The organism is Aquimarina sp. 433 (assembly GCF_054054605.1).
The window spans coordinates 115,343-173,013 of the sequence record NZ_JBSWZK010000011.1 but is presented as its reverse complement, the minus strand read 5'-3'; the positions used below and the strand labels follow the sequence as shown (position 1 = coordinate 173,013).

Below are 57,671 nucleotides of genomic sequence, written 5' to 3'. Positions count from 1 at the left end.
CTTTATTAACATTTACTTTTCTTTCTTGTGATAGCAATGACCTTTCTGATACTGAAGAAAATCAAAGTGAACCTATTTTATTAAAACATTATTATTTCGAAGGTAAGCTTGATAATGAACCTTTCTTAATAGAAAAAAAAATATATGATAAATTTTATTCTGATGACAAACCCTTTAATATAGATTATGGAGGAACTCTTATTAATTGCAGTGAAACCACTGATAATGGGGTGCCATCTAATTGCTATACTATATATGGAAGTGGTATAATTATTTATGAATCAATTCACCCTAGTGAAATTGGAAAACACAATACAGCAAAAGCCTACTTCGGAAGAATCAATGTTGAGAAAAGAGAATTTAGTTCAGAATTAGAAGCTCTTAGAGAGTTTTTAATGAATAAAGACCTTAAATTCCGAAGAGACTTTGGAAATCCTTTACAAAATGGTGATTTTGCTTTTGACTTTTTCCCTTCTGGTACTAACGACACTTATTATTCAACAAGATTTAACGATAATAGTGAATTTTTAGCGCAAATAACTAATATTATAGAAGATTCTGATAATAATTTCATCGAAATAGAAGGTATAGTGGAAAAATGTAAACTTTATGATCTTAAAGAAAGAGATACATATAAGCTGCTAACCGATTTTAAATTCCGCATCCAAATCAATTCTGGATTTAATTTCAATAACTATAACGATAATTGAAAAAACTGTACCAACAAGATCTTTAGTGCATACAAAAAACACATCGTACAAGCGATGCTGTAGGTAATAGGAGAAACTTATTAAACCACTAACCGAATGAAGAAAATATTATTAGTTACTTTATTAATCTCTCTACTGAGTTGTGGAAATGAAAAAGAATCATTTAAGTGGAACTTTGACTCCGACAGCAAATACATTTATTCATTCTCACAAATAACAAATAGTGAGAATAAAATGAAGAAAGAGGAAAAAAGTAACAAATCATTCATCAGCGGAAATGGAAAAATGATAATCAATGGAAAATCCAAAAATTTAGCTGATTTAAGTTTTGAAGAAATTAAGGTGAAACTTAAAAATGATTTTAGCAGGGATACAATATCTGACACACAACCAAACTCGATAATTCAAGGTTTACAATCTAATGGAACGTTTCAGGTGACTTCGCCCTCAAATGATTTTATACGTCTATTACTTCCATTACCGCACAAGAAATTAAGCATTGGAGATACTTGCAAAGTTTCTCTTAATGTACCCTTTAATATCAATGGTTCATTAATTAACTCTAAAGGTTTTAATACTTTGACTTTTTCTAATTATGAAGATATTGAAGGACATAAATGTGTCGTCTTAAATGGAGAAATTAACGTTTCAAAGTTAGATTTACCGGACAGTTTTGAGGGTAACTATAAACTAACTCAAATTGGAAAAGGAAAATATTATTTTGACATAGAAAAAGGTATCTACATAAAATCAAAAGTTAAATTTGAATTAACAACTTTAGCAGACAATGAAGACCTTTATATGAGCTCTAAAAGCTCGCATGAATATGAAATTAATTTCTTAGATAAAATAGATAAATCAAAAGAGATTACAAAAACAAAAAAAGCATTGATCAATGAGCCTGTTAACTCACCTTATGATATTGCCAAAACCGTAATTGAATTTCTACAAAGAAAAGATACAATCAAGTATTTAAACATAGCTATTCCGTTAGACAAACAGAAAAAACTTTTTGTGGATAACATAAAATACAATCCTCTAGAAAATGATACTATGGCAATCTATCGAGAGCTAAAAAGAAAATATGATGATAGAGTTGACAACTTTTTAGTCAGAGCAGGATACATATTAGAAATAATGGAAGAAGATAAAGGCTTCGATATTGAGAAAGCCACTATAGATACAATATATTACAAGCACGAAAAAACTAAAAATTATGGTGGTTTTGGTAGAACTATTATAGGAAATTGGGCAGATTTAACTGTCGAAATGAATTTTAACAACCAAAAGTATTATTTCGAAATACCTCAAATCATAAAAGTTGAAAATCAGTGGTACCTATATTATCCTGAATACTATTTGCGAGATGAAAAAGAAAGGAAATTTGTTGATAAAAGAGTTAAAGAACTAAAACAAAAATCAGAGGAATTCTGGAAATAAATAACACTACCTACAACAATTTGTATATTGCACATGCACCCTGCAGGATGCAAATGTATCATACAAGAAACGTTGGCAAACATTAAAGAGTTCTAATGAAATTCAAAAAACTTCTATTATCAATTTTATTTTACTTCATAGTTTTTATTATAAATGGTCAAAGTTTTAAAATAGATGAGAGAAGTACTGAGCGGTATATGAACTATTTCAACCAAATATATGCAATTGAAAAATCTTTAATCTCAAAACAAATAGACCCTAAAGTTGAATTTGCAAATGGAATGATTGATGCTGATGTATTTAAAAAAATGGCTAATAAATTTCAAAAAAACTTACCAAATTCCTTCTTTAAAAATTCCAACGGAATCCCAATAATCGATACAAACAAAATAATTGCTCATCAAAACTTTGTAAAATGGACTTACGCGAAACTTAACACAAATAATGAGGTTGATGTCTATTTACAATTAATAGTATACTTTCAGGTGAAAGAAAAAATTCACTTTCCGAAAATTGAACGAATTGAGATTATAGAAAAAGAGAAATTAAATAATGTTAATTTAGATCGAATCGTAAAATTGTATAAAACAAGAAAAGAGATGGAGAAAAATGCTCCTCCTCCGCCTAAGTTTTAAAATAAAAACGATTTGCGCTGCTACGATACATATATTAAACGTTGCTACCATTGACATGAAGAATTTTGAATCATTAAATAGAGAATTATTGGAAGCTAGATTGGAGACTCGAGCTTTCCTGAATGAAGAGACGAGCCCCATTTCAATTTTAGTGAATACAAAAACCTCTTCAAAGCCTTACAAAGAAATACTAATTAAATATTTGGACATTCTCAAAGGGAATGAATTGGAGATGGTAATTCGAGCATTGTCTGAAAAAGGAATGAAAGACGTTGCTCCACTGTTGATTAAGATTTTAAATAATTCGGAAAACTATCCGAATTTGGACCTTTGGGCAGTAGGAAATGCAATAAGCGTAATTGATGATAGTTCAACTTATGATGAAGTCCTAAAAATCTGCCAATCTCCTAAATACGGAGCTTCCAGACAAATGATGATGACCACGTTGAGAAAAATGAAAACTGAAGAATCATTTAAAACTTTGATTATCTCACTTCAGGATGACTCAATCCGTGGACATGCAATTGACGAGCTAAGAAAATGGGGAGATCCTAGAGCGTTGATACCAATTGAAAACGTTGAAGTAAGAAAAGAGCTTTTTGAGGCAAAAGCGAAGAAAAAAGCAATTGAAAAATTAAAAACGGCAGCCAACAATGGCTATAAAGTATATATCTAACTAACCAAACCGTTTCCACGCTTCATAGCTGGAACGTTTTAAGCACAACCTTAAATCGAACTTTGTAACACCTATCCAATTCATGTATCTAACAAGAAAAAAATGTATGAATCAACTGGGAGATAAATATTCAGAGAAAAAAAATATAGAACTATTGAAATCCTCTTTGGATGGTAACAAAGATGCATTGAATCAGCTCATAAAAATCCACAGACCGTATATTTTCAATGTGGCTTGGAAATTTACCTTTGACCCTCAAGACGCAGAAGATTTAACTCAAGAAGCACTTATCAAGGTAATCACCAAGCTATCACAATTTAAATTCGAAAGTCAATTTAGAACTTGGCTCTATCGCATTGTATTTAATGAATTTTTATTATCCAAAAGACGAAAAGGAGAAAAACAATTCACGGATTTTGAAAATCAAGGAAAACGACTTGACTCTATTGAAAATGCAACAGTAGACGAAAGTGAAGAAAAGGAATACGAGGAATTGGCAAAGGAGCTCAGATATCGTTGTCTATCTGGTATGATAATGTGTCTTACTAGGGAGCAAAGACTTTTATTTATTGTAGGAGAAACGTTTGGAGTCGACCATAATTTAGGCTCTGAAATATTCGGAATGACGAAAGCTAACTATAGAGTAAAGCTTCACAGAGCAAGAAAGGAATTAATTAACTTTATGCAACAAAAATGCGGACTGATGAACTCGAAAAACCCCTGCAGATGTGGCAAAAAGGCAAAAACTATGCACAAGAATGGTTATCTCACTGAAGACCAACAATTTTTCAATGTAGGTTACAAAACCAAAGTAGCAGACTATGCTTTTCAGAACAGTGAATTGGTTGCCGATATTGTAGATAAAAAGCATTTAGAGTTACTTAGAGATATTCCAGCGAAGGATGATTTTTCTAAAGAAACTATTGTTGAAGAAATTATTGGAAATAATGTATTACTAGATTTTTTTGAGCTAAACTAGTACTGATTCATACGTATAAAAAAGCCCGTGATTTTGATAATCACGGGCTTTTTATTTTTCATTCTGTAACACCAGAGAGTTTTCTGTATCAAAAAGGCAAATTAAAAATCTAAACAAAATGGACATAAAAAAAGAAATCGTAATCAACCGTCCCGTTCAAGAGGTATGGGAAGTGCTGGGAAATCAATTTACAACTGCCTACAAATGGGCAAGAGGGTTAACTCATTCAGAAGGTTTTGGAAAACCAAAATTTGATGGAGCGGAATGCAGCAAAAGAACTTGTGAAGTTCCTGGCTTTGGAACAATTCAGGAAGACATCAAGAAATTCGACTCCAAAAACTACGTGTTGGCTTATGAAGTCGTGAAAGGATTCCCAGGTTTTATCACTTCTGCTATTAATACATGGACTTTAGAACGAAAGGGAAGCAATACACTTCTACACATGCACATGAAAATGCAAACCAAAGGTTTTAAAGGTGCCATTATGGGACCAATGATGAAAATGCAACTCAACAAAGCGGTAGCAGGGGTTATTGAAGACCTAAAAATATTTGTCGAAACAGGTAAACCAAGCGATTATAAACAAAAGGAATTGGAAAAAAACAGAAAGAAAGTAGCTTAATTCTGTAACACATCAATGAATACTGTATCAAAAGGTAAATTATAAAAATCATTAACAATGAAAATTAAAAATCTATTATTAAGCACATTAGTTCTTCTATTAAGTGCAAATTTGGCTTCTGCTCAAAGTATGGGAGAGCCAAAAGTTCAATTCAGTAAAATAATAAACAAGTCCGCAGATAAGTTTTGGAAGACAGTAAGGCAAATGGACAAAATTGACAAATACTCTTCAAATATTGCAAGAGTTGAATGGACTGGAAATATTGGAAAAGGAGGTCAAAGAGTATGTTATACACCTGATGGTAAAGGTTACTTCAAGGAAAAGATTGTAGCTTATAACGAATCAGCAAAAAGTTTTTCATATTCCTTATTAGAAGGAGCTCCTGTAAAAGGAATGATCAACACTATAAAGGTAGTTGATCTAGGTAACGGCAAATGTGTATTTGTATTTTGGTCTGATTATGAACAGTTTGTCGAGAATCCACAAATGAAACAGGAGCAATTCCATGCGTTCATGATCAATTCTCTAGAAGAAATGACAAAAAAAATGGCTAAAGACTCATAAAAGGCAGTGCCTAACAATGTGCGTAAGTAATAACGGTTTGCGTGAGAACTCTAACCGTTATTTCGTTTTTATAAGTATTTTGCTATTCGACAGCTTAGTGGTATGAAACCCGCTACTGCTAATGCACGCAACGTTGTAACTGATTAAATAACAATCCAATAATAATATACGACGATTCAGAAGAAAAACATAATTAGACTCGGTAAGTTATTGGAATTTGCAACTGTCAAATTATTTAAAACAAATTATGAAACCAAAAACTCTGTGTCTAGTTGGATTACTTTTTTTCGTTACCAGTTACGTATTTTTTTCTCAAGGTTCGTTAAGTGAACAAAAACATATTGATCTAGCTCACTGGTTTAATTTAACTGGAGCCGTACTATTAATCAATTTTAATAATGTCTTTCCAAAGAATAGATTAAATTCCATCGCATCAGTTTTGACAGCAATAGGGGTTATTGCCCACATTGGACTTTGTACAATTGATTTCATTATGCGGAGCTTCGGAAATGATCATGTCGGAAGGAATGAATTAAGAGAACAAATTAACAATACGCCACTAATTCTATATCCATTTGTGATTATCGGACCATCTTTACTTTTTGTTGGGCTAGCAGCACACGCTTTGAATTTTATCAAAACGAATCCGATTGCTTCTCTTATGGTTATAATTGGCGGACCATTTGTTGGACTCTCCTATTTTATTTGGAATGATGGAATTTTAATGTTAGTCAGCTGTATTATCTTCTCATCTGGATTAGGGATACTTCTATACAGAAATGAAATACAAAATATAAAGAATAAAGCGTTACGACAAAATATATGATTTCGTAGCAACTAAGTGATTAACCGAAAGATTAGTGTATTTTTGATAAGGAGCAATATTTTCATAATAGAAAAAGTTAACAACCAATATGTATTCTCCTAAGTCGGACAGAAAAAAATCATAAAAGAAGGTAACATTTTGCTCTGCTACAACACATATATTAAATGTTGTGCAACATATGAGAACTGAATACTTGAAAATTAAAATTGGAATATTATTAACACTTCTGTGCAATCTTTTAAATGCACAGCAATCTGAAATGAGCGTAAATCAAAATAACTACAATTCTGATTTTACTACTAACGCTGAATTAGACAAACAATTCGAATCCAAATTAAAAAGCGACGAGGAATTTAAACTGATTGCATCACCAAACGCTGACGGAAAAATTTCAGTTTATATTCAAAATAATACTTCTGACACAATTTCAATTTCTCATCAGGATTACAAAATTCACATTCTACAAGAAGCAGTAGATAAAGAAGGAATTTGGAAACCAATAGAATATTGGGAAAGCTCTGAATGTGGAAACAGTTTTGGGGAAATAAAAATTGAGCCAAATGGAGTAATTGAAACTAAATCGACAAAGTATAATGGAGATTTTAAAACCAAAATTCGATTTAAGTTAAGTGAGAACAATAAAGTGTATTATTCAAATGTAATTGAGGGAAATATCAATCTGAATAAATTTATTATGCCAACTGATTTTAGTTTTACTTGGCCTCTAGAAATTATTAGTAACCTAGGCAAGAAAACACCAATGGGATTACAAAAGAAAGTGGTTTTTCTGAAACCAAACGGAATGGAAGAATTTAATAAGTTTTTGGAAAATTCATTACGCAATAAAAACTAAAAAAGAATACATTGCACAACAACATATATGTACCATAGCAGCAAAGTGACAAATCGATTGGTACTTGTATTTTTGGTAAGGTTCACTGATTGCGGAAAGTAAAAGTTAGCAACCAATGCGTAGAAAAATCAAAAAGCAAGGTTACATTTTGCTCTGCTACGACACATATATAAAACGTTGGTAGTAATTTAAATGAAATACACACGAATAAAAATATTGCTACTCTGTTTCACCTCAATAGTTATCGCGTGCTCGACAAAAAAAGGACTTATTAAAAGAGAAAAAACAGAATTTGGAACAGTAAAATATTACGTTCAAACTGAACTAAAAAAAGACAATTATTTGGAGTCTGCATCGAATACCCTAAACGACCAAAAACGAATTGTAATAAAAGTAGCGGATTCTGTTTTTTACAGTTTGTATTCAGACGAAATTAATAAGCTAACTAATAAAGACCAAAATTCGGTTTATCAACTATTTTATGGAGAAATACCTAAAGAAGCTGATGCTCAAATTGCTTATCAAAAAATATCTGAGTTGGATTCATTGGTATTAACTAAATCAAATAAAATATTGGACTCACTGAGTTGGAATAATTTTAAACGCTGGAATGGAGCAACAGGTTTTGTAATAGAAGTTATTTATTATCATGGATTTCCAAAAAATAAAAAATTTAAACCATACTAAAATAGAATAAAGAACTATTAGCAAAACCATATATACGTAATCATAGCAGCTAGGTGATCAATCGAAAGATTAGTGTATTTTTGGTAAGGTACAATGCTTGAAGAAAGTTACAATTAGCCGTCAATGCTCAGCAAAACTGAGCAAAAGTAATTTTTGCGTTACTACAACATATTAAACATTACCTCAATCAAGAAAACCATATGAAAATAAGTCAAGAGGAATATGATGCTTTAGAAAGTGAAATTATTTTGGAATTTGCAGCCAAACAATCACAAAAAGTTCTTTATCAAATGGTAATGGAATGGAATTGGGATTCCTCGAATAGTTTTCTAAATTGGCTGGTAGACAATCCCCTCACCGATAAATCAACGATTTTGATGATTTACTGGAAGTCTGCTCCGAGATATTTTAAACAATTCATGGACAGAAATGAAGTATTGAAAAAACAACCCTATTCCATTAACGACTTTGATTTTGTTGAAAAAGTAGAAAAGAACTACCTTAATGATTTTTATAATTCAAGTATTTTTGAATTTGAACCAAGTTTTTGGGCAGATGAATATGCTGAAATTAAATTAGTTAAGCCGATTCCAGAAATTATGTTCAAAAAGGTTCATGGAAAAATAGTTGAGCATCCGTCTAATTTTACAGAAGGTTGTCCACCCGAATTAGATACTTTACTTGAAGAACTTTATGAAAAATATCATTGAATATAAACATTACAGAAAAATAAAAGGTAAAATAACACTCTACTCTATTATCATACATATACCAAACGTTAACTTTAATTAAGAAAACTAAATTGAAAATTAGAGAAACTCATAGAAATACGTATACCATTTCAACTGATAAGGATAAATTAGATATTTTTAGCATTCACAAATTCCTTGCAAACGAAACCGATTGGGCTAACGGAATTCCAATAGAAACACTGAAAACATCCATTGAAAACTCCTTGAATTTTGGGCTTTATCATGAAGATAAGCAAATTGGCTTTGCAAGAATAATTTCAGACTATTCCACTATTGCATATTTAGGAGATGTTTATATTTTAGATGAATACAGAGGAAAAGGGTTGAGTAAATGGCTAATGAGTGAAATAATGGATCACCCTAACCTTCAAGGATTAAGACGCTGGATATTATTAACCAACACAGCCGAATGGCTTTATAAAAAGTTTGGGTTTACCGAAATACCTAACCCCGAATTTTATATGGAGAAACACAACCCTAAAGTATATAAAGAAAAAGATAAAACTAAAACCGACATGGTATAAAAAATTATCCTGATTTGGGATCACCTAAAGATAAGTGCGTATTTATAAGGTTTGGTTTTTCATAGAAAATCCCTGCTCTAAAATCCGTAACTCTTTTTATGCAAAACGTTGACAACAATCAAAAAATCAGAAAATAGCATGGCAAATATTATTGATTTAAGTCAGGAAATTTATCCAGGAATGCCTATTTATAAAGACCTTCCACAGGTTAAAATGACAATCCATAATTCTCACGAAGAATGGAATGGTATAAAAAATCCAGAGACTAAAACACCAGCAGTACATAAATTAGAATTAGGAGAACATACAGGAACTCATGTTGATGCTATTAATCATATGGAAATTCAACATAAAGGAAAGTCGATTGATAAAATGCCTTTATCGATGTTCTATACTGAAGGGATTTGCTTAGATTTTTCTCATAAAGGATTAAAAGAATTAATAAGACCTGATGAAATAGAAATAGCTTGTAACAAGGCTAATTTAAAAATAAAAAAGGGAGATACTGTATTGTTCTATACGGATCATTATAGAAAAAACTTTAATGGAGAAAATTGGGGTAATGGTCCTGGAATTACCGCTGATTCTGCAAGATTCCTAGGAGAAAAGAAAATATCCGCTTTTGGTGTTGAAACGATGTCGCCAGGTGTTCCTGGTATATCAAATAAAGAAGTTCATCATATCTGCGGTGAATTAAATTTTACGCATTATGAGAATATGATAAATCTTCATTTGTTAATCGGAAAAGGCAGGTTTAGATTTATCGGGTTACCATTAAAAATTAGAGGAGGAACTGGATCTCCAGTACGAGCGGTTGCAATATTCGAAAATGAGTAATAAAAACGGTTCTAGAAGGAATTATAATTCATTAGAGAAAATGAAATTAAAAAAATACAGTTTAATTCTTAATTAAAAAGCTTCTACTTATTTGGTAATTCCTCAAATATAAAATGTATAACTCTTTTTTTATTTTATAGTTTTAAAGTGTTTAGTCCTTTTCTGTAGAGAGTTTATTAGAAAATGATAACCTTAAAATATTTATATTTGACTTAATACCAGCTCCAAATGTATTGTCTATCTCCTACCCTTATATTTCTTATACCAAGATGTTATGCCTAATTATAACCAAGTAGCAAACAATGATAAAATTATTTAGAAAAATTAGACAAAACTTGATTACCGAAAAAAAAATCGGAAAGTATATGAAATACGCTATTGGTGAAATCATACTGGTTGTTATCGGAATACTGATAGCCGTACAGATCAACAATTTGAATATCAAGTATCAAAATGAAGAAAAAGAGATACTCTATCTAACCCGACTTACTACAAATTTAGGTTCAGATATCAAACTATATGAAGGGATAGTAAATAAAGATCGTCTTCTAATCGATACATTAAATCGAGTTCAAAAAAATCTACCAAAATATATTGAATCGATAAAAAATCCCATCGAAGATTTTAATTTTTTAACAGCTGGATATAAGTTCAGCTCTAATACAACGGTAATTGACAATCTTATATCATCAGGGCAAATAGAATTATTGAGAAGTAATTATCTAGTTGAAGATATTTTAGTTTACTACAGACAAACAAAACATGTTGAAGAAACAATTGATAAAGCTATTATCGCTCAAAACAACGAAACAATGAATCATCTTATCTTAAGATTTAATTCTAATAATAGCACCGATAGCAGCTATGTAAAAATTCTGGAAAACTCTATTCTATACAGAACTCACTTAATCGAAAAACAAATAAATAGTTATAATCATCAAAAAAACAGAGCTGATAAACTTATAAACAAGATAAATGAAGAAATTCATTTTATTGAAAATGTTTATTAAAAAAAATGTAAAATACTGATAAGAATACGAAAAAATGTGCTAAATCAAAGCTTTTCCGGAAGGTTAAATCAAAACGAAATGAAATTACCAAAAGTATTGCTTCTTTGTTTTCTAATATTCAGCTTAAGCTGTAAATCACAAGAACAAGTTTCAAGAATTAAAATAGTTCAGCCAACTATACAACAAGAAGCTTCTTCAATTTGGAGAACAATAAATGACATCACTTTTTTTGAAAAACAAGGATATAACATTCGTCTACCAAAAAATTCTTTGATTGACTCTTTAATAGTAAAATCCAAGAATGGAACTTTCGGAAATGAGGACTTTTCTGCAATTTATACACTTGTCGAAACCGAAGTTTTTGATCAAAAGAATTATGAGCTGGCAATACAAAAAGTTAACAATGAGATTGACCTTATGAACAATCTTATCCATCAAATAAGTGATACGAAAAGGAATTGGGACTGGGAGTTTAAAATGTTTGACAATTACAAAGTTGCTTTCACTTTGTATGGAACTGGAGGAAGCTATGACCCAGATCAAGGAACAATCACCTTGCTAACGAACAAAGAAGGCAAGTTTATGAAGTATAAAAATCCTGCTTATACAATAATTCACGAAATCACCCATATGGGAATGGAATATTCAATAGTTCGCAAACACAACCTCCCTCACGGATTAAAAGAAAGAATTATAGACACTTTTGTATATCTAATGTTCCAAGAAAAATTACCAGAATATGAGATCCAGACTATGGGAGATGAAAATATTGATGCGTATTTAAATAAGAAAACAGATATTGAATCACTTAATAAGATAGTATCCGATTTTATGCATAAGTAACTTGCTATAGCAACAAACAACTACTCTTATACTTTTATCCTCTTAGTAAACCTTAGCAATGTTATAATTCAACATATAAACCAACCATATAAATTAAACATGAATCAATTGATAATAACATCTGGTATAGCATTATCATTTATACTATTTCAACTGATATTTCCATATAGATCTCCAAAAAATTTAGATTTTTCAAAAATTGAAGAAAATAAAAAGAAATTTAATCGTCTAGAGAAAATGGCAGTTTTATGGATTTTCCTATCACTTGGGTTTATTAGTTTCCTTGTATTCATATTGGGAACTAACCTTGTAGACATTTTGTTTTCGAATGACTATGAATATATAATGAAACCTTCATCGCTATTTTGGTTTTTACCTGGATTAATTTTAGGATTTGGATTTTTGAGAGTTCCAATGGATTTCATTTATAAATTATATCTAAAAAATGATTACTACCTCTATAAACATTTTACCAATATGAAACATGGATTTGATGGTGAAAAAATATGGAGACCTCTAGAATTAATATTTTCCATAACAGGTATGGTATTTTTTATTCTTGGATTAAACTGGTTTGTTCGAATTAATAGTAATCAAATAGAAATTAATGAATTATTTAATTTGAGATCAAAAACTTACAAGATTGAAAACATAGTTAGTCTAGCTCATAGCGATATATTTTTGACGCAAAAAGGAAAGTCTAAAAGTATTGATCATTACGTGATAGGAATGAATGATGAGTATAAATGGAGTAGTCACGTTTTTGGATTCTTCGCTCTAAAAAAGGATAAAGAATTACTTGGTAAAAAAATTAAAGAATTAAGTGATAAAAAAGGATTGGCAATAAAAGAAGTACAGCACTGAAAATTTTATATGTAATACATAGTAAAACAAATAATTAAAACTTTTCTTTTCCTAATCATATTTCACTTTATTTCAATAGCATTGAGCGGCAAAATTTCCAATATATATAGGACATTGCAAAAACATCTTACATGTGAGTTAGTTATTAAAATTCTGGCTTAATTATTGCTTTAAATAGCAAAAAAATATCATGAAATATTCTTTACTCCTTGCATCTCTTTTCTTTATTGTTTTATTCAAAACATCGTTTTCTCAGGAAAATAATTTAGATGATATTGTTCCAAAAATTATCAAAAAAAACGGTGAGAAGTTTGTAAAAAATAAAAATATAAGTTCTGTCTCTATAGGGATCTATAAAGACGGGCGAGTTTATACAGAACACTTTGGAGAAATAGTGAAAGGCAAGAACAACCCTCCTAACGACAACACTATTTATGAAATCGGTTCTATTTCAAAAACCATCACTGGTTATCTCCTTTCTAAAGCTGTTCTAAATAAAAAAATTAAACTAGAAGATGATATTAGAGTTTATCTAGATGGAAACTATCCAAACTTAGAATATAAGGGCGCACCAATAACAATAAAACACCTAATAACGCATACCAGTGGCTTGCCCACTTTCCTTCCTTCTAAGATGAACGGATTGTATGAAAAACTCACTAAAGAAGTACCCAATGAATATTTCGCATTAGAAAAATCATATGATAAAGAAAAGTTTCAACATGATTTAACAACTGTATCCATAACCACAGAACCAGGTATCCATTATTTGTATTCTAACGCAGGTGCAGAATTAATAGGATACATATTGGAAAAAGTCTATCATAAAAGTATTGACGAGTTATTAAAAGATAATTTCTCCAATACATTTAACATGTCTGCGACAACAATTAAATTAGACTCTCTCCAAGCTAAAAACCTTGTTCGTGGGTATTGGATGGACAGTGAAACACTTGCTCCCAATAATTTGAATCCTCTTTGGGGAACTGCAGGCGGAATTAAAATGACAATCACCGATATGATGCGCTATATCAAATTACAACTAGATGATAACAACCCCATAGTTTCTGAATCTCATAAAGCACTTTATGAAATACGCAGTCCATTGCAAATAGGGTATTACTGGAGAATTTGGAAAGATAAGTATGGAACTTCATACAATCATCACGGCGGAACAAGTGGTACTCAGAATTGGTTATTCATTTATCCAAAATATAATCTGGGGATTTCGATTATAACGAATCAGAGCGGTCCTAAAACACCGAAGCTACTAAATAAAACAGCCCAAAAAATGCTTAAAGAATTGATAAAAGAATAAAACAATAAATTATATCCTGTATCGCTTATTATAACTTAATTTCCAGACAAAATTCGTTGCAGATTTACTACTTTAGTGATTCATCTTAATGTTTCATAAGATAATTTACCAACGAGCTGTATACAAAATCGTTTACAATACTGAAGCACCAAATCCATTGACAAAAACATATGCCGAAAGTCCAAGAATACAGAGAAAAACTAAATCTTACGCAACAGGAATTAGCCGAAAAATCTGGAGTATCCATTAGAACAATCCAAAGAATCGAAGCTGGTGCAACATTAAAAGGCCATACCTTAAATGTGTTGGCAGATGCTTTAAATATTGAAAAAGACTTATTGGTTGATAAGAAATCACAAGAAAATATTAACCTGCAATGGGTCAAATGGATTAACCTATCTTCCTTACCCGTTTTAATCATTCCTTGTTTAAATATTTTACTCCCTATCATTATCATTTATAAGAAAAAGGAATTCAATACATTGACCAAACAAATTGTATCCCTTCAAATTTTATGGACGATCATCTCCACTATAGTATTTTTTCTCAGTCCATTTTTTCATAGGATTTTTGAAACTGAAATTCGAATAACATTACCCGTTTTGATCATTTCAGTATTGGTAAACATACTTATGATCTTAATAAACGCCTTTGCTTTATCCAAAAACAAAACCCTTCGTATTAAATTGAATTTCAGCATCATATAATTTATGTCGTAAAACTGTCGGCTTTTTTTCGTATTGTTTTCGTGCTTCTATATGTATAAAATTTGGACTATTGCGCCAAAGTCACATTTAAACACAGAAAACAACAATGAAATATTTAAAACGAATACTATTTACGTTATTAAGCATGTTATCTTTATCTACTAATAGTCAGGTTTCTAAAGAATCAAAACTATTCCAAGAATTAAAAAAGATTGACAGTTTATTTTTTACACAAGGCTTCAATAATTGTAATTTTCAAATTTTAGAACAATACATACCCCAAAACTTTGAGTTTTATCATGATGAAAATGGAGTACAAAACAAAGAAGAATTTCTTAGAGGATTTAAAAAAAGTATTTGTTCAAATCCTGACAGAAAACCAATACGAAAGGTTGTTGAAGAAAGTCTCGAAGTTTATAGACTAAAGAATAACGGTGAAACCTATGGAGCTATTCAAAAAGGGATACATTTATTTTACATAAAAGAACCTCGTAAGAAGTTATTACTCACCAATATTGCGAAATTCACTTCGGTTTGGCGTCTTGATCAAGGACAATGGAAGCTTACAAGAGTGCTAAGTTATGACCATAAAGAACCTGAAGCTGATTATGGAAAAGGATTTCATGCTAACTATCCAATGCCTTTATTCGACAATGATCTCAAAATAGAATCTTTACTAAAAAAACATAAAATCTCATCAATTTCTATTGGACTAATACAACAAGGTAAAGTATCTCAAATTAGAAACTTTGGTGTACAAAAGGATACTATAAAGACTGGGATAAACACCTTTTACAAAGTAGCCTCTTTAACCAAACCAATCGTTGCAAACGTAGTATTAAAACTAGTTGATAAGAAAATATTAGATTTAGACGAACCGCTATCTCAATACTATGTGGACAAGGACTTAAAACACCATCCATATATAAACAAGTTAACCATTAGAAATATATTATCTCATCAATCTGGCTTTCCGAATTGGAGATACCTTACCGAAACAAAAAAACTACATTTTAAAAGAGAACCTGGAACTCAATGGGAATATTCTGGAGAGGGTTTTGAATATCTAAGAAAAGTTATTGAAAATAAACTTCAAAGACGTTTGGAAAATATTGCACAAGAGATCCTATTTGATCCTTTAAAAATGAGAAACACCTCTTTTTATTGGACAAAGCATCTTGACGATAACTTATATGCGGTTGAACATGATGAAAATGGTAAACAGATCCCTTTCGAAAAATATACTAAGGTCAATGCTGCTGCAAACTTATTAACTACGGCAGAAGATTATTCTAAATTTTTAGCTCACGTACTTAATGGAGCTGGATTATCAAAAGAGTTATACAAAGAGTTTATAAAGCCGCAAACCAAAGAGAAAGATGGAATCTTCTGGGGATTAGGTATGCAGATACTACCAAATTTGGATAAAAATGAAACGGTTTTAATGCACACAGGAGGAGATTATGGAACCAAGACAATTGCTATCATATCATTAAAATCGAAAAAAGGATTAGTGCTATTTACCAATTCCGAAAATGGTATGGTGTTATGGCAAAAACTATTAAATGAATATTTCCCAGATTATGGAAGTGAAATTATGAGAAGAAATATGAAATAGTTCTGTATACAATAACCTATTATGGCCATAGTAACTTGAACGATAAGACAGGCCATCTGCCTATTCTAGAAATGGTAAAGTAATGAGCAAAATAACTAGCTAGCAACCAAAGTATAATTTTTGTCTAAAATTAGAGTAACATTTTACGCTGATATGATACTTATTAAATATTATTAAGTGCTTTTTGAAATAAAAATGAAATACATATCTATAATTTTTCTATTGACAACTTCTATCATTTACTCGCAAGAATCTGCGATGTTTGATAGAAGTTTTCATCATAGAACTGATGATTCTAAAAGTAAGAACAAAAGAGAATATTTTTTAAGAGATAGTTTAGTTGAAATTAAAGATTATTATAAAAATAAACTTTTTAGAACTGGTAAATTTTATGGATTCACCGATTTAAACAACCTTGATGAATTTATCTGGTACAACTCTAACAATCAATATGATAAAAACCCTAAATTAAAAACAAAAAACAGAAAAGGAATAGTGCAATACTTTAATAAAGAAGGCAAACAAACTTCCGAGCAATTATTCATTGAAAACAAAACAAAATTTATTCAAATATGGAATAAAGACAAAACATATTTGATTAATGGTTCCGGAAAATATCAATGCAATTCAGACAAAAAGAATGAAAAACTTGTCAGAATTTTTAAAGATTCTGTTGAGATAGAGGGTTATGTTGTTCGGGAATTGAAAAGTGATACCATTTATTATAAGACTGATACAAAAGCATATCCCAAAAATGGACTTAAATCTTTTTATAAAGATTTGGCAAAAAACATAAAATATCCAGGATTTGCCAAACTATTAGGAATTGATAAAAGAATAACGGTAGAATTTGTAGTCAATGAGAATGGAAAGTTGACTGATTTTGAACCATTAAATAATAAAAGTTTAAACTTTGAAAAAAAAGCAATCAAAAAGTTAGAGAAAATGCCAAAATGGGAACCAGCTACTTTGAATGGAAAAAATGTAAAAACCAGATTTAAAATACCGTTAACATTTAAACATTAAGAACTATAAAAACCACTTTTATTGCATACTTATACAGAAAATTGTTACAAAAATTTTAGTCTATAGTTTACTACAGTTAACTAATTCTAAAATGCTCAATGTCCTATAGGGGAACCTGTATTTAAAATAAAACCATAAATTAATGATTCCCGACTTTTTAAAGAAATTCGAATCTGACTTAAAAAAATACGAACGTGAATTTGTTCGCATAATAGCTAAACCACAAAAAGAAAAGCCTCTGGAGGATAATTTGGATCTAAAAGACAACAAATTTCTCGGGATACCATTCTTTCCAATTAATAAAGAATATCCCAAAGATCAAAATGGAAAACCAATGATAATGATTGCTCAACTAAACTTTGAGCAAATACCGGAACTAGATTTGTTTCCAAAAAATGGAATCCTTCAACTTTTTTTGTCACCTTCAGATTGGTATCTAGATGGCTCGGCTATTGTATACCATACATTTGAAGAGTTAACTAAAGAAACTTTGAGCGACTTTTCATTTATTCAAGAAAAGGATTATGATGAAATGCCTGTTTTTAAACTTCATCGACTATCATTCGAAAAAGGAATTGATAAAGGAGCGTCAGAAGATTCTCAGTTTGATTATCTTTTTGACGATATGGATTACTGGGATTTTACAGAAAACCTCACTGAAGAAAAGGAGAAACAATTTGGAGAATATTTTGATGCAATGGGACATAAAATTGGTGGATATGCAGAATTCACACAATCCGACCCTAGAGATTGCAATGACGGGCAAAGCGATGACATACAAGTTTTACAAATAGATGTTGACGACCACATAATGTTTGGAGATAGTGGTATTGGACATATTTTTATTGATAAAGAAAGTTTACTTGAAAAAGACTTTTCCAAAGCTTATTTTTATTGGGATTGCTGTTAAAAAATTATATTTATTGATTTATAAAAAATAGTACCATTATAAAACACAAACAATCTAAAAATGGTATCAAAAATGGAAAAACGAAAAGAAATATCTACTGGAATTTTATTTAAAAAATACTTTTTGTCTTGGTTTACTATTTTGGGGTTATTCATTATTACCAAACTTGCAAATGCTAACTCTGGATTCTTGATTTATGCTATATGGACTTTGGCAATATTGTTTTCTATTTTATGTATTTGCCTTAAAAAAGTGGAGTTTACTTCAGAACTTGTTTATTTTAATGGTAAAGCTTTTAATTATAATCAAATAAAAGATCTAAAAGTATTTGATTTCAATAAGGATACTTTTTATCTTTTTATAACCGATTCAGATAACATTTTTAATAAATATCATTTTACACAGTTAGGTTTTGGTCAAAAAATAGGATATCTAGGATTATTTAAAATGATATTTTCAAAGACTTTGGATAAAAAACTACCTCTTGCTCAATTCCTCGAACTTTTAAAAGAAAAATCCGACATAAAATCGAAAATCAATTAAAAATAAAATGTAGAACGATAAATATTAGCTCTCATTAGGTCGATGATGAATCAAAAAAAATATCAAAATATAATACAATCAAGTAATGACGAACGTTATGAATATCTAGTTCGTAAAGTTGCCGACTTTGAAACTATATATCTAATTTATGGAAGGTTTTGGCAAATAGGTACATTTAATATAAACGGTGCTGAATGTATATTGGTTTTTCCTGAAAAAGACTTTGCTGAACAGCATATAAAGTCGGAAGAATCTAAAAGTGTAAAGAAGAAAAGTTTAAATAAATTCATTCATTGGTTAGAAAAAGATAAATCTAACAAATTGAATTTAGCCGTTTTCCCAAATCAACAAAACGAAGTTAAAATTGTAAGCGCATCCGAATTTAAGAATGATCTACTAAAAGAATGTGAGCAATATGAATAAAACCATTAATTATTAGCTCATTTCTTTACAGAATTACACTTTATATTATACAACCCAATCATAACCCAGACTAAATAATTCTATGAAATAAGGTAACATATCTTCCTATCAAGATACAAAGTATTAAACGTTATAACCAATTTGAAAGCCATGAAGATCAAAATACAAATATTAGCATGTTGTCTCTTAGCATCCTGTAGTTCTCAATTACATAAAATAAATGATGTCTCAGATATAGAAAAGTTAGCTGGAGCACTTAATATTGAACTTCAAATGGAAAAAATAGAACCTATTTGTAGCGAAATTGGACTTCAGCAAGTCGAAAAATTTCTTGAAAGTAAATCAGAACGTGAACAGACAGAATATATTCTTAAAGTCGGATCATATCTTGGAGAATGTATAATTAAATCCTATGGAGGTGAATGGATTGAACACGAGCCTGGAATATGGGGGATTAAATTATCTGACAACAATCTTGTATTCCCTATTGGAAAAGTTCAGAAATTTGTAAATGATCCTACTGGAGAGTCTTTCTCATCCATGTATGGAATCATCCCAGTAGTTTTTGAATTAAATAAAAAACCATAACAAAATATATTTTTCTTTATCACTCCGATACAACAATATGCGTCTACAATCCTAAATCCATTAAAAAGCATAACACTTGATTCACGATAAAAACAAATACCAAATTTTAGATAAAAATAAAATTAGACTTTCTGGTTTAGTTTCAAAATACGGGATGAATACCTCAGGAACCCTTTTTGCCATTCTACACCCTAACAAAATGGATGCGTCATGGAATCATTACAGGTTAGTTGGGATTTCTCTCGACAAAGGAATTATATGGGAACATGAAACATCTGACTTTAAACCTAATGAATTGAGAATCTCGGATAACGGAGATGCTTATATTAGTTATGCCAACGAAATACGACAGGTATCTCAGGATGGAAAGATTCAAAAATCAATAATGTTCAAAATAAATGCGCATCAAGAAATTGGAAGCTTCGCACTAATTAATGATGGGTTTCTCATTACTCTTCAAGGAAAAGGTAAACCAAATGCTAAAGTCCAACGAACTACATTGGATGGAGAGGTAATTTGGGAATCTCCGATTCCATCAAAAGACATATCTTACAAAGGGTTAGTTCAAATGAGTGCAAAAGATAATTGGGAAGCAAGAGAGGCACCTCCTTGGAATCCTAAATCCTGGAATTGTTTAACTAATAACGAAATAGTTATTTCAGGTAAAAATGTCCTAGTTAATTATTTTGAGTTTCCTGGTAGCGCAATTGGTATATCTTTTTGTTTAAATATCAATACCGGTAGTATACAATGGCAAACAAAACCAGCACCATTTGAATCAGTTTGTGGGCTAAAAAATGGCGAATTCTTAATCGGTCATCAAGGATATGGAGCTTTTGACACAAATTTATACAGTAAAGATGGTAAGATAATTGAAAAATGGGAATCTGTGGGCGCCGTGGTAGTGAATTCTAATGATGAAATCTTCGCTATTGAAATGGACAACAATACCTCCTCTAAACTACATTTTGTAGAATTAAAAAAAGGAGGTAAAGTAAAAAAGGGAAAAAGGATTCCAGGTTATTATATTATTAATCCCGTGATTGATGATTTAGGAAACACTATATTTTGGAGAAATAACGAACTAATGATTATGGATCACAGAGGAATTTTGCACAAGCTATTTTCTGTTGAACCCACTGAACGAGATTGGACTTCTGATCGAATGTTATTATATAAAAAAGGAATTTTAGTATTTTCAGTAAATGAAAATTTATACGTTCTGAAAACCACTCTTGGAAACCTTGAAAAAAGTTCGTGGCCCTGTAAGTATGCAAATAATGAAAGAAACCCAATAATAAAAATATAGATTGACACTAGATTAAAATCTATTTTCAAATAACCATTATGTGAAATTTAGAAGTAATTGAGTTTGGAAGGAAAAATCATAGAAAATATTGAGCAACTATTCAAAAAATATCCTGAACTAATTAAAACTGGATCTAAAACGAAACAAAGTATTTTTCAAAAAATTAAAAGAAAAATACAGAATAAGATTCCAAATTGGTACAATCAAATTCTAACTGAATATCCAATGAAAGGTTTGAAAATTGGAATTCCATTTAACTACGGTTGGGAATCATTAAAAGATAAAAAACAAAACGAGCTTCCTTTTATGATTACATCATTGAACAGCCTAAATGATATTGAATTCATGGCTAATAAGGAATTTCCTGGTTGCGAATTAATTAAAGCTGGATATATCTGTATTGCTCCTAACGAAAATAATGATGGTGATGGTTTTTACATCAATACTAAAGAAAAAAATCCAAGCGTAATTTACATATATCACGATTGTGGAGAAAGTACTTCTGAATTAATTAAGAATGGGCAAATTATAAGTAAGTCCTTCTCCGACTTCTTAGCAATTATTCGCCCAACTAAGTTTGCCGAAAAGTGGTTAGACGAAAATGAAGAATTATGGAAATAGAATACATTTTCCGCAACATATCTGATCATGATAGTATAGTAACAAAGTTAAGCTAACAATTAAAATAATGATAAGAAAACTAGTCTTAATAGTAGGATTAATAGTCATCATAATAGTATTCCTGAAATTCGGGAGGTCGATCTATATCCCCTTACTTAACAAAGTAAAAGGAAAAGAAACTGTTAAGTCAAGAATAGAGCGCATTGAAAAAGACGTTTGGAATCGACTCGAAAAAAATTTAGAGATAGCAGGTTATAAAATGGACTATCCACAAGAGATTATTCTTGTTGCTTTTAAAGAGGAAAGAACACTACAGGTTTATTCGAAAGATTACAGTGGAATTAAACTAATTAAAGAATATCCTTTCACAGCATTTAGTGGTCAATTAGGTCCTAAGTTAAAAGAAGGTGACAAACAAATTCCTGAAGGTATCTATAAAGTAGAATATTTAAACCCTAACAGCGCATATTATTTATCCGTAAAAGTGAGTTATCCAAACGAATTCGACAAATCAAAAACTGAATTTACAAATATTTCGGAAATGGGTGGAGATATATTCATACATGGAAAATCTGCAACAATCGGATGCATTCCAATTGGAGATCAAGCCATAGAAGAAGTATTCTTATTGACACAAAAAGCGATAAACAACGATATTAAAGTAATTATTAGTCCTAGAGATTTTAGAATAAACTCAGAATACCCAAAAATTGAAGAAATTAATTGGGAAAATGAACTATACGAAATGATACATAACGAATTAAAAACACTACCTAACAACAGGTAAGGTTCATAGGTAGTAAACAAAGAAACTACAACTACTCTTTCAGCTAGTTATCATAGATCGGAAATTTCTCTAAATATCCCTCACTCTCCTACCCTTTTATTAAATTAGTATCTATAATAACCTAAATCCTTTTTAACCAGAATCTCACGATAAAGGAAATACACATTATGAATCGAAGAAAGTTTATAAAGACAGGAGCGATTAGTAGTGCATCCATACTTGCCTATCCTTCTATGAATTTCCACAATACTACTAATTATAAATTGGGATATCAGTTATTCTCCATAAGGGATAGAATGAAAACAGATCCCTTAGATACACTAAAGAAATTAAAATTAGCAGGGTATCAAGATTTTGAAATTTATGGATATGATGCAACTAAAAACAAAATTTATGGATTTAGTCCTAAAGAGTTTTACACAATATTAAATGATTTAGGGTTAACCGTTTCCAGCGGACATTATGGTTTTTCAGATTACTTAAACAAATCAGATGTAGTCCTAGAAAAATATGTTGACAAATGTATAGTAGCAGCCAAAGAACTAAAAAGTAAATATATTACATGGCCTTGGTTAGATCCGAAACAGAGAACAATAGAAAATTTTAAACTACTGTCATCCAAATTAAACAAAATTGGCGAACAAGTATCTAAATCAGGATTAGGTTTTGCGTATCATAATCATGGTTTCGAATTTGAAAAACATAATGGAACTAGCGGATATCAAATTATATTAAATGAAACGGATCCTGCACTTGTAAAACTTCAATTAGATATGTATTGGGTTATGCATTCATCTGATAAAACGCCAAAAGAAATTGTTGCTAGTCAACCGGGAAGAATCGTTATGTGGCATATAAAAGATATGGACAAACAAACTCGGGATTATACAGAATTAGGAAATGGCTCTATCAATTACAAAGAGGAATTACCAGATCCTAAACAGTCAGGACTAGATTTTTTTTATATAGAACAAGGTGGAAATTTTACCGTAAACTCTATGCAAAGCGCCATCGATAGCGCTAATTATTTTAATAAAAACTTAAAAGCCAAATTGTAGGAAGAAGTATTATTTGGTTATTGTAGTAAATAAGGCTTTAGATGATTCCATGACAAAATGATTGTTCTTACCTTATTAGTAAAAAAAATAATCGTCAAATTTTCGGTTGCTGAATAAATTTCATCTTGAGTCCTTTGTTTAAAATAACAAACAAATGAAATTTAAAGACTTACACAATCAAGAAAAACCATTACTTATTGGAAATGTATGGGATGTTACCAGTACCAAAACTGCCGAAAAATTGAATTTCCAAGCCATTGGTACTTCTAGTTCTGCCATTGCTCAAATTTTAGGATATAGAGATGGAGAGGAAATGGAATTTTCAGAAATGGAATATATGGTGAAGAGAATAGCTCTAAACACAAAACTTCCATTGTCAGTAGATTTAGAATCAGGATATGGTGATAAACCAAAAGAAATTGTTGATCGAATTAAAAGATTAGTTGCGTTAGGAGTGGTTGGAATTAATATTGAAGATAGCTTAGTTACCCAAAAAAGAATTCTATTAGAAGCTGATAGATTTGCAAACACATTAGCCGAAATAAAAGAACTTTTGGAAAAAGATAAGATTGATATTTTTCTAAATGTGAGAACAGATACATTTATGCTACTTCAGGAAAACATCATTGAAGAAACAAAAAAAAGAATTCAGCTATATGAAGATGCTGGCGCTGATGGAATTTTCATACCTTGTATAGAAAGAGAAGTTGATATCAAAACAATCGTTGATTCAACTAATTTACCACTTAATGTGATGTCCATGCCTAATCTCCCAAACTTTGATACACTATCCAAATTAGGTGTAAAACGAATAAGTAATGGTAATTTCCTTTTTGATAAAATGTATCGCCTATTTGAGCAAATAACAGCAACAGTATTAAACGAAAAATCATTTAATCCCATTTTTTAATGCTTATAACTGACAACAAAAAAATAGAATTATATTACCAAGCTTTACTAGAAAGGAATCAGAGCTTTGTAGGTATCTTTTTTGTTGGTGTAAAAACAACCTCTGTTTTTTGCATTGCTACTTGTAGAGCACGAAAACCAAAAAAGGAAAATGTTGAGTTTTACACTAATTTTAAAGAAGCTTTAAATAATGGTTACAGACCTTGTAAAGTTTGTAAGCCAACACAAAATGCAAATCAAGCACCAGAACAAGTCGAAAGTGCAATTATATTAGTAAAAGAAAACCCTAAAGAGAAAATAACGGATTATCAGTTAAGACAAAAAGGTATTAGCCCAGAAGTGGTTAGAAGGTGGTTTAAAAAAAATTATGGTATGACTTTTCATGCATATCAAAGAATGTATAGAATTAATAATGCTTTTCAAGAACTTAAACAAGGAAAGAAAACTACAGCCACCGCTTTCGATACTGGTTATGAATCACTAAGTGGTTTTGGATATACTTTTAAAAAATTAGTAGGAAAATCACCAAAAAATAGTGCAGAAAAAAATCTAATACTCATCAACCGTCTCACAACACCTTTAGGGCCAATGTTTGTTTGTGCAACTAATAATGGAATTTGTTTACTAGAGTTTGTTGACAGAAGAATGCTGGAAACAGAATTTAAAGACTTACAAAAGTTATTAAAAGCAAATATCATCTCTGGGGAAAATGAACATATCAAGCAAGTCAAAAAAGAGATTAAAGAATACTTTGATGGTTCTAGAAAAACTTTTGATGTAAAACTCGAAACCCCAGGAACTGATTTTCAAAACTTAGTTTGGAAATGTTTGCAGCAAATCGCATATGGAACAACGACAACGTATGAAAAACAAGCTAAAAAAATCAATAATCCAAAAGCAATTAGAGCAGTCGCCTCGGCGAATGGTTATAATCGTATTGCGATTATCGTACCTTGCCATAGAGTAATCGGAAAAAATGGAAATATGACTGGCTACGGAGGAGGAATTGAACGAAAAAAATGGTTAATTGAACACGAACATAAAAATGCCAGTAGATAACAACAAATGAAAAACATTTTTAAATCCTACTGAAAAAATAAAAAAATTTAAATCAGTTTAAATAGCAATATATAATGTCATTATACAAAAAAGTAGCAACTATAGGTGGGCGATTTTTTAAGTTGAAAACGCTCTTTAAGTACGGTTTCAATTATTCGCCAATGTATAGAAGAAGTACTGCAAAAGTAATTGAAGTTTCAGAAGACTTACTAGAAGTCAAAATAAAACTTCCTATAAGCTATAAGAACAGAAATTATGTAAATTCTATTTTTGGCGGTAGTATGTTTTCTGCGGTAGATCCGATACCAATGGTTCAACTAATTAATCTTCTGGATGACGATTATGTGGTCTGGGATAAATCTGCTGAAATCTTCTTCAAAAAACCTGCAAAAGAAGATTTATATGCACGTTTTACTTATACAACAGAAGAACTAGACTCCATTAAACAGCAAGTCTCAGAAAAAAATGAAATCGAAATTTTGAAAAACACAGTACTCACTAATAAAAATGAAGCAACCATCTTTTGTGAAGTAAAAAAAACAATCTATGTTGCTAATAAGAACTACTACAAACAAAAGCGAAAGCAAGCTAGAACTGCACTGAAATAAACCGTCTAATTGCAACTACTAAACCTCATTAAAGGTTACATTGTGTTTTACAATTTCCTCTTGTATATACTGGATTTTCTTACCTGTCCATATTTTGTCCATAGCAAAAACTAGGTGCAGGTAGTATTTTGAAATAGGTTTGCCTTGTTGAATCTAAAAAACAAAATATTATGAAAACATTAAAGTTCACAATCTTTATTTCAGTATTGTTAGCATTTGCTACTGCTTGTAGTACCGACGATGGTATTCTAGAGCCACAAACAGAATCTTTTAAAATAAAAGCAGTCTCCATTGTCTCACGACAATTTCCAGATACAGAAGGAGATGCTCTCGAACTTTATGGAAGAATCAGTACAACTATAGCAGTTGGCGATACTACTGAAGAACATATTCTGTGGGAACGAAATCGCGACTTTTTCGAATCAATAGGTACTCAAGAATTCTTGATCAATTCCGAAGGGTCTGAACATACTTTTACGATTACCCAAGATGAAATACTAAATGGAGCAGAATTTAGATTTTATACGCAAATGTATGATAGAGATCCAGATGGGAATATCGATGATTATTTAGGAAATGAACTTCGATCTCAATTTGTACAAGTTTTTCGTACAGTATCCAATGAAAACAATCCTGTAGAATTCGAATTTAGACTTACAGAATTTACTGGAGTAGATGTACGAGTTCGGTTTTCTGTTGAACATATACGATAAACACTATTAAGGAGGTAATTTATAACTCTATGCATAAGCAACATTTGCTCTGTTTTGGTTAATTCAGGGTAACATTTAGCAGCATTAGGATACTTATATAAAATGTTGACTACAATTTTTATATATTTCTAATGTAACTTTACCTTTATGAAAAAAGAAACTATTGGCTTCTTGATATTTAAATATGGAATCTACGTTATTTTAGGAGGATTACTTTTAATGAGAGTCTGTGGGTATTCTATTGAAGAATTCATTCACAGCTACAAAGCAAAAAACGAAATGGAAACTATTCATTATGGCGGATCTGTTTCCGAGGTTAATAAGTATATTGAAATGAGGAATAAAAAAGTTGAAGAGCTTAATTATTTAATTTCAGAAAAAGCAAAACAACTTAATTCTATTCTATACTACACAAATGATACAACCAAAATAAACTCTGCAAAAATTCGTGCAAACAGAGAATATAGAAGCCAATATGTTAATCCTTCTCAAATTGGTAGAAATTATATTGCTGAATCAGAAGAAACTTTAAGATACATAAATGAATTTCAAAAAAAGGAAGATAGTTTAGGTTATAATATTTTTATTGATCGAGGAAAAGGGAATGAATTTCTTGCTAATATTTTCGAAAAAAAATTAAGTAGTACCATACATCTCAAAAACATCAATAAAAAAGATTCTAAAAACAAATATAAGGTGATTCAACTTTATTACTATTCCGATAAGGCAAAACAACGATTGACCGAACAAATAGAGAATAGAAAGGCAACTTGGTTTGTTGCAGTTGGTACAACACCTAAAAAAGAAATAGCATTATTAGATGAAATACAATTTTCTACAACTGTTTTTACAGAAGAAGAGCTTCAAAATCAAAAATTAAATCATAATGGTCTTAAATCACTATTCGCTCCAAGTGTAAATTTATCAAAAGAAAGTACCTTCTACTTTATTTGTTACAATAAAAAAATGGACAAACTTACTTTTTCAAAAAAAGCAGAACTTTTTAAAACTATGTTCTTGAAGAAGCAACCCACTTTAGAAGGAAAGATTAAATCTGTAAAAGTTAACTTCGATTAAGCTACTATTAATGAAGAGAATATGTTTCCTTCAAAAAAGTAATAAGATATAGGATAAACTATGTTTACTCATAAATCCCATTAAGATAATCTTCTTTTTCGCTCAATCGTTGATATCCGATTTCAAAAAGCTCCTTGTTTTCGGAAGTACCTTTTATTTGTTTGTCATTAAAGTCTACATCAATAAGTCGCTGCAAGCCGAATGCGGTAGGTGTTTCAAAACCCAAACTAATTTTTTCATCTTTAATCATATAAAACCCAACATACATAGTATCCTGTGCAGATAATACCAACTGGCTATTATGTTCAAAAAATAACATGGGCTTTTTACCGATACTACCCTTTCTCAGATTAATCACAGAATCATTAACTTTTATAGTATTCACCTCATAAGAACCAACAATCTTGTGTTTTACACTAAACATGGATTTCACATAAATTGAAAATACAAAGTAGCCAACCGATAGTACTACTAGAAATATATATGGGAATAATCGAAGAAATTTGTATTTCGGTTTTGATATTACGCCATTAACCTTCCCTCCTAGTTTTATAAAGAATTGATAAATGTCTTTGTAATATTCTAGTAACAATAATAAAGTTATTACTAAATCAAAAGTAATATGACCAATGGCAAAAAGAACCTCAAACTCAATGTTTAAAACAAAAATATTAAGACATACTCCAAGGGATAATAATAAAGCTATTAATCGAGTTCTAGGAAAAAGTATCAGTGCACCTATCAAAAATTCTGAGATCCCTATAAACAAATTATAATGGTAAGAACGCCCAAAAAAGGACCACATATGTTGAAACTTAGAAACTTCAGCTAAGTAAACAAAGGATTCTGAATGTAACTGACGAAATTGCATATGTAACAATTTAGGGATAGCGAAAGTTATCATTTTAGAAGAAAGACTGTATATCGCTATATACTTAAGAACGTTTATAATTTTTTTGAAAGTAGATTTTTGCATTCGTTGTTTTGTTTACATCATCAACGAACCAATCCAAAAATTGTAACAGACAAATTAGAAATCAATTATAGAAGAGAATAAACAGACCATCATTAAAACACTAATAATCAAAACAATAAATTCTCTACAAAAAGAAAAAACAATTACTCAATTTATTGACTTAGGTCAAATGGTTTGGTCTAAAACAGCATTAGTTTTGTAACTATACATTAAAAAACACAAAATGATAATTGCACAATTAGATAAATTAGAAACATTTGGCATCAATAGTGAAGAACGCTTAGAAAATGCAATAACACATCTTCAAAACGGAAATGGAATTATCTTAGTCGATGATGAAAATAGAGAGAACGAAGGGGATTTAATATTTTCTGCACATACCATGACTGTCAATCAAATGACCCTAATGATTAGAAAATGTAGTGGTATCGTTTGTTTATGCATGACAAATGAAAAAGCTGACCAACTTGATTTACCTTATATGGTAGAAGAAAATACTAGTAGTTTTCAAACACCCTTTACGATAAGTATTGAAGCAAAAGAAGGAGTAACCACTGGAGTTTCTGCTAAAGACAGATTAACAACAATTCAGGTAGCTAGCAATGAAAACGCTAAAAATAGTGATTTAGTAAAACCTGGGCATATCTTTCCATTAAGAGCTAATGATAATGGAGTATTAGCAAGAAAAGGACATACAGAAGGAAGTGTAGATCTAATGAAACTAGCGGGACTAAAACCTGAAGTTGTCTTATGCGAAATCATGAATGATGACGGAACAATGGCCAAAGATGATTCCATACTACAGTTTGCTAAAGAGCATAATTTGAGCGTATTATCAATTCAGGATATTATTCAATATCGTAAATTTGTAAGAGATTATAAGTAAATGACGGACTATAAAGAACTCTCCTATTTCATAAAAAAGAATATTGACATTAACGATGAAGATTTAAAAATTGTTCTGTCATATTTTAAATCCATAAATAAAAACAAGAATGATATTTTATTACCTAAAGGTAAAAATAGTCAGGTAAGTTATTTCGTAGTAAAAGGTTGTTTACGTTTATTTTATATAGATGAAGAAGGCAAGGATATCACACGATATATTGCCTTCGAAAATCAATTTGCAACAGAATTAGTAAGTTTTATTACGAATCAACCAGCTGAAGAATCTATTCAAGTCATTGAAAACAGTGAACTTTTATATATTACTCACAGAGATTTCAGACATCTGATAAAAACGATTCCCAAATGGAAAGATTTTTATAATATTTATTTAGAAAAAGCCTATGTAAATAACTCCAAGAGATTAATTTCTTTTACTACCTTAAATGCGTTAGAGCGTTATGAGCAATTATTTGATGTAAATCCAGAGATTGTAAAACGTTTACCAAATAAAGTGGTCGCATCTTACATAAATATATCGCATGAAACATTAAGCAGAATTAAGTCTAAATTTCTTTTAAAAAATGAAATCAGCTAAGACAGAAAAAGAACAATTAGCAGCATATTTTAGACGATATGGAAAAATATCAATTTCTGACATTGACTACTTTTTTACCCTAATGTAATTAAAAGAGTACTCTAAATCTGAATATATATTAGAAGCTGGTAAGACTTGTAAGCATCACTATTTCATTTCCAAAGGTTTGACCAGAAGCTTTTATATAGATCATAAGGGAACTGAAAAAATAACGCAATTTGCCATAGAAAATTGGTAGCTTACCAATTGGGATAGCTATAAACAATGGAAAACCAAAAACAAAAGTTAAATGCTACAATTTTATTTCCCTTCCTGGTGAAATTGTTTCAATAATTCTTTTGTCTTGCTACTCCTCACGCACCATAGATTTTATAAAAATCAACACCAAATAATATTTTCATAAAATCTTTTTCCTTATTATTCTTATTCTTATTCTTATTCGTTTGTCTTAAACATACTTATAAAAATCAAATAACTAACTATACAACAATTCATATTCGTAAAACCAACTAATTCTCGTGAAACAATTTTTTATTTGTATACTTCTTTTCCAATTATTGAGTTGTAAAACAGATTCTAACACTAGTTCCAATATCAAAAATGAATCTAAAACTACAGTAGATAACTCTTCGGTAAACAATACCGAAATTAGATACGTCATTGCTAGATCAGGTCTCAATTATAGAAAAACACCAAAGGGAAAAATCTTAGGAAAGTTTGAATTTGGTCAAAAATTACAGATTGTAGAGCATACAAATATATTTGATGAAATTGTTGACGAGAACAAACACATATCGGGAGAATGGGTTGGAGTTCAAATAGAAAAGGAATCTGATGTAAAATATGTATTCGATGGTTTTATAGCAAATAAGAAAGAGTTTGACCATATTAGCACTAACATTGAAAATCTCATCCTCTACGGTTATGAAATAGAATATAAAACAGAAGGAGATTTAAATGGAGATAACATAGACGATATTGTTACGGTGATAAGAAAGATCGAGAACTTTAGTGGGGATCGAATTGTAATGGTATTCTTAAAAAAGGAAAACAGCTACAAGATTGATAAAGTTTCTAACACAGTTTTTCCAAATAAGTTTTTTTCTAATGAAAGTGATATGGAAACTTATTATCAAGAGGATATCATTATTTCAAATAAAGAACTAAAGATTCAATTATATGGAACAGGGCCTGTTGGCAATAACTTTTCTACGTTTAAATATGATGACAAGAAACTAGTTTTAACTCATATCGAAACCTATAATGTTGGTGCTGGAAGTCATCATAGTCTAAACTTTGATGTAATTAATAGCAAACTAATTGAAGAAGTTACCAATACCATGGAAGAAGACATGCCTACATCAACGCAAACTTTCATAATCCCTAAACAAGAGTATCTTTTCGAAAAATGTAGTCCCGAAGATATTATAAGTGACGTTTATCGTAGTACCAGTAATGCTAATCAGATTGATTAAACAATACGAAAGGTAAATTCAAAAAAAAATCAATATTGAAAGAGCTAAAAATTAAGAAAGGACAGATCATCCAAAGAGAAGGTGAACTAAACTCAAAGATTTATCTAGTGAAATCTGGATTGCTTAGAAGTTATTCTATTGACAAAAATGGAAAAGAAAATATATTTATGTTCGCCCCTGAGGGATGGGTAATTGCTGATACCTGTTCCCCTGACGTTAAATCAGAATTGTTTATCGATACTCTAGAAGATTCTATTATAGTCGTTTTAAATAAAGATCTCGAAAGAGAAAAGCAAAATATAGGTGCGCTCACAAAAAGATTGCATGTTTTACAAAAACGTATTTTAATGCTCATTAGTACGAACGCCATTGAACGTTATGAGAACTTCATCGAAACATATCCTGATATTGCTCAGCGTGTTCCACAACATATGATCGCTTCTTACATTGGTGTTAATCCAGAAACCCTTAGTGCTGCCAAATCTAAACGTGTAAAAAAAGATCGCTAACATATTTCTTATGAAATCATAATGCACAGATTTTCTACCAGATTTAATTTTGTAATTCAACAAAACTAAAATCAAACAGGATGAAAATTTTATTACGAGTATCCGCAATACTTTGGATTATTTGGGGGTTAGTTCACATTTTAGCAGGTGATATTTCGTCTTCGGTATCAGGAATTGCAGATGCTATTGATCCAAACCTTCTACAAATGAATTACACAGAAGCATCAGGTGCTATTATTGGTCAGCATGGATTTAACTTATTCCGGATTGGAATTGTAACCTTTATCTCAGCATTTTATATTTGGAAAGGAAATAAAAACGCTATTTTTCTTGCTGCGATTACTGGTGGTTTGGCTGATTTAGGTTATTTTTTATTTATGGATTTAGGAGGCTTTGTAAATTTTATACCAGGGACGTTAATGACCATTTTTTCTTCACTAGCAATAATCTTGAGTTACTACGTATATTTTAAAACGCTAAAAAAGAATCATATTCCTTAAATATCAATATATTTTAAAGAAGAATAAATTAAAGAATACTATGAATCGTTTATACTATTATTATCATAAATGGATAAACATATTTTTTAATATTTTCCAGAAAAAAGCCTAGTTATATAAGAAACAAGGTAACATTTTCTATTTTTAAGGTACTTATAGTAAAGACTATAAAAACACCCAAAAAAGTAAAATGGAAGCTTTAGGACACTTTATATTCATGATTTTAAAAATCGGAATTCTAGCATCGATTTATTCTTGGATTTTGATTATGATCATAACGGTAATTTCTTATTTTAGAAAAGGTGATTCTCTTCACAAAGTAGTACATAATAAAAAGTCAAGTTGGTTCATATTTGGGTTTATAATTTCTGTTTTACTATTCATTTATTCTTTCACCTATTGGGGAAATCATGGCTTGGGTGATGGCCCTAGAATTCCTGTTGGTTATTGGAACACAGTAGAGAACACTAATTGGGAGTTTTCTGATTTAGAAGGATACCAGAATAAAGACGGACATCAAATTAGTATTTCAAGATTTATCACGAGAGAGGAATTTTTCTGCGGAGAATTTGATCAAAATCACTTTTTTTATGATTATGAAAATGATTTTTTTGTCTTAAATATGAAGTCGGATCAAATCATTGAATTCAGCAATAAAGAAGAATATAATGAATATGCGCTTTCAAACAACTTGCCCAAATCATCAAGTTTAATGACCTTTGACCAAAATTACAGAAACTATTTTGGCGGATGGAGATTTTGGTTACTCCCTTAAAAAGCATAATTTATACCGCATTATTTAACACTATCGATAAAACTTTAAATATTGTTCGATTTTCAAGATTTGTAGTAAACAAAGAAATAAGATCGAGTGAAATAGTAATTTCTTATGAGAAATTGAAATACCAAGGAAAATAAACAGTTTCTCCTATCCTAGCCAATGCTAAAAAATTTATACAATCTTATCACTTTAGATAAAATAAAAAATTCATATTTTGATAAGATAGTTCTCTATCAAAAAAGAAAGACATGCAACCAAATCCTCAACTTAAAAGCTTTATAAAACCTTACGATCCAAAAATCCAAAAGTTGACGTTAGATTTACGAAACTTTATAACGGAATTAGTTCCTCAGGCTAATGAGTTGATTTGGGATAATTATAATGCTGTAGCTCTTGCTTATTCTAAATCAGAAAAATTGAAAGACGCATTCTGTCATATAGCAGTGTATTCTAAACATGTGAATTTTGGGTTTAATCGCGGAGCAGAATTATCCAAAACAACTATTAAACTAGATGGAAAAGGAAAATTGATACGACATATTTCGGTGAAAGATTTTAGATCTTTCCCTAAAGAGGAAATAAAAGAACTGATCTGGGAAGCGGTGGGTATATCAGAAAAAATAAATGGTGAATTAATATTAGAAAACAATAATCCCAAAAGCATTGTAATGTCTATTTCTGAAAAGAAAATAAGACCAAACAAAACATAAACAATTAAAACCAATCCATAAAAGCTTAACTTGGTTACAAGAATATTTATATTGAAAACTATATGAAATCTTATTCTGGCGAACAGACGATAAAACAACTCGAAAAAAGAAAAGGCGGATATTTCTACTTAAAAATTGATTCTGAAATCATTAATCAATTTAGTCGAAAAAGGGCGACCAGAATGATTTGTACTATAGACAATATAGTTTCTTATCGCTGTGGTTTAAATCACCTAGGAGATGGAAACTTTTATATCATAGTTGCAGGAAAACATTTGGAAAAACTAGATAAAGAACTTAATGATAAAGTAGCATATAAAATTGAAGAAGACCCTGATCAACTAGGTGTTGAAATTCCTGAAGTTCTTTCTGTTTTGCTAGAACAAGATTCCGAAGCCAAAGAAATATTCGATAAAATAACCGACGGAAAAAAAAGAAGTTTGATTTATAGTATTGTAAAAATCAAGAATATGGATAGGCAAATAAAAATAATTACCGAATTCTTAGCAAAGGAAAAGGCTAAGCTAGCAAAGTAAAATACTATATTTGAAAGCATTTTTAGAAACCCTCCGTCCTGTTTTTATTCCGAACTCTTTCCTAATTGGTTTTATTCATAAAACAACAAATCTTATACCTACTCGTTTTAAGTTTAAAACCAACATATGAGTGCGATACATAATGCTATTAGAGTTTTAGCTTTTCTTTTTTGCAATGCCATCTTAGTAGCACAAACAGTTAATTATACAAGTTCTCAAAACATCATTGCTAATCCAGAAAGAGGATTACAAAAGTATTCTATAACGTCTAATAATTATGCTACCACTGTCGGAGCGAATAATTTATCCGTATCGACACTAGAGAGTTGGAAGAATGGCACTGATAAAGTAACGGTAGTTTTTAGGTATTTCCTATTAGATGCATTTCTAGATTCAAATATTAATAACACCTACCTAGATAACATTAGAAATGACTTTAATAATATTAGATTGGCAGGTTTAAAAACAATTGTTAGGTTTTCTTACTCCAATAGTCAAGGAACCGGACCTCAGCAACCAACTAAAGCTCAAATTCTATCACATATCACTCAAATTACTCAAATATTAGATGAGAACAAAGACATTATATTATCTCATCAAGCTGGATTTATTGGCACTTGGGGCGAATGGTACTACACCAACTCTGATGAGTTTGGTACAGAAGGCGCTATATCTGCAGCACAATGGAATAATAGAAAAGAGATTGTAGATGCAATGCTTTCTGCCACTCCTTCAAATATCCCTTTGCAAGTACGATATGCTAATATCAAAAAAACTATGTATGGCAATACACTATTAACAGAGCAAACTGCTTACGAAAATACAGCAAATGCCAGAATTGGTTTTTTTAATGATGCTTTCCTAAATGATTATGGAGATCAGGGAACCTATTCCGTTTCTAATCAATGTGCAACACCTGTAGGAACATCTGATTACAATTTTATTGCCAACGAAACAAAATATCTTCCCATGACAGGCGAAACTAATGGCCTTAATGGATGTGATAACGGATTTAGAACCTCAGGAGAAAATGCCATTAATGAAATGGATTTAACAAATTGGACGACCATTAATAGAGATTTCTATACTCCTTTTTGGGATGGAATTATTGCTTCTAATACTTACGAAGAAATTGTTAGAAGATTAGGGTATAGATATACCCTCACATCATCTACCGTAACTGTAAATAATCTTGACTTCGACTTGGCGCTAGAGATTCAGAATGTTGGTTTTGCAAGAATTTTTAAAGAACGTGATGTATATCTTATAATCCAAAATACTGAAACAAATGACATTACTACTTCTCTAATCGATACCGATATAAGAACTTGGGAAAATACTACAATTATAAATCAAAACTTCGATATTGGCATTTCTGGAACGTATAAATTATATCTATGGATTCCTGATAATGATGTTTCATTACAAACAAATCCTGATTACAGTATTCAACTCGCAAATGCTGGTACTTGGGATTCACAAACAGGATATAATGACTTACTACAAACAGTGACCTTAGAACCAAGTCTTTCTGTGGATGATATTGCATTAGAGAACAATAGACTTTCAATATACCCAAACCCTGCTTCTAGTGATGTAACGATTAAAGTTCATGAATCTATAAAAGAAGACATACAAATCTTTAACAGCCTAGGACAACTCATCATGAAAATACATCCTCTAAAAATTCAAAAAATTGATGTCTCTCATTTAGATAGTGGAATCTACTTCTTTAAAATTGGTAATTCTAAAGTAGCGCAATGTAAGTTGATCAAAAAATAACTTCCCTACGCTACCAATCAATTGATTTTTTTTGGTAGAATCATAACATAAAAGGAACAAAAGTTTATTGTCATTGGCAACTAAACTAACTGGACTAGTACTAATTGTAAGCAAAATGACTTTTAGAACAGGTAGTTTATTAGATGTAATACTTACATAGGTAAATCTTATCAGCTGCGAATCGCTATCTAACTCACAATTTGTATATTGCATGTTAGTCTTGGAATATAACTACAACTGATAAGAAATATTATTGAGAACTATGAAAACCTCTTTGATGCAAAAAACACTAATTCTACTCTTTGTATTACTCTCCTTCGATTCGTTTGCTTGCGACTGCGACTGCCAAGGAGACTGTTCTTTTAGCGCAATATCCAATCAAAGCGGGTTTGTGGCCTTAGTAAAAGTGATCGAATACACTGATTTTTTAGATCATAAAATTCTTGGGTATGATCAAGACATGCCTTTTTCGATGACCGTTGAGATCATCAAAAAATATAAAGGTGTAGAATCAAAAAAGAGAATTAAAATATGGGGAGACAATGGAATGCTATGCAGACCCTATATTTCAAATTTTGAGGTTGGAAAATATTACTTAATTGCACCAAGAAAAATATTGAGTGACTCAGATGAAGGCAATAAAGGTGATTATGACTTTTTTGCCTGTACAACAGATTATTTGAATGTTGACTTTTATAAAGGAATTGCTTTCGGAGAGTATTCAACAAAACAAGAAAAAGTATCGCTTAGTGAATTTGAAAGTGCTCTCAATAAGTAGCAAGCTGCAATAAGTCTATCACAGCTTTAAAACCATTACACAAAAACATGTTAGACCATACTCGATGTATAGTAAAGACAATTATGCTGCCACTCTAACGTATATTGATGTAATCTCCAAATCCATATTGGAAGATTTAGATAACCTTGAAAAATAAGAATGAGAAACGTTTTCAATAAAAAACAGACAAAAGAAAAGAAAGAGTCTAATTTCTTTATCTATGCAATACGAGAAATTATCCTGGTGGTTCTAGGAATATTGATAGCTGTTTCCATTAATAACTGGAATGAAAATCGCAAACAAAATAATGAGTTGAATCAATTACTGCTAAAAGTAAAAGAAGATCTCAAAAATGATGTAAGTAAAATCGACAACATCTTTAACCATTATGAAAATATTAAACCTGTTTTCGAAAAAGTTCTAAAATCAGAATATACACAAGAAGATTATATTAAAAATCCCAACATAGCATTTCTAATTTTTGGTTATCCCGAACTAGCCATTAACCAAAGAGGTATTTCGCAACTAGAAAATTTTAGAGGTGAGATAAGTCAGGAAAAAGAAGAACTTGTGCAAAAATTAATTCTGTTTTACAAAGAACAACTATGGGAAATACAAGTAGATGATGAATTACGCTCTAAAGATTACAAGGACAATTTTAATTATTGGAAAAATAACACAGAATGGTGGTTGGATTATGTACAATTAAAAATAAACAATGAATTTATTGAGTATGCTATAAACAGTAAAGACTATAAAAACCGTGTCGCTACTGCAGATTTTTTTGCCTATAAAGTATATCTACCTGAGTTAGAAAAATTTAAACAGAGAGGATTAGAACTCATCAATGAAATTGAAGTAATTAAACAGTAAAAGAACTCAAATTGAACTTAAACAATAAGAAATTTATAACAGCTGAAAACAAAAATGGATTATCATCCGGAGAAACCGTTTTTCATTATTCTCAAAAGGGAACGACAATAACAGGAACCTATTCGGGTGGAGCCATAAAAGAAGGGGGTATCATCGGCAAGCGGATTGATGATTCTAAAATTGAACTTTTATATCAATGTCTCACCATTGATGGAGAACTAAAAGCTGGAGAATCAAAGGGCACTATTTCTGAAACACAAAATGGAAAACTCAAATTAAATTTTGATTGGAATTGGTTGAACGGAGATCTGTCTAGTGGTAAATCCGAATATATAGAAATTGAATAAAACTTTCCAATTTGCCAATTAGCTTTATTTGTACCATACAATCAATTATTGCAACGTCATAAAATACAAATAGTCTTTCATTTAAGTATTTAGTAACCTATACCTTAAATGAAACAAAACCAACTCTTAATCGTTGTAATATGCGTATTATTATTTACAAATTTTAACGCGCAAACTCTTTCTAAAAACAATTCATTCGACTTCTCTATTGGTTATAATGTTGGTGCATTAAAAAACTTGGAAATAGCACCTGTTTCCAGATATGATTATAACAGCGCTATCTATAAATTTAAGTATCAACGAATCACCAAAAAAGAAAAAATATTTGAAGTTCAATTAGATTATCTACAATCCAAACTGGAGAACAATGTAAACGCTCTTTTAGATTTTGAATACACCAAAATAGGTATAAGCGTTGCTTCATTAAAAAAAATCTATAATAAAAATAGACTCCTAATTCATGTAGGGTTGGAATCATACAGTGATCTTTCTTTATATGACATCAATCCTAATAATCAATTTGTATTTGATCAAACACTAGGGCTATCAAGTAGATTTTCCTATCAAATTAATCAAAAACAACATCTATTTTCTAAACTAACGCTCCCTACTCTATTACTTAGAATTACGAATTCAAACGCTAATGTATATTCTTTAAATCGTTTTCAAAGTATCTTATGGAAAATAGGATACTCCTACTCTTTTTCTGAACAATTAAGTGGACAACTAAGCTATGACTTTAATTATGATAGATTACAAATCTCCAATGCTTTTAGGGAACTTCAATATCAGGTAAACTTCGGTATTAATTATAAATTCTAATTACACTATGAAACAAATATGTGTTATTTCTTTTCTGTTCATTTTGATGTTATTCTCCTGTACCAAAACTCTCATCGGTGATGAAGGAAAACAAGATGAAGACATTTATCTAAACTATCAAACCAAAACAGATTTAGAATTACCTTTTGATGAAGAATGGTACGTTTTCGTTGGTGGTAGAACCCACCAAGATGGAGGACATCACTTTATCACTCGAGGAACAGGTCAGAGATATGCGTATGACCTAGCTATTGTGATTGATGGCAGCAGTTTTTCTGGTGATAGTAGTAAAAACGAAAATCATTACTGCTTTGGAAAACGTTTAAATGCTCCTGCAAATGGTAAAATCATTGCAATGGAAAATAATATTGATGATAATTACTTATCGGGGATCGTAAATGATAATATCAATGATAGTAATCTTGCAGGTAATTATATATTAATAGATCATTTTAATGGCGAATACTCATTATTAGCACATTTAAAAAAAGGGTCAGTTTTAGTAAATCTAGGAGACATCGTTGCAAAAGGACAAGAAATAGGCCAAGCAGGAAATAGCGGAAACTCAACTGGTCCACACTTACACTACCACTTACAAAACAGCCCAAATTATCTGAACGGAATTGGGTTGCCAGCTCAATTCCGAAATTATTATGAAGATGATACATTAGTGGATCTCGGAGAACCTGTAAAAAGTCAATTTATTAGAAAAAATTAAATCCCATCTTAGAAAACAACAAAGTATAAAAAACGGTTTGGGTTCATTCTCAAACCGTTTTTTGCTTAATTTAGTAACCATTCATCAATTAAAATCATATTCAATCATGACTCGGTTTATTCTTAAAAGACTTCTTTTTATTTATTCATGTTTGCTTGTTACTCAAGAAATAAGAGCTCAAGAAAATCTATGTGATTATTACGGACTTGAAAAACCAACTACAACTCCTAGAGATTTCGACCCAGAAATATTAGATCTAAAGGGAAGTTTTAAATTTAATGTTGAGATTAAAAAGTGTGATGAAATCTACTTCACGACTATTACATCTAGTGAGAATATTTTTTTTTCAAAAAAGCAAGGTGATACATGGAGTACACCCAAGATCGCTTCCTTTTCTGATCCTAACTATAATGATGCGGACCCATTCCTAACGAAAGATGGTAATAGAATCTATTTTATTTCTAAAAGGCCAACCAGCGCTACTGATAAAAATTTAGATTTCAATATTTGGTATGCTGATCATAAAAATGGAGAATGGATGAAACCAAAACCATTACCAAAACCAATTAATACTGATGAGTTTGATGAATATTTCTTTTCTATTTCTAATAAAGGAAATGCATTCTTCTCTTCGAACAGAAATGGTGGTCAAGGATCTTTTGATATCTACACTACTAAAGTACTAGCTAATAATCAGTTCTCAGAACCAAAAAACATAGGAAAACCAGTAAGCACAGAGAAATATGAATTTGATCCTTATATTTCGCCCGATGAACGTTTTATAATTTTTTCTATCATCCAAAACGGTAATAGTAGTTTATATGTAAGTTTTAAAAATCAATCCAATAACTGGACGACACCACAAAATTTAGGAGATCAAATTAATATTACTAATCAAGATTTTGCGCCTTCTCTTTCACCAGACGGAAAATTTATATTTTTCTCTAATAATGGAAAATTAAGATGGGTATCTACAGAGTTATTAAAAACCCCTTAAACCAAAACCACACGCATCATAAATAGATCCTCTCTACTACTATGGTATCCAAGAAAATTTTCACAAATGTATTTTGAACATCCAGTACATTTTCGACCTGTTATCAATGAAGTGGTTTAAACTTTTTTGATTTAAGTGAAAAATAGCAGTTTTGTGATCAGATGAAGTAATTTTTTAATTGCATAGCAGCGCTACGGAAGTCAAAAATTGTGAAATATGGATGCAAAAAAGCATTTTTTTAGCAAATTGAAAAAAGTTTAAACCACTTCAATAAAAAAACCTTTAGCTGTAAGTAAACGCTATGGAAAAACTAAAAAACTGTATTGCAAGCCAAGTATCTATAAAAAACGAATCTTTAGATCGTATTCTTTCCTTTTTTGAACCTTTGGAAATCAATAAAGGAGAATTCTTTCTCCAAGCTGGAAAAATTTGTAGAAAAATGGCTTTTATAGTATCTGGATACATGAGGTTGTACAATATCGTGGATGGAAAAGAAATAACCTTATGGATAGGTAGTGAAGGAAGATTTATAACCTCTCTTAGTAGTTTTATTTTTGAGACTAATAACAGTTGGAATATACAAGCCATTACAGACTGTAACCTTTACACAATTACGAGAGAGAACCATTTTAGACTAAACAAAACCTATCCAGAGTGGTTAGAGTTTGATAATATTTTATTGGCAAATTCTTTTGCCTTATTAGAAAATAAGATGTTTTTTCAATTGCATACTACGGCAAAGCAACGGTATGATAAATTAATGAACGAAGAACCCGAACTTTTTAAGTATGTTCCTTTGCAGTATATAGCTTCTATGCTAGGAATTGCTCCCGAATCATTAAGTAGATTAAGGAAAATGCATTAATTAACATTTGTCAAGAGAGATTATGTGTGGTTTGTAGAAATTTGTTTTAAAAATCTAAACAAATGAATCCTTTACAAAAATCACTTCAATTAAACGCCTTATTTTCCAGCATATCAGGTATTCTAATGGTATTTCTAAATCAACAAATAGCAACGCTTTTTGGAATTAATAATTATACTCCCTTTTGGGTCATTGGACTATTACTACTATACTTCGCTATGACAATATGGTTCGAAATAAAAAAACAACGAACACCAGCCGTTGTTTGGATTATTATTCAAGATTTCATCTGGGTAATAGGAAGCATCTTACTTATAATGTTTAAACCTTTTGGGATTACCGAAACTGGAAATATCATTATCGGAATTATAGCATTTTTTGTTTTATGTATGGGAATAAATCAAATCCTTGGTTTACGCAAAACTTATAAATCAATACCTCATGTGTAAGAAGCTATTGTACGTATAGTTAGTAATACACTATCCAAATTTGTTAAAAACAGAAACTCCAATCAAATATCTAAAAACTTCAAAGTGGTTTTTCCGATGAATTCGTTACTTTTAAAGTCGAACATCTTTTATAACCTTAAATACCACCACCTTGAAGCGTAAAAAATTCTGGAAACGAATTTTATTAATAGTAATCTTAGCCCCAATTTTAGTAGTCGGAGGCCTGATGCTATATATCCAAAGTAACCAATCCGAAATCATTCAAGGAGAAATTGAAAAACTAAATAAAGAACATAAGGGTTTAGTCAGCATTGGAGAAAGTGAACTCTCTCTTTTTAGTAATTTTCCGTACGTTTCTATAAAAGTGTATGATGTCAAAATTTTTGAAACCAAAGAAGATAATGCTCCCGTTATTATGGATGTAAAAGATATCTATGTAGGTTTCAATCTATGGGATATCGTAAAGGGAAATTATGACATACAATCACTAGTCGTAGAAGAAGGTGTTTTTAATATTGTCATTCATGAAAACAATACCACGAATATTCAAAACTCATTAGCAAGTACTTCAGAATCGGAGTCCTCATCTACTAATATTCATCTCAAAAAGATCCGATTTAAAAATTTGGATGTACACACCTTAGACGAAGCTACAAATTCGGATGTCGAAAAATTTATATACGCTGGTACCGGTGGGTTTAGTCAGAAAGACAATATTATTTCTGGGCATATTGATACTCATTTCGAGTTAAATGTTATCAAAGATGGAGATACTACTTTTATTCATAATAAACATTTCGAAGTACATACGGATGTAGTATTTAATGAAAGTACAGGAATTCTTGATATCGCTCCTTCTGGGATCGTGATGGAAAATGGTGATTTCGAATTAGAAGGATCTATAGATACAAAGAATGATGTAGATCTAGATCTTTCTATCAACGGGACAAAACCTAATTTTGATATGCTCATTGCTTTCGCTCCTACAGATGTTATTCCTGTTTTAGAGAAATATAGAAATGCAGGTGAAATTTATTTTAACGCTAAAATAGAAGGTCCTGCTAACAAAGGAAATAGACCCTTTATAAAAGCCAATTTTGGTGCTGGCAAAGCATATTTAGAAAATACTAAAAAGGCGAAAAAGATAGATAATATGGGATTCAATGGCTATTTCACCAATGGTAGTAATAGAGATGCCAGCACCATGGAATTTTCGCTAACAGATATGACTGCTTCTTTAGAAAAAGGAGAATTTAAAGGATCGCTTTTTGTGAAAAATTTTGAATCTCCAGAAGTTGATATGCAAGTAAACTCCAATTTCAATCTTAATTTTATTACAGAGTTTTTTGAGCTGGAGCAAGTACAAAATACTTCTGGCGAAGTATCGTTAAAAATGAACTTTCATGATATTATTGATATCGATAATCCTGAAAAGGCATTACAAAAATTAAATCAAGCATATTTTGCAGAACTAAATATAAAAGATCTTAGTTTAGAAGCCAAAGAACTTCCTGCTCCATTACATGACCTCAACGTTCAATTAGTGATGAACGGTAAAGAAGCAAACCTAAACCAGTTTGAATTATTAATCGGAGAATCTGATTTGTCTATTAGTGGATTTCTTTCAGACTTACCCGCTATTGTGCATCATACAGATATTCCTGTAGATGTCCATTTAGATATTAGTTCTAAAAACTTAGATATCGCTCAGCTAACACGTTTTTCTAATCAAGATTCTATCAAAACTGGTTTCGATGAACAAATAAAAAAGCTAAGTATGGGGTTTTCTTTTAAAGCTTCTGCTAAAGACTTTACGGAGTCTAAATATTTACCAAAAGGAGAGTTTTTTATCGATAGTTTGTATGCCGATTTAAAGCATTATCCACATGAACTACATGATTTCCATGCGGATGTACTTATCGATGATAAAGATCTAAAAATTGTAGATTTTACTGGATATATAGATGATAGCGATTTTCATCTTGATGGGCTGGTACACGAATATGCTTTTTGGATGCAACCCGAACTGAATGGCGATGTTGATTTGGATATCAATCTAACTTCTAAAAAATTAAAACTCGAAGATATTTTTTCTTATAAAGGAGAAAATTATGTCCCAGAAGAATATCGACATGAAGAATTTGATGATTTGGCTTTGCATTTTGCATCCAGTATGCATTACAAAGACTCTGCATTACACTCTATCGATCTTACATTAGACAAATTGGATACAAAAATGAAACTGCATCCTCTTCGCTTTGACAATTTTAGAGGAAATATTCATTACGAAGATGAACACATCGTGATAAAAGATTTTCATGGAGAAATAGGAACAACTAATTTTAATTTTGATCTTAACTATTACATTGGAGAAGATCAGAAAATAAAGAAAAGGGATAATTATCTTGCCGTAAAAGCTAATTATATAGACTTTGATGCCCTCTTTAAATTCGATGTTTCATCATCAAAACCAACGGAAGTAGCCGCTTCTAAAACGGCAGATGTAAAAGAACATGCAGAAGCTTTTAACTTATACGAATTGCCTTTTACAGATATGCAATTCAAAGCAGATATAGCACACTTTATTTATCATAGAATAGATCTTCAAAACATCAAAGCGGATATACGAACAACCCCTAATCACTATATTTATGTTGATACTTTGCATATGAATGCTGCTGGAGGAAATATTCGATTAAGTGGATATTTTAATGGTAGTGATCCTAAACATATTTATATGCGTCCAGATTTGGTGATGAATAATGTAGATCTGGATAAACTATTGTTCAAGTTTGAAAACTTTGGGCAAGATCATCTTGTTTCAGAAAATTTACAAGGAAAACTTACCTCCAGAATTAAAGGAAAGATTAGAGTATATCCTGATATGGTACCGGATCTTGATCAATCTACGGTAGAAATGGATGTAAAAGTATTAAATGGAAGGTTAAAAAATTATGATCCTATGTTGGCCCTTTCGGATTATATGGGAGATAAAAACCTTCAAAATATTCGATTTGATACTTTACAAAACAACTTGGATATTAATAAGGGAAAAATCAACATCCCTTCTATGACTATCGAATCTACATTAGGCCATATGGAGTTATCCGGTACGCATGATAGCAATCAAAATATTGATTACTTCTTACGAATACCTTGGAAAACTGTAAGAAAAGCTTCTTGGCAAAAACTATTTGGAAACAAAAAAGACACTATAATCAGTCCAGAACAAGAAGATGAAATTGTAGAAGTAGATCCTAACAAAAAAACAAAATACCTCAACCTAAAGATTAAAGGTAGTGTAGATGACTACAAGATATCCTTGGGAAAGAAAAAGGAATAAAACCATAGATAATGAGCTTTCTAAAGGCAGAATGGAGAAAACTTGCACTCGCCAATTATGTAATTGATAAAAATGTACTTGTTAAATACTTACCTGCTGGCACAGAATTAGACTTATGGAATGGAAACTGCTATGTGAGTCTGGTTGGTTTCATGTTTGTAAACACGAAGCTATTAGGTATAAAAATCCCTTATCATGTAAATTTTGAAGAAGTAAATTTGAGGTTTTATGTAAAAAGATTGGAAAATGGTGAATGGAAAAGAGGTGTTGTATTTATTAAAGAAATTGTTCCTAAACGAGCATTAACCTTTGTTGCCAATACTGTTTATAACGAAAACTATGAAACGCTCCCAATGGAACATGTTTGGAGCACTGAAAATGATGAAAGAACAGTTCAGTACAAATGGAAAAGAAATAGTAAATGGAATTCTATAGAGATAAAAGCAAGTATCGATTCTTATCCTATCGAAGCTGATAGCGAAACAGAATTCATCACTGAGCATTATTGGGGTTATGCAAAGGTAAATGATCAGAAATCTAATGAATATGAAGTGACTCATCCTACATGGCAAGTATATAAAGTACATAACTATGACATCGACGTTGATTTTGGCGCTGTATATGGCAAAGAATTTGAGTTTTTAAATTCTTTAACTCCAAATTCGGTAATGCTTGCAGAAGGATCTGAAATTACTGTAGAAAGTAAAAGAACGATTCGAAAAAACTAGATACATATCTCCATACTAAGTTTAGTCTAAATAAATAACTCACGAAATAGTCAACATTAATGAAAAATAAAAAAGCACTTTTAATAATTGACATGCAAAAAGGTTCTTTTACTGAAGAAACTCCTCGATTTGATACAGACGGTGTTATAAAACGAATAAATCAATTAGCTGATGTATTTCGTAAAATCGGATTACCTGTAATCTATATTCAACATGATGGAACAGGAACTGGAGCTTTTGAAAAAAACACTTGGGAATGGGAATTATTAGAATCATTAGAGATAACGACAAGTGACATATTCATTAATAAGTATGCGAATGATGTTTTTTACAATTCTAAGCTTCAATCAAAACTACAATCCTTAGACGTGACCGATTTATTAGTAACAGGATGCGCAACTGATTTTTGTGTAGAATCCACAATTCAATCTGCATTAACAAAGGATTACCATATCACTGTTGTTTCCGATGGTCATACTACTGGTGAAAGACCACATCTATCAGCAGAAAAAGTAATTACACATTATAATTGGGTATGGCAAAATATGATCCCTACCAACGGAAGCATTACCGTAAATAGTTTCGAAAATATAATACAAGATTTAGAATTGGTATCATATTAGAGGTATCATTGAATTGTTTTAAATTGAAATGATGTAAACACAGAAATTATAGAAGAGATTATCAGTAGCGTTTCTTTGGTATATAATTGGCCTGGGCATGAGAAAATTATGGTTTCTGAAAAATTAACTACTAAAAAAGAAGATCTTACGAACTATACCGGAACATATGTGCTTGCGAACCGAGCAATTGAAGTACAACTGAAAAGAGGAAAATTGATATTAACAGAAAAAGGTAAATGGAGTTCTAAATTAACATCTATAGGAAGTTCAAAATTTATTGTCGATATTGTAAAACCAAAAGCTACAATTGAATTTGTGACTAATGCTAAAGGATCCATAAGTAAATGCATTTTAACACAAGGTGAGCAACCTAATGGATCAAGAAAAATTAAAACAACCAGCAGACTCTAAAGAATTTGTTTGCCACACCTTTTAGAAATGACATTCTACCAGGAAAAAATAAACCATATCAAAGCTAGTTGCTATTCTAATGATCAGCAGATTCAAACGATTATAGAAACTCGACAATTCATTGACACTAATTTTGAAAAAGATCTAAACTTAAATGTATTGTCAGATGTAAACTCTACTTCTAAATATCATTTACATAGACTTTTTAAACGATATTACGGACTTACTCCCAGACAATATCTAATTGATAAACGTATTGAGCAATCAAAGCAAAATTTAAAAAAAGGAATGTCAGTAACTGAAACTTGTTTTGCGGTTGGTTTCGAAAGTTTAGGCTCATTCAGTAAATTATTCAAGACTAAAACAGGAAAATCACCAAGCAAATTTCAAAAAGAGCAAGTTTCGAGAAGCGAATTAGACACAAACTTTTAACCTTTGACAAATAAATCAAATAATACAAACAATGAAAGTAACCCTGATTAGCATTCCTGTTAGAGATCAAGAAAAAGCGTTGAAATTTTATACCGAAAAACTAGGTTTTATCATAAAAAAAGATGCCCCATTAGGTGGCGGAAACAGATGGATCACACTCGTTTCTCCAGAATGGCAAGATGGACCAGAATTATTATTAGAACCTGCTCCGAATCACTTCGAACCTAGCAAAGTTTTTCAAGATGCATTAATGGAAGCTGGTATTCCCTATACGCAATTTGATGTGGATAGTGTAGATAAAGAATATGATCGCCTCCTAAAACTTAATGTTGATTTTAGCGTACAACCAACAGAAATGGGAACAGTAAAATTTGCTGTTTTCAATGATACTTGTGGTAATAATATTCAAATTGTGGAAACCTTATAAAACAGGAATCGTATTCCTGAGAAACATTCCTATTAACCGATCATAAATTTTCAATATACATGCAAAACTTTTTATTTAACCATATAGCACTATCCGTAAAAGATGTTGATGAATCGGTTAAATTTTATCAAGAATTACTTGGCCTTGAAGAAATTGAAAATACTGCTTCTAATTCCAAAACAAGATGGTTGTCCTTTGCCGAAGGGAAACAACTTCACTTGATTCCACGTCCAAATGCCGAAATCAAAACAAATAAAGCAGTTCATTTTGCTTTGTCTACAGCTAGTTTTGATGCGTTTATAGAACGTCTAAATGAGCTAAAAGTGGAATACTCGGATTGGAAAGATACTCCTAACAAGGATTACATAAGAAAAGACGGTATCAGACAAGTATATTTTCAGGATCCGAATGAATATTGGATAGAAGTAAACGATGATACTGTATAACGTTGGATATATTCCGAAGTTATAAGCGCGCTGATCAAACGAGATGTTCATATGAAAACAGTAACTATAAAACATGCTGAAAAAGAAGAGATAGATTGGATAAACTCAAAATACAATGAAATTGATTTTGTTGAATCAAATTATGAAAATGAATACATTGTTATTGCTAAAGTTGAAAACGAAAATGCTGGACTTGGTAGATTGGTGAAAATTGATGAAAATAATGCGGAACTTGGAGGAATTTATACCTTTCCAAATTTTAGAGGTTTAGGAGTTGCTGAAAACATAGTTCAGAATTTATGTGAGAAGAAACCATTTGGGGAATCTAATATTTGGTGCCTACCATTTGAAAATTTGTTGAATTTTTACTCAAAATTTGGATTTAAAACTTATAGCAATATAGAAGTTCCTGAAAAAATAGTTAGAAAACTAGAATGGTGTAATTCTGAAAGCAATTATGGAAAGAAAGTATTACTTCTTTGTAAAAAAAATAAAACCATCTTACAACGATTTGTATAGTGCATATACTTCCATTGGGAAGCATACTTGCCATATAAGAAACGGTATTTAATCTAAATGTTTTTGATTAAAAAAAGAGCAATGAGTTACTTAACAAACAAGGCGCAACTTGAAAATGATGGATACTCAGTCGTATCATCTTTATTTTCAGAGGAAGAAATATCTAGAATTTTAAATTGCTTAGAAAATACGGAACAAACGGGAAATGCATTTATGAAAACAAGAGATTTGTTTGCGATTAGACAATTAATCAAAAATGTACCTCAATTAGGTGATTTGTTGTTTACTGAATCTATGAAAAGATTAATTTATGATCTTTTTGAATCTACTTATTTCTTAACAAAGGCTATCTATTTTGACAAACCCAATGAATCTAATTGGTTTGTAGCTTATCATCAAGATTTGAGCATTTCGGTTAATCAAAAAGCTAATGTTCCAAATTATTCAAATTGGACCTTTAAAAAAGGTCAGTATGGTGTTCAACCACCTCTAAAAATTTTACAAGACACTATTACATTAAGAATTCATTTGGATAATACAAGTCGTGACAATGGTGCTTTAAAAGTAATTCCTAATTCTCACCAACTAGGAATAATACGTAAAGATTCTAAAAATTGGAAGACTACAAATGAAGTGGTGTGTGAGGTAGATAAAGGCAGTGTTATGTTAATGAAGCCCCTAACATTACATGCTTCCAATAGAACAACAAACGGAAAAAAAAGAAGAGTCATACACCTAGAGTTTAACAATAATGAACTCACCAAACCATTAGATTGGTTAGAACGAAAAGAGATTACTCATAAAATGCTATAAAATATATAACAGTCATCAAAAAACTCTATAGGTTTTACTAACTTAGAGGTGTCAGTGAACATACTTTTAAATTATTAAAATGACCCGAGATATTATCGATATCAATGATTTCACTATTTTGGTGGAAACCGCATTTTCTAAAGAAGTTGTCAAAGACTCCTGTAGATTCGACGAACCTGTGATTGCAGTAGCATTCTATGGATCAGGCAATGTTGATTTAGAAATGTCTGCTCCTACGGGCTCTCATCATTTTAATTATACCAAAGGTCTGGCACTTTCCTTTTTCGCAGATGAACAGGTAGATTGTATTCATACAGTTTCTAAAGACAATCCTCTAGAATGTATTGTGATAGCAACAGCTACTCGAAATTTAAAAAACCTACCTAATCAGGAAGGAGAACTATTTTCTGAACTGCTAAAGAACCTTGTAAACCCAAAAGACCATTATGTAGAAGGTCCTAGTTTTTATATGACTCCAGAAATGCATCAAATTATCGATAGTCTTTTTAATATAAAATATGAAGGAAAAACTAAAATGATGTTTTTCAGAAGTCAGATAACCACATTATTATCACATTTTTTTGGTCAACTAGCTGCTAATCATGCACAGCATCTAAAATCAATTGATAAAAACAGACTACAAAAAGCAAAAGATATTCTTTCTAGTAATCTCAATAACCCTCCTTCCCTTTCTGAGCTTTCTAAGGAATTGGGATTAAATACTACCAAACTTAAAAAAGAGTTTAAAGAAGTTTTTGGACTTCCCGTATTTAAATACTTACAAAATCAAAGATTAACTACTGCTCATAGCATGATCAGCAAAAAGAAAGCTACCGTACAAGAAGCTGCTTGGCATGTGGGGTATGATAGCTTAAGCTCTTTTTCCAATGCTTTCGCTAAGAAATTTGGCTATAGACCTAGTCAAATCAAATAAACGTCTTTTCGAACAAATCATACTTCTTTTGGAATAAATAATCCCAGAAGTTCTACTCTAATTTTGTCTTGTAATCAAAAAAATATAAGACATGAAAATTTTTAGATTAGTAACTATCGGTATTGGAATTTGGATTTTAGCAGTATGTGCTTTCACATTCTCATATGAATTCCAAATCCTACATAACCCTGAACAGCAAGCCAATATGGTTTTATCTTTATCAATACTTCCATTAGTCTGGTTAGGATCTTCTATATATTATAAAAACGGCGTTACAACTAATGGGTATATCGTAGGAGTAGTATTCTTTTTGATCGCAGCATTTTTAGACACGCTCATCACTGTTCCGCTCTTTATTATGCCAAATGGAGGTAATTACTACACGTTTTTTACAGACTTCAGCTTTTGGATTATTGCGATAGAGCTTGTGGGTGTAGCCATGCTATTCTACTACCTAAAGGTTTATCCTAAAGTAAAAACAATCAAAGCCTAACGATTATGGATATCAATTTCGAAACAACAACCATGATCATTAGTATTGTGTTAACAGGATTAACGGCAGGACTATGTTTTACATGGACCAATGCCATAACTCCAGGAATAGGTCAGTTAGACGATTTATCATTTTTATTGTCTTTTCAACAAATGAATAGAGCGATCATTAATCCAATATTTCTGATCATATTTTTCGGACCGTTTATAAGCAATAGCTATGTAGCCTTTTTGAAATATCAACACCAAAATGCTTCGTTTTGGATCTTTTTAGCAGCTAGTCTAACCTTTACTATTGGAGTGGTTTTTATAACCATACTCAAAAATGTTCCTTTAAACGAAGTCCTAGATAAAACAAATTTGGCAGATGCTTCTTTGGAAGAACTTAAGATGCTCCGCAAAAGATTTGAAAACCCTTGGAAGCAGTGGCATTTTATACGAACGATAAGCTCCACAATATCCTTTGTTTTGTTACTAGTTGGGTCATTGTATTATCATCAATCTTAAATATCAAACATAATTAAATACATAAATTTTATACATCATGAAAAAAAACATTTTAGTCCTTGGAGGAACCGGTAAAACAGGAAAGAGAATTGTTAAATTACTAAAAGATCAGGATCACAATGTAAGAGTTGGATCTAGACAAGAAAATCCATCATTCGACTGGCATCGCCCAGAAGGATGGTCTGCAGCCATCGAAGGGATGGATACCATCTACATTACCTATCAACCAGATTTAGCAGTTCCTGGTGCCTTACAAGCAATTGAAAAATTGGTGGAAATTTCTAAAAACCAGCATGTAAAAAAGTTAGTCTTACTTTCTGGTAAAGGTGAAAAAGAAGCTCAATTATGTGAGCAAGTTGTCATACATTCTGGTATTGATTATACTATTGTTAGAGCTAATTGGTTTAATCAAAATTTTAGTGAGAACTTTTTAGTTGAAGGAATATTAGCAGGTCATGTAGCTTTACCATTTTCTGAAATGAAAATTCCATTTGTAGATGCAAATGATATTGCTCAGGTAGCGGTAAAAGCATTGACCGAAGATCAACATCACGGAAAAATATATGAACTTACTGGATCTGAAGCTATTACTTTTCAGGAAGCTGTTCAGATCATCTCGGATATTACTGGAAAAGAGATTCAATTTACTCCTCTTAGCATAGAGACTTATGTATCCGCATTACAACAAGAAGAACTCCCTGCAGATTTCATTTGGCTAATTGAGTACTTATTTACCGAGGTTCTAGGGAACCCTGATAATTCTGAAATATCACATGACATCGAAAAAGTACTAGGTAGAAAACCTATTACTTTTCGAGAATATGCAGAAAAAACAAATGCGTTAGGAATTTGGAACTCAGTTATAGAGCCATCTATTTAATTTAATACGAAAGGGACTGTCTAAATGTATATAGCCAGTCCCTTTCGTATTATATTAACTTTAAGTAAAATTAGATTAGCGATTATATGGTCGCTCATTTATCCAATTAAAACCTCTATTGACCAACAAAAATTTATCCACTCCCATTTTTGTGGTCTGTCCATAAATGGTATCATTTTTATGGATAAAATTAAAATCTAAAGTGTTTTTTGTTTTCGTATAATAAAAATCAAAAGATTCTGTATCGCCAGAAGAGGGAATGAATTTAATCCTTCCATTCGTTGTGGAATCCATTTCGATCGAAAAATTCTCTCTCTTCTTACTCATTTTCTCTATTTGAACGCTTCCTTCTCTTTCTATTCTAATATTTTTCCAACGTTTATCACTTCTATAATCAGTTAGTGTATCTCCATTCACTACAAAATTTGTCACTTCATACACTCCATGTAACTGTGGTTTTGGCTTATTTAAACCATATGATTCTTTACGATCCATGGTATTATAAAATCCATAACCAAGCGCATAAACTATGATTAAACTTTTTACAACATTAAGACCGATACGAATCCCTTTTTCAAGTTTTGGTTGTGCAATAACAGTTAGTTTTTCTACCTGCCTATTAGTTACCAAAAACTCCATCACTTTTCTTAAATCTCTAGATAACAGGAATAATGTCATGATTACTAAGTGCGTAGACAATATTTTTACAGGAACATCATAGAAGTAATTCACGGCCATCACATTCATCGTTGTCATTAATGTAATAATAGCTCCGAAAGTTGTAGTACGTCTAAAAAGTAATAGCCCAGCAAGAACTTCTGCTATTCCCATAAATAAGTTATAGCCTTTAGAAAAACCTAAAAATGTCCAGGCTAATCCCATTGGGGATGATTCTCCATATGGTTGTAATAACCTATAAAAACTTGGAGCTGAAAACTGTAATTGAATAACTTTTACCAATCCATAATTAATCAACATAAGTCCCACATAGTAACGCAGTGCCGTCGTTAACCAATAAAACAAAATTTTATAATTAGAACGCTTTCTGTCTAAAGCAGACCAAATTCCTGTACCTATTACGGCTGCAATAAAAATAACGAATACCACTAAATAATCGTAGCTTGTATCACCGCTGCCGTTAGGACCTGTACTTAGCTTAAATGGAATCCCCAGTATACTCTCTGCAAACCAAAGTACAAACTTTTCCATGAGATCACTTGGAAACTTAGTCACAAAACTGAAGAACGGGTAAGCACCATTATTTTGGAAAAAAATAATTAACAGGAAATAGATAAATGAAAATCTGAAACCAATACGAGACCATATAGACCATTTGTCGTTATCCGTAGAAGACGCATATGTAAACAAAGGGAAGACGAAAAGTAGCATTAGAACAATGGGTATGATTATACCGATGCTCGGAAAAAAACTTTCTATACTTCCGGTACTTTTCGAGATACCTTTTCCTTCAATAGCTAAGGAATACTTTCCATCTACGCTATCTGTACTAGATGTAAAAGTGAATTCTTTTGCTAAAACTATTTCTTCCTTACCGATACCAGGGGTCCATTCGGGAATTATGCGATCGGTTATTTCAGTTTCAAATCCAGCATTTTTAATATCTACCGGTTGAAACTCCCCTTGATCATCTTCTATGTACAATTCGAATTTATCAAAGAAAAACGTTCCATTATTAGAGCATATACCTCCAAAAACAAGTTTTTCGGATTTACTGTTTAGAATTCCTTGAACAGTATATGGACTCCAAGAATCGGACTTTATAGGTCTATCTCCCATATTATCAAAGAATCCTCTTCCTTGATTTGGTTTATTATCTACTCTAGCCCAAACTCCAGCCCAAGCCTTTGCATCTTCTGTTTTTACCTTAACGTGTGCAATTACCTTAAACTTGCGCACAGAATCTGTAGCGATCTCTACTGATTGAACAATAGAGGTCCAATCTCTTGAAATCTCCTTTATTTCCTGACTATTAGCAAATAAACAAATAAAAAGCAGTGCAAATAATGTAATGAGTTTTTTCATATTTTTTGATTGATGTGATGAATTTAGAAATCAACTATAGTAACTAAAGTTTTAACAAAACGTTGCACTTTTTTATGATTTCGTTTTCAATAAATATACAATTCAAAAAAATTATCATCATACATATTTGATCATTAAACAAAAAACTCGACTAGGAATTTAATAGACCATAGTCGAGTTTTTATTTGTGAGTTTTTTATTTATTTCTGAGGAATAAGTACTGATACTTTTCCGTTAAGAATATCTCCATTTCTTAATTTGGTGTCACAAAAAATTAAAGTTATTCTTTGTCCATCATTCGTTACAAATATTTCCGTTTCTGGAGTAGAATCTCCATTCTCCATTAACACTTGATTCGTAGACTTAACAAGGTCTCTCTGAATATGAGTACCTTCAAATTCGTAATCTACTCCAAAGTATTGACCAGTTTTAGGATACCCGTTTTCTAATTCATTAAAATTAATATCAAAGATATCAGGCCATATCCCAAATCTAAATCCAACATTTCCTTCTCCACAGCAATTAGGATCCGTAACCGTCACATAAGCATCTCTCCAAACACCATCAAGACTATAATAGTTATCCTGTGTATAAGAGCAAGGGACTGCAGAAGTAGTAAATGAGCTCCAATCATCGTCTCCTGTTGGTCCATTTTTGGTAAATGCAGTGTAATAATAAGTAGTATTAGGTTCTAAAGATGTTATCGCGTAATTAAATTTGTAGAAACCAGTATAATACTCTACTTCTCCTTCTAGTTCAATTACTCGATCATTACTTGAATCTTGAGGATCTCCAGTTCTAAATATGAATCCTACTTTGTAAGTGTCTGATTCCCTAAAAAACACATTTTCGTGATTAATAAAACCATTTAGAGTTACTGAATTTTCAGAAATATAAGTGGTATATGATTTTACATTAGGTGCATCATAAATAGCATCTAAATCTTCATCATCAAAACCTAAAATATCACTCTCACTACAAGAAAACAGTATACAAGTTAAACTTAAAAGAAGTACTAATTTTTTCATTGATTGTTCGTTTTTTAATTGAACGCAAAAATGCAGTAATTAAACTGTATTTACAACTTTAAGAAAGAACTTTCGAGTCAAGAATCAAATCAAAATACAAGTTTTCAAATAAGGGAGTATTCAGATTTTAAAAAAGTATTGAATATAATTATGAATCAAGAAAAAAACACCTCTCTTCATATTACAAAATGGAGAAGTCGTACTCATGTATATCTAATCTAAAAACCTTTCATAAAGCACTGTAAATTAAGTATCTTTAGAAATAAAAAAGTTCATCCTCACACCTTGGAATATATTTTCAAGATTAATCAACTATCATCTTATGAAAAAGACTTTTTTCCTAATTCTGTTTGTATTCATAAATTATCAACTTAATGCTCAAAAATTCCTTAATGCAAAAGATTCGGATCCTAAAACATTAAAATGGATGCAAGGATACCCTCCAACCAAAGAAAAAACTATCTCCGCATCTAACGGTAGTTTTTTTACATTTCCTGCATTGCGATATAGTGTATGTCATATGAGAGAGTTTTTACCTACTACCGAGGTAAAATCTGCTTCTTCTAATCGATATCAATTTACTACAAAAATAGACCCTGCTATAGATGAAATTGAATTTATTCCATTAGATCGTAATGAAAAAATGAGTTGGAAGACATCTCTAGATAAGAATTATACCGATGGAATTATCATATTGCACAAAGGAGTTATTGTTTATGAAAGGTATTTTGGTGAATTAACGAAAGATGGTGTACATGCAGCTATGTCTGTTAGTAAAACTTTTACAGGAACATTAGGTGCTATACTAGTCACTGAAGGTATATTAGATCAAGAAGCGAAAGCTGTTCAATATATTCCAGAACTTCAAAATTCTGCATTTGGAGATGCTACCATACGGCAAATATTAGACATGACCACAAACTTGAAATATAGCGAAGATTATTCGGATCCTAATGCTGAAATCTGGTCCTTTTCGGCTGCAGGTAACCCTTTGCCTAAACCAAAATCTTATAACGGTCCTAACAACTATTATGAATATCTTCAAACTGTTCAAAAAAATGGAACGCATGGAGACGAGTTTGGTTACAAAACAATCAATACCGATGCTCTAGGCTGGATTATTTCTCGAGTAACCAATAAAAGTATTCCTCACCTACTATCGGAAAAAATATGGAAACCACTAGGTACTCATATCGATGGATATTTTCAGATAGATGGTGCCGGAATTGCTTTTGCTGGTGGTGGATTTAGCGCAAATCTTAGAGACATGGCCATGTTTGGAGAAATGATACGTAACAAAGGGTATTTCAACAATACCCAAATAATACCTTCTAAAACTGTTGAAAAT

General features: G+C 31.0%; 68 protein-coding genes (2 of these 68 running past the window's edge). 64 read left to right on the top strand and 4 right to left on the bottom strand.

Features of this window, described 5'->3' with window-relative positions; translation table 11 throughout:
• From ACWNT5_RS20450 to ACWNT5_RS20420, 7 genes are all read left to right on the top strand, one after another.
• On the top strand, positions 1-710 hold the 3' portion of the coding sequence (locus ACWNT5_RS20450) for a hypothetical protein (protein WP_299609629.1). It extends 31 nt beyond the left edge of the window; the window shows 710 of its 741 coding nt (coding positions 32-741); its start codon lies off the left edge, out of view; its stop codon occupies positions 708-710.
• A 96-nt stretch (positions 711-806) separates the two neighbouring features.
• Positions 807-2,150, top strand: a complete 1,344-nt coding sequence (locus ACWNT5_RS20445) for a hypothetical protein (RefSeq protein WP_299609626.1) — start codon at positions 807-809, stop codon at positions 2,148-2,150.
• 95 nt (positions 2,151-2,245) lie between these two features.
• Positions 2,246-2,785 (top strand): hypothetical protein, encoded by a 540-nt coding sequence (locus ACWNT5_RS20440; protein ID WP_299609623.1) that lies wholly within the window; start codon positions 2,246-2,248, stop codon positions 2,783-2,785.
• Positions 2,760-3,461, top strand: coding sequence for a HEAT repeat domain-containing protein (locus ACWNT5_RS20435; RefSeq protein WP_299609620.1), 702 nt, complete (start codon positions 2,760-2,762; stop codon positions 3,459-3,461). Before ACWNT5_RS20440 ends, ACWNT5_RS20435 begins: the two co-directional genes overlap by 26 nt.
• 106 nt (positions 3,462-3,567) lie before the next feature.
• The gene (locus ACWNT5_RS20430; protein WP_456518432.1) at positions 3,568-4,440 is read left to right on the top strand and encodes an RNA polymerase sigma factor; all 873 of its coding nucleotides are present in this window, start codon (positions 3,568-3,570) and stop codon (positions 4,438-4,440) included.
• A 118-nt stretch (positions 4,441-4,558) separates the two neighbouring features.
• Entirely contained in the window at positions 4,559-5,062 is a 504-nt protein-coding gene (locus ACWNT5_RS20425) for an SRPBCC family protein (RefSeq protein ID WP_456518431.1), read from the top strand.
• Between the two features lie 57 nt (positions 5,063-5,119).
• Positions 5,120-5,626 carry an SRPBCC family protein gene (locus tag ACWNT5_RS20420; RefSeq protein ID WP_456518430.1) on the top strand — a complete coding sequence of 169 codons (507 nt, stop codon included), beginning with the start codon at positions 5,120-5,122 and terminating at the stop codon, positions 5,624-5,626.
• Between the two features lie 351 nt (positions 5,627-5,977).
• Here the strand turns inward: ACWNT5_RS20420 and ACWNT5_RS20415 are convergent, their stop codons facing one another.
• Positions 5,978-6,118, bottom strand: coding sequence for a hypothetical protein (locus tag ACWNT5_RS20415; RefSeq protein ID WP_456518429.1), 141 nt, complete (start codon positions 6,116-6,118; stop codon positions 5,978-5,980).
• A 1-nt stretch (position 6,119) separates the two neighbouring features.
• Between ACWNT5_RS20415 and ACWNT5_RS20410 the strand changes: the two genes are divergently transcribed.
• The 26 genes from ACWNT5_RS20410 (at position 6,120) to ACWNT5_RS20285 (ending at position 28,096) form a co-directional block, all read left to right on the top strand.
• Positions 6,120-6,452 (top strand): hypothetical protein, encoded by a 333-nt coding sequence (locus ACWNT5_RS20410; RefSeq protein ID WP_456518428.1) that lies wholly within the window; start codon positions 6,120-6,122, stop codon positions 6,450-6,452.
• Positions 6,453-6,630: 178 nt separating this feature from the next.
• Positions 6,631-7,305, top strand: a complete 675-nt coding sequence (locus ACWNT5_RS20405) for a hypothetical protein (protein ID WP_456518427.1) — start codon at positions 6,631-6,633, stop codon at positions 7,303-7,305.
• A 192-nt stretch (positions 7,306-7,497) separates the two neighbouring features.
• Positions 7,498-7,992, top strand: coding sequence for a hypothetical protein (locus ACWNT5_RS20400; protein WP_299609601.1), 495 nt, complete (start codon positions 7,498-7,500; stop codon positions 7,990-7,992).
• 200 nt (positions 7,993-8,192) lie between these two features.
• Positions 8,193-8,702 (top strand): DUF4274 domain-containing protein, encoded by a 510-nt coding sequence (locus tag ACWNT5_RS20395; protein WP_299609598.1) that lies wholly within the window; start codon positions 8,193-8,195, stop codon positions 8,700-8,702.
• A gap of 92 nt (positions 8,703-8,794) precedes the next feature.
• On the top strand, positions 8,795-9,268 hold the full coding sequence (locus ACWNT5_RS20390; protein WP_299609595.1) for a GNAT family N-acetyltransferase: 474 nt from the start codon (positions 8,795-8,797) through the stop codon (positions 9,266-9,268).
• 138 nt (positions 9,269-9,406) lie between these two features.
• The gene (locus tag ACWNT5_RS20385; protein WP_299609592.1) at positions 9,407-10,105 is read left to right on the top strand and encodes a cyclase family protein; all 699 of its coding nucleotides are present in this window, start codon (positions 9,407-9,409) and stop codon (positions 10,103-10,105) included.
• A gap of 302 nt (positions 10,106-10,407) precedes the next feature.
• Positions 10,408-11,115: a DUF6090 family protein gene (locus ACWNT5_RS20380; protein WP_456518426.1), complete on the top strand. Its 708-nt coding sequence runs from the start codon at positions 10,408-10,410 to the stop codon at positions 11,113-11,115.
• 78 nt (positions 11,116-11,193) lie between these two features.
• Positions 11,194-11,958, top strand: a complete 765-nt coding sequence (locus ACWNT5_RS20375) for a hypothetical protein (RefSeq protein WP_299609586.1) — start codon at positions 11,194-11,196, stop codon at positions 11,956-11,958.
• A 99-nt stretch (positions 11,959-12,057) separates the two neighbouring features.
• Positions 12,058-12,822 (top strand): hypothetical protein, encoded by a 765-nt coding sequence (locus tag ACWNT5_RS20370; protein ID WP_299609584.1) that lies wholly within the window; start codon positions 12,058-12,060, stop codon positions 12,820-12,822.
• 190 nt (positions 12,823-13,012) lie between these two features.
• Complete coding sequence (locus tag ACWNT5_RS20365) at positions 13,013-14,140, top strand: serine hydrolase domain-containing protein (RefSeq protein WP_299609582.1); 1,128 nt, start codon at positions 13,013-13,015, stop codon at positions 14,138-14,140.
• A 170-nt stretch (positions 14,141-14,310) separates the two neighbouring features.
• On the top strand, positions 14,311-14,847 hold the full coding sequence (locus tag ACWNT5_RS20360; protein WP_299609578.1) for a helix-turn-helix domain-containing protein: 537 nt from the start codon (positions 14,311-14,313) through the stop codon (positions 14,845-14,847).
• Positions 14,848-14,953: 106 nt separating this feature from the next.
• Complete coding sequence (locus ACWNT5_RS20355; RefSeq protein WP_299609574.1) at positions 14,954-16,465, top strand: class A beta-lactamase-related serine hydrolase; 1,512 nt, start codon at positions 14,954-14,956, stop codon at positions 16,463-16,465.
• A gap of 195 nt (positions 16,466-16,660) precedes the next feature.
• Positions 16,661-17,491 (top strand): energy transducer TonB, encoded by an 831-nt coding sequence (locus ACWNT5_RS20350; protein WP_456518425.1) that lies wholly within the window; start codon positions 16,661-16,663, stop codon positions 17,489-17,491.
• 142 nt (positions 17,492-17,633) lie between these two features.
• Positions 17,634-18,401, top strand: coding sequence for a YwqG family protein (locus ACWNT5_RS20345; protein WP_299609568.1), 768 nt, complete (start codon positions 17,634-17,636; stop codon positions 18,399-18,401).
• Between the two features lie 72 nt (positions 18,402-18,473).
• A complete protein-coding gene (locus ACWNT5_RS20340; protein WP_456518424.1) occupies positions 18,474-18,944 on the top strand; it encodes a hypothetical protein in 471 nt (156 codons plus the stop codon).
• Between the two features lie 45 nt (positions 18,945-18,989).
• Positions 18,990-19,367 (top strand): DUF2750 domain-containing protein, encoded by a 378-nt coding sequence (locus ACWNT5_RS20335; RefSeq protein WP_299609562.1) that lies wholly within the window; start codon positions 18,990-18,992, stop codon positions 19,365-19,367.
• 150 nt (positions 19,368-19,517) lie between these two features.
• Positions 19,518-19,955 carry a hypothetical protein gene (locus ACWNT5_RS20330; protein WP_299609561.1) on the top strand — a complete coding sequence of 146 codons (438 nt, stop codon included), beginning with the start codon at positions 19,518-19,520 and terminating at the stop codon, positions 19,953-19,955.
• 76 nt (positions 19,956-20,031) lie between these two features.
• Positions 20,032-21,264, top strand: coding sequence for a hypothetical protein (locus tag ACWNT5_RS20325; protein WP_456518423.1), 1,233 nt, complete (start codon positions 20,032-20,034; stop codon positions 21,262-21,264).
• 63 nt (positions 21,265-21,327) lie between these two features.
• Positions 21,328-21,885 carry a hypothetical protein gene (locus ACWNT5_RS20320; protein ID WP_299609558.1) on the top strand — a complete coding sequence of 186 codons (558 nt, stop codon included), beginning with the start codon at positions 21,328-21,330 and terminating at the stop codon, positions 21,883-21,885.
• Between the two features lie 67 nt (positions 21,886-21,952).
• Entirely contained in the window at positions 21,953-22,672 is a 720-nt protein-coding gene (locus tag ACWNT5_RS20315; RefSeq protein WP_456518422.1) for a L,D-transpeptidase family protein, read from the top strand.
• Positions 22,673-22,839: 167 nt separating this feature from the next.
• Positions 22,840-23,730, top strand: coding sequence for a sugar phosphate isomerase/epimerase family protein (locus ACWNT5_RS20310; RefSeq protein WP_456518421.1), 891 nt, complete (start codon positions 22,840-22,842; stop codon positions 23,728-23,730).
• 154 nt (positions 23,731-23,884) lie between these two features.
• Positions 23,885-24,640 (top strand): isocitrate lyase/PEP mutase family protein, encoded by a 756-nt coding sequence (locus ACWNT5_RS20305; protein ID WP_456518420.1) that lies wholly within the window; start codon positions 23,885-23,887, stop codon positions 24,638-24,640.
• Positions 24,640-25,698 (top strand): bifunctional transcriptional activator/DNA repair enzyme AdaA, encoded by a 1,059-nt coding sequence (locus ACWNT5_RS20300; protein WP_456518419.1) that lies wholly within the window; start codon positions 24,640-24,642, stop codon positions 25,696-25,698. Before ACWNT5_RS20305 ends, ACWNT5_RS20300 begins: the two co-directional genes overlap by 1 nt.
• A 74-nt stretch (positions 25,699-25,772) precedes the next feature.
• Entirely contained in the window at positions 25,773-26,306 is a 534-nt protein-coding gene (locus tag ACWNT5_RS20295) for a DUF4442 domain-containing protein (protein WP_456518418.1), read from the top strand.
• A gap of 170 nt (positions 26,307-26,476) precedes the next feature.
• Positions 26,477-27,019, top strand: a complete 543-nt coding sequence (locus ACWNT5_RS20290) for a hypothetical protein (RefSeq protein WP_456518417.1) — start codon at positions 26,477-26,479, stop codon at positions 27,017-27,019.
• 147 nt (positions 27,020-27,166) lie between these two features.
• Positions 27,167-28,096, top strand: coding sequence for a hypothetical protein (locus ACWNT5_RS20285; protein ID WP_299899801.1), 930 nt, complete (start codon positions 27,167-27,169; stop codon positions 28,094-28,096).
• A 64-nt stretch (positions 28,097-28,160) separates the two neighbouring features.
• Here the strand turns inward: ACWNT5_RS20285 and ACWNT5_RS20280 are convergent, their stop codons facing one another.
• Positions 28,161-28,967 carry a hypothetical protein gene (locus ACWNT5_RS20280; protein ID WP_456518416.1) on the bottom strand — a complete coding sequence of 269 codons (807 nt, stop codon included), beginning with the start codon at positions 28,965-28,967 and terminating at the stop codon, positions 28,161-28,163.
• A gap of 328 nt (positions 28,968-29,295) precedes the next feature.
• Between ACWNT5_RS20280 and ribB the strand changes: the two genes are divergently transcribed.
• The 30 genes from ribB to ACWNT5_RS20130 all read left to right on the top strand — a co-directional run bounded on the left by ribB (position 29,296) and on the right by ACWNT5_RS20130 (position 53,252).
• Entirely contained in the window at positions 29,296-29,958 is a 663-nt protein-coding gene (gene ribB, locus ACWNT5_RS20275) for a 3,4-dihydroxy-2-butanone-4-phosphate synthase (protein ID WP_456518415.1), read from the top strand.
• The gene (locus ACWNT5_RS20270; RefSeq protein WP_456518414.1) at positions 29,959-30,555 is read left to right on the top strand and encodes a Crp/Fnr family transcriptional regulator; all 597 of its coding nucleotides are present in this window, start codon (positions 29,959-29,961) and stop codon (positions 30,553-30,555) included.
• 518 nt (positions 30,556-31,073) lie between these two features.
• Entirely contained in the window at positions 31,074-32,030 is a 957-nt protein-coding gene (locus tag ACWNT5_RS20265) for a hypothetical protein (protein WP_299609532.1), read from the top strand.
• A 35-nt stretch (positions 32,031-32,065) separates the two neighbouring features.
• The gene (locus tag ACWNT5_RS20260; RefSeq protein ID WP_299609529.1) at positions 32,066-32,539 is read left to right on the top strand and encodes a Crp/Fnr family transcriptional regulator; all 474 of its coding nucleotides are present in this window, start codon (positions 32,066-32,068) and stop codon (positions 32,537-32,539) included.
• 80 nt (positions 32,540-32,619) lie between these two features.
• Positions 32,620-33,039, top strand: coding sequence for a hypothetical protein (locus ACWNT5_RS20255; protein WP_299609526.1), 420 nt, complete (start codon positions 32,620-32,622; stop codon positions 33,037-33,039).
• 190 nt (positions 33,040-33,229) lie between these two features.
• Complete coding sequence (locus ACWNT5_RS20250; protein WP_299609523.1) at positions 33,230-33,814, top strand: hypothetical protein; 585 nt, start codon at positions 33,230-33,232, stop codon at positions 33,812-33,814.
• 254 nt (positions 33,815-34,068) lie between these two features.
• Positions 34,069-34,530, top strand: a complete 462-nt coding sequence (locus ACWNT5_RS20245; protein ID WP_299609520.1) for a DUF1801 domain-containing protein — start codon at positions 34,069-34,071, stop codon at positions 34,528-34,530.
• Between the two features lie 62 nt (positions 34,531-34,592).
• The gene (locus ACWNT5_RS20240) at positions 34,593-35,066 is read left to right on the top strand and encodes a YdeI/OmpD-associated family protein (RefSeq protein WP_299609517.1); all 474 of its coding nucleotides are present in this window, start codon (positions 34,593-34,595) and stop codon (positions 35,064-35,066) included.
• A gap of 126 nt (positions 35,067-35,192) precedes the next feature.
• On the top strand, positions 35,193-36,848 hold the full coding sequence (locus ACWNT5_RS20235; protein ID WP_456518413.1) for a DUF4832 domain-containing protein: 1,656 nt from the start codon (positions 35,193-35,195) through the stop codon (positions 36,846-36,848).
• Between the two features lie 277 nt (positions 36,849-37,125).
• Entirely contained in the window at positions 37,126-37,626 is a 501-nt protein-coding gene (locus ACWNT5_RS20230; protein WP_299609511.1) for a hypothetical protein, read from the top strand.
• 159 nt (positions 37,627-37,785) lie between these two features.
• A complete protein-coding gene (locus tag ACWNT5_RS20225) occupies positions 37,786-38,499 on the top strand; it encodes a DUF6090 family protein (RefSeq protein WP_299609508.1) in 714 nt (237 codons plus the stop codon).
• Positions 38,500-38,510: 11 nt separating this feature from the next.
• Positions 38,511-38,846: a lipocalin/fatty-acid binding family protein gene (locus ACWNT5_RS20220; RefSeq protein WP_299609506.1), complete on the top strand. Its 336-nt coding sequence runs from the start codon at positions 38,511-38,513 to the stop codon at positions 38,844-38,846.
• Positions 38,847-38,954: 108 nt separating this feature from the next.
• Positions 38,955-39,668, top strand: a complete 714-nt coding sequence (locus ACWNT5_RS20215; RefSeq protein ID WP_299609504.1) for a hypothetical protein — start codon at positions 38,955-38,957, stop codon at positions 39,666-39,668.
• A 7-nt stretch (positions 39,669-39,675) separates the two neighbouring features.
• Positions 39,676-40,386 (top strand): M23 family metallopeptidase, encoded by a 711-nt coding sequence (locus tag ACWNT5_RS20210; protein WP_299609502.1) that lies wholly within the window; start codon positions 39,676-39,678, stop codon positions 40,384-40,386.
• 106 nt (positions 40,387-40,492) lie between these two features.
• A complete protein-coding gene (locus ACWNT5_RS20205; protein ID WP_456518412.1) occupies positions 40,493-41,383 on the top strand; it encodes a TolB family protein in 891 nt (296 codons plus the stop codon).
• A gap of 301 nt (positions 41,384-41,684) precedes the next feature.
• Positions 41,685-42,248 (top strand): Crp/Fnr family transcriptional regulator, encoded by a 564-nt coding sequence (locus ACWNT5_RS20200; protein ID WP_456518411.1) that lies wholly within the window; start codon positions 41,685-41,687, stop codon positions 42,246-42,248.
• A gap of 62 nt (positions 42,249-42,310) precedes the next feature.
• Positions 42,311-42,697 (top strand): hypothetical protein, encoded by a 387-nt coding sequence (locus ACWNT5_RS20195; protein ID WP_456518410.1) that lies wholly within the window; start codon positions 42,311-42,313, stop codon positions 42,695-42,697.
• A 151-nt stretch (positions 42,698-42,848) separates the two neighbouring features.
• Complete coding sequence (locus ACWNT5_RS20190; RefSeq protein WP_456518409.1) at positions 42,849-46,040, top strand: AsmA-like C-terminal region-containing protein; 3,192 nt, start codon at positions 42,849-42,851, stop codon at positions 46,038-46,040.
• Positions 46,041-46,051: 11 nt separating this feature from the next.
• Positions 46,052-46,768, top strand: a complete 717-nt coding sequence (locus tag ACWNT5_RS20185; protein ID WP_456518408.1) for a YqjF family protein — start codon at positions 46,052-46,054, stop codon at positions 46,766-46,768.
• Positions 46,769-46,827: 59 nt separating this feature from the next.
• On the top strand, positions 46,828-47,391 hold the full coding sequence (locus tag ACWNT5_RS20180; protein ID WP_456518407.1) for a cysteine hydrolase family protein: 564 nt from the start codon (positions 46,828-46,830) through the stop codon (positions 47,389-47,391).
• Between the two features lie 108 nt (positions 47,392-47,499).
• Positions 47,500-47,802 carry a hypothetical protein gene (locus ACWNT5_RS20175; RefSeq protein WP_299609486.1) on the top strand — a complete coding sequence of 101 codons (303 nt, stop codon included), beginning with the start codon at positions 47,500-47,502 and terminating at the stop codon, positions 47,800-47,802.
• 27 nt (positions 47,803-47,829) lie between these two features.
• Positions 47,830-48,234, top strand: coding sequence for a helix-turn-helix domain-containing protein (locus ACWNT5_RS20170; protein ID WP_299609484.1), 405 nt, complete (start codon positions 47,830-47,832; stop codon positions 48,232-48,234).
• Positions 48,235-48,265: 31 nt separating this feature from the next.
• A complete protein-coding gene (locus ACWNT5_RS20165; RefSeq protein WP_299609481.1) occupies positions 48,266-48,661 on the top strand; it encodes a VOC family protein in 396 nt (131 codons plus the stop codon).
• Positions 48,662-48,720: 59 nt separating this feature from the next.
• A complete protein-coding gene (locus tag ACWNT5_RS20160; RefSeq protein WP_299609479.1) occupies positions 48,721-49,107 on the top strand; it encodes a VOC family protein in 387 nt (128 codons plus the stop codon).
• A 51-nt stretch (positions 49,108-49,158) separates the two neighbouring features.
• Positions 49,159-49,626 carry a GNAT family N-acetyltransferase gene (locus tag ACWNT5_RS20155; protein ID WP_299609477.1) on the top strand — a complete coding sequence of 156 codons (468 nt, stop codon included), beginning with the start codon at positions 49,159-49,161 and terminating at the stop codon, positions 49,624-49,626.
• A gap of 81 nt (positions 49,627-49,707) precedes the next feature.
• On the top strand, positions 49,708-50,439 hold the full coding sequence (locus ACWNT5_RS20150) for a phytanoyl-CoA dioxygenase family protein (RefSeq protein ID WP_456518406.1): 732 nt from the start codon (positions 49,708-49,710) through the stop codon (positions 50,437-50,439).
• Between the two features lie 79 nt (positions 50,440-50,518).
• On the top strand, positions 50,519-51,373 hold the full coding sequence (locus tag ACWNT5_RS20145; RefSeq protein ID WP_299899857.1) for an AraC family transcriptional regulator: 855 nt from the start codon (positions 50,519-50,521) through the stop codon (positions 51,371-51,373).
• Between the two features lie 91 nt (positions 51,374-51,464).
• Positions 51,465-51,866 carry a DUF5367 family protein gene (locus ACWNT5_RS20140; protein WP_299609470.1) on the top strand — a complete coding sequence of 134 codons (402 nt, stop codon included), beginning with the start codon at positions 51,465-51,467 and terminating at the stop codon, positions 51,864-51,866.
• A 5-nt stretch (positions 51,867-51,871) separates the two neighbouring features.
• Positions 51,872-52,372 (top strand): anthrone oxygenase family protein, encoded by a 501-nt coding sequence (locus ACWNT5_RS20135; RefSeq protein ID WP_299899858.1) that lies wholly within the window; start codon positions 51,872-51,874, stop codon positions 52,370-52,372.
• Positions 52,373-52,409: 37 nt separating this feature from the next.
• Positions 52,410-53,252: an NmrA family NAD(P)-binding protein gene (locus ACWNT5_RS20130; protein ID WP_456518405.1), complete on the top strand. Its 843-nt coding sequence runs from the start codon at positions 52,410-52,412 to the stop codon at positions 53,250-53,252.
• Between the two features lie 75 nt (positions 53,253-53,327).
• Here the strand turns inward: ACWNT5_RS20130 and ACWNT5_RS20125 are convergent, their stop codons facing one another.
• Both ACWNT5_RS20125 and ACWNT5_RS20120 read right to left on the bottom strand, forming a co-directional pair.
• Positions 53,328-55,295, bottom strand: coding sequence for a hypothetical protein (locus ACWNT5_RS20125; RefSeq protein WP_456518404.1), 1,968 nt, complete (start codon positions 55,293-55,295; stop codon positions 53,328-53,330).
• Positions 55,296-55,495: 200 nt separating this feature from the next.
• A complete protein-coding gene (locus tag ACWNT5_RS20120) occupies positions 55,496-56,323 on the bottom strand; it encodes a fibronectin type III domain-containing protein (RefSeq protein ID WP_456518403.1) in 828 nt (275 codons plus the stop codon).
• Positions 56,324-56,645: 322 nt separating this feature from the next.
• On the opposite strand from ACWNT5_RS20120, the gene ACWNT5_RS20115 reads away from it, so the two are divergent.
• Positions 56,646-57,671: the 5' portion of a serine hydrolase domain-containing protein gene (locus ACWNT5_RS20115; protein WP_456518402.1), read on the top strand. The gene runs 270 nt beyond the window's last position; only the first 1,026 of its 1,296 coding nucleotides appear in the window; the start codon lies at positions 56,646-56,648; the stop codon falls past the right edge of the window.

Excerpts from the sequence above, each read along its gene's own strand:
- ACWNT5_RS20445 (WP_299609626.1), top strand. The coding sequence starts at position 807 with ATGAAGAAAATATTATTAGTTACTTTATTAATCTCTCTACTGAGTTGT.
- ACWNT5_RS20440 (WP_299609623.1), top strand. The coding sequence starts at position 2,246 with ATGAAATTCAAAAAACTTCTATTATCAATTTTATTTTACTTCATAGTT.
- ACWNT5_RS20435 (WP_299609620.1), top strand. The coding sequence starts at position 2,760 with ATGCTCCTCCTCCGCCTAAGTTTTAAAATAAAAACGATTTGCGCTGCT.
- ACWNT5_RS20430 (WP_456518432.1), top strand. The coding sequence starts at position 3,568 with ATGAATCAACTGGGAGATAAATATTCAGAGAAAAAAAATATAGAACTA.
- ACWNT5_RS20425 (WP_456518431.1), top strand. The coding sequence starts at position 4,559 with ATGGACATAAAAAAAGAAATCGTAATCAACCGTCCCGTTCAAGAGGTA.
- ACWNT5_RS20420 (WP_456518430.1), top strand. The coding sequence starts at position 5,120 with ATGAAAATTAAAAATCTATTATTAAGCACATTAGTTCTTCTATTAAGT.
- ACWNT5_RS20415 (WP_456518429.1), bottom strand. The coding sequence starts at position 6,118 with ATGAAATCAATTGTACAAAGTCCAATGTGGGCAATAACCCCTATTGCT.
- ACWNT5_RS20410 (WP_456518428.1), top strand. The coding sequence starts at position 6,120 with ATGCGGAGCTTCGGAAATGATCATGTCGGAAGGAATGAATTAAGAGAA.
- ACWNT5_RS20405 (WP_456518427.1), top strand. The coding sequence starts at position 6,631 with ATGAGAACTGAATACTTGAAAATTAAAATTGGAATATTATTAACACTT.
- ACWNT5_RS20400 (WP_299609601.1), top strand. The coding sequence starts at position 7,498 with ATGAAATACACACGAATAAAAATATTGCTACTCTGTTTCACCTCAATA.
- ACWNT5_RS20395 (WP_299609598.1), top strand. The coding sequence starts at position 8,193 with ATGAAAATAAGTCAAGAGGAATATGATGCTTTAGAAAGTGAAATTATT.
- ACWNT5_RS20385 (WP_299609592.1), top strand. The coding sequence starts at position 9,407 with ATGGCAAATATTATTGATTTAAGTCAGGAAATTTATCCAGGAATGCCT.
- ACWNT5_RS20380 (WP_456518426.1), top strand. The coding sequence starts at position 10,408 with ATGATAAAATTATTTAGAAAAATTAGACAAAACTTGATTACCGAAAAA.
- ACWNT5_RS20375 (WP_299609586.1), top strand. The coding sequence starts at position 11,194 with ATGAAATTACCAAAAGTATTGCTTCTTTGTTTTCTAATATTCAGCTTA.
- ACWNT5_RS20370 (WP_299609584.1), top strand. The coding sequence starts at position 12,058 with ATGAATCAATTGATAATAACATCTGGTATAGCATTATCATTTATACTA.
- ACWNT5_RS20365 (WP_299609582.1), top strand. The coding sequence starts at position 13,013 with ATGAAATATTCTTTACTCCTTGCATCTCTTTTCTTTATTGTTTTATTC.
- ACWNT5_RS20360 (WP_299609578.1), top strand. The coding sequence starts at position 14,311 with ATGCCGAAAGTCCAAGAATACAGAGAAAAACTAAATCTTACGCAACAG.
- ACWNT5_RS20355 (WP_299609574.1), top strand. The coding sequence starts at position 14,954 with ATGAAATATTTAAAACGAATACTATTTACGTTATTAAGCATGTTATCT.
- ACWNT5_RS20350 (WP_456518425.1), top strand. The coding sequence starts at position 16,661 with ATGAAATACATATCTATAATTTTTCTATTGACAACTTCTATCATTTAC.
- ACWNT5_RS20345 (WP_299609568.1), top strand. The coding sequence starts at position 17,634 with ATGATTCCCGACTTTTTAAAGAAATTCGAATCTGACTTAAAAAAATAC.
- ACWNT5_RS20340 (WP_456518424.1), top strand. The coding sequence starts at position 18,474 with ATGGAAAAACGAAAAGAAATATCTACTGGAATTTTATTTAAAAAATAC.
- ACWNT5_RS20335 (WP_299609562.1), top strand. The coding sequence starts at position 18,990 with ATGAATCAAAAAAAATATCAAAATATAATACAATCAAGTAATGACGAA.
- ACWNT5_RS20330 (WP_299609561.1), top strand. The coding sequence starts at position 19,518 with ATGAAGATCAAAATACAAATATTAGCATGTTGTCTCTTAGCATCCTGT.
- ACWNT5_RS20315 (WP_456518422.1), top strand. The coding sequence starts at position 21,953 with ATGATAAGAAAACTAGTCTTAATAGTAGGATTAATAGTCATCATAATA.
- ACWNT5_RS20310 (WP_456518421.1), top strand. The coding sequence starts at position 22,840 with ATGAATCGAAGAAAGTTTATAAAGACAGGAGCGATTAGTAGTGCATCC.
- ACWNT5_RS20305 (WP_456518420.1), top strand. The coding sequence starts at position 23,885 with ATGAAATTTAAAGACTTACACAATCAAGAAAAACCATTACTTATTGGA.
- ACWNT5_RS20300 (WP_456518419.1), top strand. The coding sequence starts at position 24,640 with ATGCTTATAACTGACAACAAAAAAATAGAATTATATTACCAAGCTTTA.
- ACWNT5_RS20295 (WP_456518418.1), top strand. The coding sequence starts at position 25,773 with ATGTCATTATACAAAAAAGTAGCAACTATAGGTGGGCGATTTTTTAAG.
- ACWNT5_RS20290 (WP_456518417.1), top strand. The coding sequence starts at position 26,477 with ATGAAAACATTAAAGTTCACAATCTTTATTTCAGTATTGTTAGCATTT.
- ACWNT5_RS20285 (WP_299899801.1), top strand. The coding sequence starts at position 27,167 with ATGAAAAAAGAAACTATTGGCTTCTTGATATTTAAATATGGAATCTAC.
- ACWNT5_RS20280 (WP_456518416.1), bottom strand. The coding sequence starts at position 28,967 with ATGCAATTTCGTCAGTTACATTCAGAATCCTTTGTTTACTTAGCTGAA.
- ribB (WP_456518415.1), top strand. The coding sequence starts at position 29,296 with ATGATAATTGCACAATTAGATAAATTAGAAACATTTGGCATCAATAGT.
- ACWNT5_RS20270 (WP_456518414.1), top strand. The coding sequence starts at position 29,959 with ATGACGGACTATAAAGAACTCTCCTATTTCATAAAAAAGAATATTGAC.
- ACWNT5_RS20255 (WP_299609526.1), top strand. The coding sequence starts at position 32,620 with ATGAAAATTTTATTACGAGTATCCGCAATACTTTGGATTATTTGGGGG.
- ACWNT5_RS20250 (WP_299609523.1), top strand. The coding sequence starts at position 33,230 with ATGGAAGCTTTAGGACACTTTATATTCATGATTTTAAAAATCGGAATT.
- ACWNT5_RS20245 (WP_299609520.1), top strand. The coding sequence starts at position 34,069 with ATGCAACCAAATCCTCAACTTAAAAGCTTTATAAAACCTTACGATCCA.
- ACWNT5_RS20240 (WP_299609517.1), top strand. The coding sequence starts at position 34,593 with ATGAAATCTTATTCTGGCGAACAGACGATAAAACAACTCGAAAAAAGA.
- ACWNT5_RS20235 (WP_456518413.1), top strand. The coding sequence starts at position 35,193 with ATGAGTGCGATACATAATGCTATTAGAGTTTTAGCTTTTCTTTTTTGC.
- ACWNT5_RS20230 (WP_299609511.1), top strand. The coding sequence starts at position 37,126 with ATGCAAAAAACACTAATTCTACTCTTTGTATTACTCTCCTTCGATTCG.
- ACWNT5_RS20225 (WP_299609508.1), top strand. The coding sequence starts at position 37,786 with ATGAGAAACGTTTTCAATAAAAAACAGACAAAAGAAAAGAAAGAGTCT.
- ACWNT5_RS20215 (WP_299609504.1), top strand. The coding sequence starts at position 38,955 with ATGAAACAAAACCAACTCTTAATCGTTGTAATATGCGTATTATTATTT.
- ACWNT5_RS20210 (WP_299609502.1), top strand. The coding sequence starts at position 39,676 with ATGAAACAAATATGTGTTATTTCTTTTCTGTTCATTTTGATGTTATTC.
- ACWNT5_RS20205 (WP_456518412.1), top strand. The coding sequence starts at position 40,493 with ATGACTCGGTTTATTCTTAAAAGACTTCTTTTTATTTATTCATGTTTG.
- ACWNT5_RS20200 (WP_456518411.1), top strand. The coding sequence starts at position 41,685 with ATGGAAAAACTAAAAAACTGTATTGCAAGCCAAGTATCTATAAAAAAC.
- ACWNT5_RS20195 (WP_456518410.1), top strand. The coding sequence starts at position 42,311 with ATGAATCCTTTACAAAAATCACTTCAATTAAACGCCTTATTTTCCAGC.
- ACWNT5_RS20185 (WP_456518408.1), top strand. The coding sequence starts at position 46,052 with ATGAGCTTTCTAAAGGCAGAATGGAGAAAACTTGCACTCGCCAATTAT.
- ACWNT5_RS20180 (WP_456518407.1), top strand. The coding sequence starts at position 46,828 with ATGAAAAATAAAAAAGCACTTTTAATAATTGACATGCAAAAAGGTTCT.
- ACWNT5_RS20175 (WP_299609486.1), top strand. The coding sequence starts at position 47,500 with ATGGTTTCTGAAAAATTAACTACTAAAAAAGAAGATCTTACGAACTAT.
- ACWNT5_RS20170 (WP_299609484.1), top strand. The coding sequence starts at position 47,830 with ATGACATTCTACCAGGAAAAAATAAACCATATCAAAGCTAGTTGCTAT.
- ACWNT5_RS20165 (WP_299609481.1), top strand. The coding sequence starts at position 48,266 with ATGAAAGTAACCCTGATTAGCATTCCTGTTAGAGATCAAGAAAAAGCG.
- ACWNT5_RS20160 (WP_299609479.1), top strand. The coding sequence starts at position 48,721 with ATGCAAAACTTTTTATTTAACCATATAGCACTATCCGTAAAAGATGTT.
- ACWNT5_RS20155 (WP_299609477.1), top strand. The coding sequence starts at position 49,159 with ATGAAAACAGTAACTATAAAACATGCTGAAAAAGAAGAGATAGATTGG.
- ACWNT5_RS20150 (WP_456518406.1), top strand. The coding sequence starts at position 49,708 with ATGAGTTACTTAACAAACAAGGCGCAACTTGAAAATGATGGATACTCA.
- ACWNT5_RS20145 (WP_299899857.1), top strand. The coding sequence starts at position 50,519 with ATGACCCGAGATATTATCGATATCAATGATTTCACTATTTTGGTGGAA.
- ACWNT5_RS20140 (WP_299609470.1), top strand. The coding sequence starts at position 51,465 with ATGAAAATTTTTAGATTAGTAACTATCGGTATTGGAATTTGGATTTTA.
- ACWNT5_RS20135 (WP_299899858.1), top strand. The coding sequence starts at position 51,872 with ATGGATATCAATTTCGAAACAACAACCATGATCATTAGTATTGTGTTA.
- ACWNT5_RS20130 (WP_456518405.1), top strand. The coding sequence starts at position 52,410 with ATGAAAAAAAACATTTTAGTCCTTGGAGGAACCGGTAAAACAGGAAAG.
- ACWNT5_RS20125 (WP_456518404.1), bottom strand. The coding sequence starts at position 55,295 with ATGAAAAAACTCATTACATTATTTGCACTGCTTTTTATTTGTTTATTT.
- ACWNT5_RS20120 (WP_456518403.1), bottom strand. The coding sequence starts at position 56,323 with ATGAAAAAATTAGTACTTCTTTTAAGTTTAACTTGTATACTGTTTTCT.